The sequence below is a fragment of the Flectobacillus roseus genome, from assembly GCF_030056595.1.
Classification (GTDB): Bacteria; Bacteroidota; Bacteroidia; order Cytophagales; family Spirosomataceae; genus Flectobacillus; species Flectobacillus roseus.
In genome coordinates this window covers 57672-115342 of record NZ_JASHIF010000011.1, presented here as the reverse complement: position 1 = coordinate 115342, position 57671 = coordinate 57672, and the positions used below count along the sequence as shown (strand labels likewise).

Genomic DNA, 57671 nt, shown 5'->3' with positions numbered 1-57671 from the left:
TGCTCTACAAAGTCGGCATTCTTAACGAGTTGCTTTTGTAAGGTTTCTCTACTTCCAAAAAGGGGTAAATAACGGACATCCTGGCTGTCGAGATTGGCAGTTTCTTTCTTAGTAATCTGCCTCGAGCTAGCTAATTGAGCTACTTCTGTTTGGGCAAAAGCCTGAACGGTCGAACTCAAAATGAAAAAATAAAGTAACTTTCTCATAAGTGGTGGTAAACGCACTCTCTATCAAAAAATAAAATTTCGAGCTTTCTAATTTAGCCTTTTAGATGAAATGTAATGAGGTCTCTGCTGAGATTTTATTCCAAATTACAAAAAAATAAGGAACTACACTAGTGTGTCGCTCCTTATTTTAACGCATAGAATACCAGTTTATTATCTACGCTTTGTATTTCTTCTTGAAGAACTTGCTCCTGCCTTCGCACCAAAACTACCATTTTTAGGTCCTTTACCCCCTGCTACGATCTTTTTCTTTTGGCGTTCCTGCTTTTCTTTACTCTTTACTTTAATATCTTTTTTCTCGTGAAAAGCTCCTTTAAAAGTAGGGTCTTCCTTCTTACGCTGAGCATCTATTTCACGAAGCATTTCTTGATTTTCGATAAATGGCGTCTGCTCTATAGTTAAGCCTTCTGGTAGCTCATAACGAGGAATCTGCATCTTGATGATTTTCTCAATCTTCTTGATATGATATTCTTCGGCAATGGTCATGAAGGTAATCGCCTCACCCGTTTGATTGGCACGACCTGTACGACCAATTCGGTGTACATAATCTTCATAAATGATAGGAACGTCAAAATTGATAACGTGACTTACCATCTGAATATCAATTCCTCTTGCTGCTACGTCGGTGGCTACCAATACCTGAATATTCCCTTCACGGAAATCATCCATTGAGTTGATACGGGTATTTTGCCCCTTGTTGGCATGAATCACTCGGATTCTTTCTTCAGGAACGACTTTTCTGGCTAAAAATTTAAAGATATTATCTGCTACTTCTTTACTTCTACAAAAAACAATCACACGATTGAAACGCTCCGAATCAGTCATTAACGAGCCTAACAGATTGATTTTGGTTTTGAAGTTGGGTAGTTCATACAATATCTGATTGACCATTTCGGCTGTTGTAGCCTGTGGACTTACTTCTACTTTTTTGGGAAACTCCAAAAACTCATGCGACAGGTTTTCTACTCGTGGTGGGAATGTGGCAGAAAACAATAGATTTTGGCGTTTTTTAGAAGGAATTACCTCCAAAATACCACGAATTTGTGGCATAAAACCCATATCCATCATTTTGTCGGCTTCGTCAAGCACAAGGGTTTTAAGTTCTTTTACCACCAACTCGCCCTTGAGGTAAATATCCATAAAGCGCCCCGGTGTAGCTACCAAAATGTCAACACCTGCTTTAATAGTTTCTATCTGTGTTTTAGGACCTAACCCTCCATAAATTGCCACGTGGCGAATATCCGTATAAGTAGCCAATTGGGTAATGGTAGCATCTATCTGCATCACCAATTCACGGGTGGGTGCCAATATCAATACACGTGGGTGCATACCTTGGGCGTATTTGATTTTCATCAAAATTGGCAACAAATACGCTGCTGTTTTGCCTGTACCCGTTTGTGCGATTCCTAATACATCATGCCCTGACATTACCAATGGAATAGCCTGTTCCTGAATCGGACTTGGGGTCTCGTATCCAGCATCGGCGATAGCATTGAGTAATTGTCTATTTAAATCAAATTCTTCGAAAGTCATAACTTGTAACTTACTGATTCGCAAGCTGTTTTTCTTTTGCCGCTCGCCTCAGTCAATTTTTTGTGAACTGCAAAGTTACGGAAAAGTCTTGCCATCACCCAGTTTTTTCGGAAACTATCTGATTAATTCCCTATTTATGAGCTAGTTCTGGTAAAACTTTCAGGCGCAAATAACACGCGCGTAACACATAAATAAGCGTGATTACGAATGCCCATTGCAAGAGATATTCTAAAGCATAACCCGCATTCGATAATTTTGCAAAACTATCAAAAACTGGATTGTTGTGATACACGTACACAAATGGTTCGACAATCAGGAGAAAGTTGAGCAATAACAGCACAAACAAGAATTTGCCATCTGTATGTTGCCACAACTCAAATACAATAATGACCAAATATATAAACATATAATAAGCCATCGCACTTGGCAAAAACAGCTGCATTAAGCCATAAGTGAGGATAAACAACAGAGGAAATGCTCGTTCGAAAGATTTATTTCTGACGCTATAACCAATCCAAGTTGCTAGTGGCAAAAATAGCCCAAGCCCCAGCCAGTTCATTTTAGTAATATTGACGCTAGCACCAATCAAAGGACGCAAAACAGAAAATAAGTTGGGAGAATATGGGTCTTCGGTATGTTTAATCAACATCAAAAAATCCCAACCAACCAAGTAGTAAAGCAAAGCCAAACTTGGAATACCAACCAATGCCATGCTCAGGATAAACTTAAACTTATCTTTTATCAGAAAAAATAGCGGAAATAAGAAAAAGGCGACGGTTACTTTTAAACAAAGTAATGACAACGCAAACATTAAACCCATACGAAAATCGCTATTGGATTTCTTCCAAATCATCAAAGCTCCTAAAGCAAAACCCCACAACCAAATATCTTCTTGGCCACCTAACAAACATATAATAATAGGCGCTGGCAACATCAAATAATGAAGCAGTTTGGCATAAGCCTCCGATGATACAGTTTTATAATGCTTGTAAGTCAACCACACACAAATTAACTCTCCCACCATCATCAAGGCGACAATCGAACTAGCATGATCGACAATCAATAAAGGTAAAGCAATAATATAGGAAAAAATGGGGGCATGAAATGACCAAAAATCACGATAAACCAAATCGAGATGCACTGCGTGAGAGGCTTTGTAATAAAAGAAGGGAACATCGCCTCGTGGTTCTTCTTTGAGAATCACAAAAACTAAAATGAATGGAATAATACGTGTTAAAACCACCAACGCACTCACTACTCCTACTTTATTTTGAGTAAGCCATGTTTGAAAGCTTGCATATTTTTTCCATAAAATATATTGGGCAACAAACGCCAAGCTCATCGCAATAAGCTTAGCAATAAATACTCCGATAATTGGCATAAGATATGATTTGCTCTAAGGACTAGTGACTAAACTTCACCTTCAAAGCTAATAGTTTTTGTTCTAAAAAGTGGAAAGATAAACTTGCTACCGCAATCGTCAAACCGATGGTTAGCCCATACATAACCAAGTTATACACACCCAGCGACCATGTTTGTTGATAAGGCTGTAAAAGGTTCATAATAGCAACGTTGATTGCAATATGATAGATGTAAAGTCCGTAGGAAATCTTACCTAAATAAGAAACCACTGATTGCTCAAGATTTATAATCGACTGAGGGTTTACGGCAACATTAACGATAAAATAGCAGAAGAAAACACTTAATAATTCAAGATTTATTCCCTTAAACTCGTAGCCTGAGATAATAATTGTCAGTAAAATACCATATACGACAAATTGTACTTTTCTCTGAAATAGAAATGCTAGAATTGAGTGCTTGGTAAATACCAAATAAGCTCCTATTCCACCCATAACCATCATCATAATACGAAATTGACTAAAAAAGAAAAATACATATTTAGGCAATTCGTCGATGGTATTATTGGTAAAAAAGAAAAAGTAAATCAAGAAGATAGAGGCTGTACCTAATATAAAAATAGCAATAATCCCTAATCTGGATTTCCACGAATTAGCACGAATCAACCAAGGCCAAAGGTAATAGAATTGCTCTTCGACGCCAATCGACCAAGTTTGTGAACAGAGATAGGGTAGCTCGTAAAAAATAAAGCTAAGGTTAGGCAAAATCATCATTAGCAATGACAGTCGAGGCCAAAAAGCCTCTGCATTGCTTAATACCTCTGCAGCAGATTGCCAATAGAAAAGTTTGAAATGAGGTAACACCAAGGTGCCTAAAAGTACAATAATGTAATAAATAGGCCATATACGAAGCACACGACGAACATAGAAGTTCTTGATATTGATACTATTGTTTTTGCTTTTTTCACTAAGCAACAAATAGGTAATCAAAAAACCACTCAAGACAAAGAATAAGCCAACGCCCTGTTTTCCTGCGTGTTTGATGATATGATTGGAATATAAATTGGGCAAACCAAAAGCAGCTTTTGCTTGCTCGATATGGTGTACCAACACACTAAAAGCCGCAATAAACCGTACTCCGTTAAGATTCGGGAAATATACTGATTTGGATTTTTCCGTGTTAGGTACTGATGTCGATGCCGAAACTGATTCTGATAAGCGATTTTTAGCCATGAAGTTGTAATTTTTGCAACTTTAAAGTCAACTACTTAGCCGACCATTTGCCTTTGGATAAGGTTTGCAAAATTATAGCTTCTCTAGCTAATCACAAACGAAGGATTGAATTATTTAGGGAAGGGCTTTGCTATAAAAAAAGCGAGAGACATATTATTGCCTCTCGCTGGGGTAACTAAGTTAGTGGGCAAAATAAAATTTAAGATTATGCTTTGGGCTTTCAGGTAACGGCTTTCGGCGGTGGGTTTTGGAAAAAAGCATGGCTGTGGGTAATAAAAAACATTTTAACACTCTTTGCCTAGTGCCTGTTGCCTAAACACATAACTTTAATCTCATTCTGCACAATTACTTATTCTAACAAACCTTTATATCCTGAATCCTTCGCAGGAGGAATATGTGGCGTGGTAGAACCTGTACTTGGAGACGAATCCAGACTAATCAATTTGAACTCACCACTATTGTAAGCTTCAAGCATGGCTTGACCTTTGTCTGTCAAAATACCATTTTGAATATCTACACCATTGATAAAGTCCATTGACAAATCCATCGCACGCTTCATTTCGCCTAGTTTCTTACTCATATCGTCTTGGATGTATTCCATCGACTCATCGAAGTAGAATTTTTTATCAGGATTTCCTTTAAAAATACTGATGGCTGTTTTCAAGGCATTTGAGCTACTTTTTACGATTTCGTATTCAGCCTCTTTCAATTTCACCTTGATTTCGGTTTCTTTGATAATATAATCTGCTGATGATTGTACCTTTTCCATAAAGCTCAATACGGTCTTCATGTTACGTTGTAAAGGCAACAACTTCTCATTCATTTCTTGCAAACCAGCCCCTTCTATCGTTGCCAACGAGGCAGCTTCTCTCATGCCTGGCTTATCAATCATCGTATTTGCCTTGTTAGCCTCCGCAAATTTTTGCTTGATTTGGTCATTATTTTCATTGATTTTCTTATTCAGTTTAACCAACTGACCTGCCAAAATATCGATTTGGCCAGACATTTTTTGACGCTTTTCTTTCAAATCTTCGATATAGATTTTCATGATTGCGATAGGATCTAGCTGAATCACCAAACCTGCAATTTTGCGCATCGTAGTTTTGAACAAGAAAAATGCCGCTGTACGAACATCTTTACTTGTTATCAAAAACACAAACAAACCTAATACCGCCAACAAGGCGCCCAGATAAAGCGTATTTTCAGTTACTTTAATCAAAAACTCAACAATCTTGTTGAAGTAATACAAGCCTACCGCTCCTGCTGCGCCTAAGAACAACAATGAGGTAACACCTTCAGGTTTACTCCAAAATGATTTCTGGGGAGCATCACCTCCTCCAATCTGTGATAAATCTGCCATTAGTTTAATTGGTTTTGGTTAATTTCTATTCGTGCATAGTTAGTTTAGTAACGAGACACGAGTAATTTAAAAGTTTAGAAGCTTAAGTTAGTGGGCAAAATAGAATTTAATTTTTGTGCCTAAGGCATTCAGGTATCAGCTTTCGGCGGTGGGCTTTGTAAAAAAGCATGGCTGTGGTTAATAAAAACATTTTAACACTCTGTGCCTTGTGCCTGTTGCCTTATCCCTAAAACACATAACTTAAATCTTATTCTGCACGATTACTTATTTCAACAAATGTTCTTGTATCTTGAAAATATCAGACTTGATTTGGTCAACAAAGAAATCATGTGTAACCTGATAGCCTGCTTTGTTATTATTGATTTTGGCACTTTGTTCTTCAATATCTCCCGATACTTTCTCAATGCTGCTATTATTTTGTTCTATCTTCTTTTGTAAAGCAATAATCTGTTCGGCCATTTGCTTGTTTTCATCTTGCATTTGTTTTACCTGATTTTGCAGATTGCCCACACGCTCTTTAATAGCCGCATCAGCATCTTTCAGAAAGGCGGCTTTGTCATTTTCAAGCATTTGGACATATTGATTGGCGGTATTGACCAATATATTAATGTCCGAAACACCTCCCATCGTTCTAAAACTTGCCCAAGCGGCCTGAAACTGCTTTTCTTCAGATAAGCCCAAGCCCGACAAGCTCTTCATGGTTTGCATAAACTCAAAATAGTCGGCTCCCGGAAGATTCGCTTTTTCGAGTAGTTGTACAAAATGGTCAACAAACTTCTTATCCGTACTAGCATTCGTCTCTGGTGGTCGTACTACATTCTGACTAACAGGTGTAGCTTGAGGCTCAGGTATTACGCTTTGGCTTGGCGTAGCTGGCGATGATTCGGGGGCATCTTGAATAAAGAAACTCAGAATTTTCTTCCCAATGCTTTTTTCTTCTGTTGACATAGTTTTGATTTTGAGGGTAAAGTATGAATGTAGATTTGTAAAGAATGAAATTTACAAAATCTTCTCGAATTACTTGATACAATATTATATTGTAGAAAGCTGTCCAGTAAGAAAGATTGTAAGAATGGTATGCGGACTTTAAGAATGGCTACAGGGTTTGATGGGTATCATGTAATTTGAAAATTTGATGATTTGAAAATAGAAAGGACTCATTTCTCTTTGTGCCTTTGCTCCTACAAGCCTTTATCCCTTTTCAAAAAAAATATTTTTTTCAATCTTCATGCAACATCTCTGCTTTTGCCTGCATCTTATGGATAGAATTCGCAAAGAAAAGCCCTGCCTTAACCGTTAATCCATATATCCTACCAGTTTAGTCAATATCTCAACAATTTGTACCGAGATTTTTACCATTCAACCGACTAGACGACCGATTATGGTATTTTGTATTGCAAGGTACTGGCTTAAACATATATCTTTGACACAAGAATTCAGCACAACAAGTAAGTAAAAGATTCAAAAACAGTTTTAAAAATTAACTCTCAATCAAAGCTTTTCTTCTTGATCACGTAATCAAGCATTAAGGTTTAACTTTCTAAACATTTATAAAAGTCATGAAAACGTTCGCTCAACTCTTCTCAATCTCTGCATTAACAGTTTTATCTGTAGTTAGTTTCGCAAACAACGACAACAACAACGCAAATAAGACGAAGACGTTTGAAGTTGGCATGTTCAAAAGCAAAAATTCACTAAACATGAATTTGATGCTTGAAAAAGTAACCGATAAAAAGGTAAAGATTATCTTGAAAGACCCTTCGGGAAAAGTATTACACCAAGAGTATGTTGCGAAAAATACCCCTTCGTATTACGGTAAGTTTGACATGAGCCAGTTGGAAGACGGAGTTTATACTTTCGAAATCACTGACGGAACCGAGAAAATTGTTAAGACTGTAAATCTTCAGTCTCCTGAAACGCAAGAAACAACAAGAAACCTGACAGTTAATAAATAGTCCAATCCTAGCGCCTGACGAACGCTATGCATCTGGGCATCGGTGGTCGGGTATTGGTAATTGCCAATAACTGACCGCCGACAATTGAAAGATTACAAGTCATGTAAAACCTCTTTTTTTGAATATATATAAAGGCTAAACCTCTTTTTGAATATATAAATTGCTGAAAGCCACAAGCCAACAGCGCAGTAAAATTCCTCTTTAATCTAATATGCTGAATGTCTGTAAAGACGGTAAGCCTCATTTAAACTTCTCATTCAATAATATGAAAACGCTCTTTAAACCTGTAGTATTAATTTTAATGGCTTTGACTTCATTTGTCTCATTAGCCGACAATAACGACAATAACAGTAATTACACTGCCAAAGCCAAAACATTCAGAATAGGCATGTACCAAACCAAAGGTGCAGCCAAAATGAATATCATGCTTGAAAAAATCATTGGAAAATCGGTAACGATTACCTTGAAAAACGAAGATGGCGAAATCCTAAATACCTCCACTGTTCGTAAAAATACAGAGTCGTATCATGGTAAATTTGATATGTCTGAGCTTGGTGATGGAAAATATACTTTCGAAATCAGCGACGGTCATGAAACGATTCGTAAAACTGTAGTGCTAGATACCTCTAAACCCACTACGTTGACAAGAACAATGGATGTGAATAAGTAAGTGAGTATGAGTGCTGAATTGTGAGTGATGAGTTTTGAGTATAAATTTTTGATTACTAATATTTTACCTCATTCATTAGAATTAATTCTGCACGATTACTTAATTTTTGGGAAAGTGATGAATAAACATGAACCATTCTGAAACTAGGATGATTCTTTCAATTTCATCAAAAAAGCGGTCGAAAATTGTTTTTTCGACCGCTTTTTTGCTACCTGACTCATCTGTAGAGACGCAATGCTTTGCGTCTCTACAGCTAGCCTGCAAATTATTTGCTCGTTTTTCTAATTTGCATCATGTTTACAAAGAATGAAAATGCCATTGAGAAATAGATATATTGTTTCGGAATATGGAAATCTAATCCTTCGGCAATTAGCGTAACTCCAATCATCATTAGAAAACATAACGCCAAAATCTTCAACGATGGATGTTTGCTAATAAAGCTACTAATAGCCCCTGCTACCGCCAACATAATCGAAATAGAAACAATTACGGCGGCATACATCACCCATAACTCATCTACCAAACCCACTGCTGTAATAATACTGTCAATCGAAAAGACTAAATCTAGCAATAAAATCTGCCCAATGATTTTGACAAATGATTTGGGTACTGGTGTCGAACTAGCATGCTCTCCCTCTTCTGTTTTTTCAAAAATCTCTTTGTTACTTTTATACAGTAAGAAAAAGCCCCCTGCAATAAGAATTAAGTCTTTTCCCGAAAAATCTATCCCCGAAACCGTCATTAAGGTTTTATCGAGCTTCATGATCCAGCTAATACCTGCCAATAAGATTAGACGCAAAACTAGCGCAAGACTCAAACCTACCAATCGCGCTTTTTTACGATTTTCGGGAGGAAGTTTATCGGAGAGAATAGAAATAAAAATAATGTTGTCGATACCCAAAACGATTTCTAACACAATCAGGGTAAGCAGTGAAATAAGAATTTCAGTTGTCATTGTTTATTTGTCTGTTTGACAGGAATCAAAGCATAGTTATGATGGCTTTTTCCTTTGCTATTTGAACATGCAAGTTATACGAAAAGTTAGCGCTACAGGATTAGATTTCAGTTAGATTTTGGTTTAACAAATCATTAACACATAGGGTCAAAATATGCAGAATCAGCCACCCGTTTTATAGTCAAATTCTCAATCAAAAATCAACTAAGTGCTATGAAACGTAACATATTTCTTTCCACTATCGCTATCTTGAGCCTAGGGCTTGTATTGGTTGCAAGCTCTACTTTTGCTCAAGGCTATGACCGCCGTGATGACTATAACAGAAATAATCCTTACAATGACAATCGCTATGATGACTATTCGAGAAATGACCGTAGCCGTGAATATCCCATAGATCCTCGTAACCCGTATGATGAGCGTAGTAGAGTTTTTGATACCAGAAATCCTTATGACCCTCGTCCTGTGTATGACAATCGTTCACAAGGTCGTTATAATGACTATGATTACCGTTGCAATTGCGATACCTATAGTTATTGCTCACATCGCCAACAATGGGCTAACCGCTACTTTCCTGTAGATCCGCGCAACCCATACGATATTCGCAACAACCCTAGAAGATATGATTCTTATTCATACAACAATCGCCGAGGACGTGACCGAGTGGTTATTGTTGTACCAGAAAGAGGTCATCATCATCGCCGTGATTGGTAAGAGTTTTGGAGTGAACAGTGACAAAGGCACAGAGGTACAAAGTGTTCTAAATGAATCACTTTGTGCCTCTGTGCCTTTGTCACTTTACGCCTTTTATTGTTTTGGCTTCAATACCTGCTTACCTGATTTAACTTTTTCTACATCTTCTTTTCGAATAAGTTCTCCTCTAAATTTACCTTCTACATACATACGAGCTTGGTCATCGTAATGTTTGCTCATAAAGTACCCAGACTGTCCAGTTGGGTTAATACTTTGTCCTTCAAAAGGTTTTGAGAAATCTATCACACGACGCAAAGCTGGGCCATAACTAACCTTGTAATATCCTGAAGAATCAAGTGGAAAATCAAGATTATTGATTACCTCTTTACCTGCCATAGCTGGTAAAGGTCCTACATTAAAGAGTTTGTTCAAAGGCTTTTGTCTACCTACAGGATGCACGTGCTCGAGCGTGTGAACTTTTTGCCAATACCACGCCTTTTTATCCGTTCCAAGTTGAGCCGCCAAATCTGTATAAGACTGATTTATTGCTGATTGAATAATCTGCGTACGCGTTTCTACATTTTTTGTATCCTTATTATCCCACCATTTAGAAGTATCATTAACGATAAAGTTTTGTAAAGAACGCTTCATAGTTTGAGAATTGATAAACGCTTTGAATCCTTCAGCACCTAGTTCGTCTTTGAAAGTAGCCTCGTACATACGATACAAAAATCTGTAATAAATCGTTGGTTCTATGTCTTCCAAATCGTGTGTACCATCCCAAGTCAAGAGTTCTGTATGTCCTGTTGATTTAATAATTGGAGCAATACTTTGAATCACAATTGGCGCCATAGCGCTTTTATGCTCAGTAATCATCTGGTGCATATCCTCTGTAGTCCAATCATTTTTGGGCGTATTGAGCAACTGTTTAATACGAGTCGCACGATCTGGCGCAACATAGTAACCTGCTACCAAGCCCGTACCCATATCCTCAGGTTGGTTATTGGCAGAGTACACAAAACCACTTGCAGGATTAACAGCATGAGGATTTTGAGAAAAATCTAACCAGCCCTCTATCTCATCTTTGCCACTAGCGCCATCCAGAATCATATAAGGTTTTACATGAGCAGGACGCTTGGGAAGTTTTGCTGATGCCCACCAAGCAATATTGCCCTTGGCATCGCCATACATCACATTCAGACCAGGGAAATGAATCATCGAAGCGGCAGCCTCTGCTTGTTTGACATCGGTGGCATGTGCCAAATCGTAGAAGACTTTTAAAGAGCGATCAGGAAATTGTGTTAATACCCACCACAAGGCTACTGGTGATTTTTCATGAACAAACTTCTTATCAAACTCATTAATCAGAACGCCATGTCTCGACGAGCGATATTGCACAGCCACATCTGGTTTTCCTTTTACTTTAATGACTTCTTTTCTAATAGACAAATCTTCCCAATGGTCTTTAAACCAAACCTGATTGGCATTTGCAGGATTTATTTTTTCTCTATAAAAATCAACATCATCATTTTCAAACATTGTTAAGCCCCAACCAGCTTTGTCGTTATGCCCAATCACAGCCATAGGAATACCTGCGATAAAGTTTCCATAAAAGTTTTGATTAGGATAAACCAAATTAGCCTCAAAAAATACCGAAGGTTGAGAAAAAGCAATATGAGTATCATTACTAAAAATTACGCCTTTACTTTTTGTTTTGCTACCAGCTACAACCCATGAATTAGAACCATGAAACGTAGGAAACGGCGCTGCTTTTTGTAATTCAAGCACTTGATTACCCAATGCCAACAAGTTTTGTACTGACTCTGCACCTTTACGGAACGCTATCTCTTTTTCATTGCCTTTAGTAACAGGGATTTTTTCGGCATTAGTTGCCCAAGTTGTTACCAAATCCTTGGTGTATTCTTCGCCAAGACTTTGTTGAATATAGGTCATCAAAGGATCGGTGCGAAAAGCATCAGCAAAAGAAAAACCCATATATCCTTGAATAATATGTAAATCTAGATTTGAAAAAGGCGTTTTCGGAATTTTCAACAATTCAAACTCTACAGGCGTATCTCCATTTTCGATAAAAGCATTGACTCCATTCACATACGCCGAAGCAGCTTTAACATAGCCTTCATTTTTAGGATACTGTGCGATGGTTTGTTCAGCATATTTTCTAAAACCAAGACTTCTAAAAAACTTATCACTCTCCAAAGCCATATCGCCAAATACCTCTGAGAGACGTCCATCCGCCAAGCGACGAAGGGCTTCCATCTGGAAAAGTCTTTCTTGTGCATGCACATATCCCAACGCAAAATAGGCGTCTTCTTCGGTTTGGGCATAAATATGAGGTATTCCAAAATCATCCCACAGTACCTCCACAGGTTGTGTGAGACCTTGTAAATTTATTTCTTGGTCATGATTTGCCACTTTAGACTTGAGCCAGACAAATACTCCCAGCCCCAATAGCACGACTACAATAAGTAGTCCCATTAAGATTCGTTTGATAAGACGCATAGTTTTTAATAAGTTTTCACACAAAATGAAAGACCTTCTTGTCTAACACCTTGTCCGCTAAAGATATTGAAGTGAATTAATTTTTGAAGTCCTTTGTATCAAAGCACTAACCGCAAATTTAGTCTTTTCTAACACAACTCAACTACCCTTATAACATCTAAAAACTATCCTAATTCAACTTTTTTTAATTATATTCAGCTACAATTACAGAACAGTATAGAACACAAGCAGTTTTTTGGTTAATTTTGATATTATTCAAAAACGTATTTATCTATATTGGTTTCTTTCAAACTATCCAATTACAATTTATTATGAAAAAATTAAGGCTCGCCTTAATGGCTCTCTTCTCTTTAGCCATTCTCTCTCTAAAGGCACAGACCTCCAATCCTTTGCAGGGCAAAAAAGTACTAGTGTTTTCCAAAACTGCTGGTTTTCGCCATAGTTCAATTCCTTATGGCATTAAGGGGATGCAAGATCTTGGTCAGAAATACGGCTTTGGCGTAGATACTACCGAAAATGCATCAAAGTTCACGGAAGACAATCTTAAAAAGTATGCAGTTGTCATCTTTATGAGTACTACAGGCGATGTGCTCAACCCTGCCCAACAAATTGCCTTCGAGCGCTATATCCAAGCAGGCGGCGGTTTTATGGGAGTGCATGCGGCATCAGACACCGAATACGACTGGCCTTGGTATGGTAAGTTAGTTGGTGGGTATTTTAATGGTCACCCTGGCAAAAATGTATCGAATGTTCAGATGGGTAAATTTACGGTAACCGATAAAAACCATATCTCGACAGGTACTTTGCCTACGACTTTTGAAAGAAAAGATGAATTCTATGACTTTAAAGAGTTTAACAAAGACGTTAAAGTGCTAATTACGGTAGACGAAAACTCTTACAAAGAAGGTAAAATGGGTGATTTTCACCCTATGTCTTGGTATCATGAATATGACGGTGGACGTGCATTTTATACTAACTGGGGACATACACACGAGACTTTCTCAGACGAAATTCCGATGACTCATATTTGGGGTGGCTTGCAATGGGCTGCTTCTGGTTCGGCATTAGACTACTCAAAAGCTCGTAGCGAATATGCTCCTGAAGAAAACCGTTTTACCAAAATTGTATTAGACAAAAACCTTGATGAGCCAACCGAATTGGCAGTTTTGGATAACGGTAAAGTGTTATTTACTGAAAGAAAAGGTTTATTAAAAGTATATAATCCTGTTACGAAAAAAACTAAAGTAGCAGCCGACTTGCGCGTATATTCAAAATTTGAATATGGTTTGATGGGCATAAATATTGACCCAAAATACAATCAAAACAAATGGATTTACTTGTTCTATAGTCCGTCTTATGAAGTTGCGGGTGCTGATACTGCCAACCGACTTTCTAGATTTGTTTATGACGATGTAAAAGATACACTGGTATTTGCTTCTGAAAAAACGTTGTTAAGAGTTCCAGTAAAACGTACCGATTGTTGTCACACTGGTGGCTCTATCGAATGGGACAATAAAGGTAATCTATATCTCTCGACTGGCGATGACACCAACCCATTTGCGTCAGAGGGCTTTGCTCCTATCGACAACCGTGCAGGTCGTGCAGGTTGGGATGCTCGTGCTACCTCATCAAATACTAACGATTTAAGAGGAAAAATCTTAAGAATTAAACCAACTGACGACGGTTCTTACACCATTCCAGAAGGTAACCTTTTCCCTGTAGGTACTGAAAAAGCTCGTCCTGAAATTTATGTAATGGGTAATCGTAACCCTTATCGTATTTCAGTAGATAAACACACTGGTTATTTGTATTGGGGAGAAGTTGGTCCAGATGCGGGTGAAAACTCAGACAAATACGGTCCTCGTGGTCATGATGAAGTAAACCAAGCTCGTAAAGCTGGTTATTTTGGTTGGCCTTTGTTTGTTGCTGACAACCGCGCTTATAATCAACGTAACTTTGAAGATAAGTCAACAGGTAGCAAGTTTGACCCACTGAAACCTATCAACGATTCTCCGCATAATACAGGTTTGAGAGAATTACCTCCAGCACAAAAAGCCTTTATTTACTATCCGTATGCAGACTCGCCAGAGTTTGGCCCTATTGTTGGTAAAGGCGGACGTAATGCCATGGGTGGCCCTGTGTACTATATCAATGATTATCAAAACTCGAATGTCAAGTTTCCGAAATACTTTGATGGAAAATTCTTTGCTTATGACTGGGCACGTGACTTTATCAATATCGTTACGATGAAACCAAACGGTGATTTTGTTTCGATGGAGCGCTTTATGCCAAATACGGTATTTAGTCACCCAATGGATATGCAATTTGCTAAAGATGGTGCTTTATATGTATTGGAATATGGTCAAAACTGGTTTGCTCAGAATGAAGATGCTCGTTTGTCTCGTATCGAATTCAATGCTGGCAACCGTAAGCCTGTAGTTCAAATTAGTGCTGATAAGGTAGCTGGCTCTGTGCCACTCAAAGTAAATTTCTCTTCTGTAGGTACAAAAGATTATGATGGCGATGTGCTTAGTTACGAATGGTCTTTTGGAAAAGGTGCACCAAAAAGTAAGCTAAACAACCCTAGTTTTACTTTTACAAAATCAGGTATTTATCAGGCTACACTCAAAGTAAAAGATGTAGCAGGTAATGTATCAGAGGCTTCTGTAGAAATTAAAGTAGGAAATGATATTCCGAAAGTAGCCTTGAACATCAAAGGCAATAAGTCATTCTATTGGAACGATGAGAAAGTAGCTTACGAAGTAAAAGTTGCTGACAAAGAAGATGGTTCTTTAGATAACAAAAAAATCAAAGCAGAAGATGTACAAGTAAATATCGACTATCTTGAAGGATTTGACAAAACCATTATTGCACAAGGTCACCAACAAAATATGAGTGTATTGTCAGGAAAACGCTTGATTGAATTGTCAGACTGTAAAGCTTGTCACTCAATCGATAAGAAATCTATTGGACCTGCGTATAAAGAAGTAGCCAAGAAATATAAAGGTGTTTTCCAAATCGAAGGTAAACTTTCTGACAAAATCATCAAAGGTGGTGGTGGCGTTTGGGGCGAACAAGCTATGGCTGCGCACCCACAAGTAAGCAAAGCAGATGCTACCGAAATGGTAAAATACATCTTGTCGTTGGCGGATGACAGCAAAGCAAGCAAGCCAGTAAAAGGTGAGTACCTAACGAAAGATACTGGCAAAGCTGGTACGTACATTTTCTCAGCTAGTTATACCGACAAAGGCGCAGGAAACCTTGGAGCTCAAAATGCTACCAAAACTGTTACCTTGAGAAGTGCCAAATTTAGAGCAACAAGCTATGACGTTCAAAAAGAAACTCAAAAGCTAAAAGTTGATGGTTTGGGTGAAATCGTAGCGGCTACTAAAAACCAAGGATATATTGGCTTCGAAAACATTGACCTTACAGGCTTAAAGGCTTTTGATGTGGCAGCTTTCGCTTCTGACGATCGTACTGTAGGTGGCAAAATCGAGTTACATATTGGCTCTCCTACAGGTAAAGTATTGAGTTCGGCTGAGGTAGGTAAAGGCAATACACAACCCGTAAAATTAGGTTTGGCAGATGCTACAGGTACACAAAACCTATATTTCGTTTTTGTAAATCCTGAAGCAAAAGACAAAGCTCTTTTCGCAGTTTCAGATATTACTGCGGTAAAATAAGAAATGTATTGAGGATTTTTAGCATATAAAAAGGCGGTCGAAACGAGTTTTTCGACCGCCTTTTTTAGATTTCAAATTTCTAAACGAAAAGCATTGCGTCTCTATCGTTAGAATATGGACTGTTAATCACTCATCCACTCAATCATAATTCACTAAATTGTTTTCTTCGTCCATATTTCAATAAATCTTGCGCTTTCTCTATTTTTGCTTGAGGTTGAATCTCCGTTTTGGTAATTTACCCTAAGTCGTAAAGCATTACGTCCCTACACAAAAATATTCAACTACTTATTCAGCATTCATTCCATTAATCAAAAAAAGCTAATGTTTAAAATACTCTCTCAGCCTTATCCACATAACGAAACGCCTCGAAAGAGTATAGTTTTATCTATTGCCACTGGTTTATTTATCGCCTCTTTTTTGAATTACTTTCAACCCTTTGGCTCTGCCAACTGGCACGACCCAAGCAAACCTTGGATATTGTCAGGTTTTGGATTGGTGAGTACCTTCATGATGTTGTTTAACTATTTTGTAGTTCCTCGCATCTTTTCGATCAGCTTTGCAAGCGAAAATTGGACTGTAGGAAAAGAAATGCTCTATGTTGCATTTAACCTATTTTCAATTGCTTGCGGCAATGTTGCCTATAGCGCTGCAACTCATTTGACAGATGTTCAAGTTGATGGTTATGTTGCCATGTTGATATACACCTTGGTTTTAGGCATATTCCCTGCCACTATGATAGTGCTTATCAATTACATTTATCACCTCAAAAAATACGCCCTAGCTCCTACCAATATCGTTGCACCTTCTACTACTCAAACAGAAGAGGAACTACTATTAAACTTGGTAGCCGAAAATGAAAAAGATAAAATCGTCGTTCCTGCTCCTCAGCTTCTTTACATCGAATCGAGTGATAACTATTGCACCGTATATTTTCTGGAAAATGAAGTGTTATGTAAAACGATACTCCGTAGTAGCCTAACAAGATTGGAGGGGCAAATTCCTGAAAATACCCATATTCTCAGATGTCACCGCTCCTTTATTGTAAATCTATCTCAAGTAGAAAAAATATCAGGAAATGCGCAAGGCTATCGCTTGCATTTAATCAATCAAAATGGACAAGTACCTGTAGCAAGAAAATATGCCTATTTGGTAGAGCAAATTAGGACTGGGCTTTAATTTAGTGATCTGTGATTGAGTGCATGAGTGATTAATATTCTAACACTACAGACGCAAAGCATTGCTTCTCTACCAGTAAAATTCAGATAATAATCACTCAATAGTTTTTATTCTATCACAGCTGTTCTAATTTCAATAGGTTGCTGTATATATGTAAGGCCTTTGAGTTTGAATTGTTGTGTGAGAGATGAAATAGGATTCAATTTAATATCCATACTATATTTTTGGTCAATCTGATCGTAAACTTGGTTTTCAATAGGAGTCTTAATCAAATCTGCTACCGCAGCAATTATTTCAGGAATACTCATATTAACTACAGATAACTCCGAACCATTGAACGACTTACTTTGAACCATTCCGGGCATCAGATTTTGGGTCACAAATGTTGCTAACTTCTTTGCATCATCTACCGAAAGTACCCATCTATCCTCTATCTTATTTTTATATCGTACTTTCTGGTTATATCTTTTCAACAACGAATCCATTAGCACCATTTTTCCATCTTCTAATAATAGCGAATCTGTGCACAAGATTACATTTACGTTTTCAGTCTTTACGATTACATCTTTAGGCTTTTCTAATGAAATTTTCTGCTCTGCCAACAGCATACGATAGACTTCAAATAAGTTGTAGTTTTTGAATTGTAAAAAACCACTTCCTTTGGCAATTCCAGAGGATAATTCGGGGTTTCCTGAGCTAATACTAATGGAGATACTTTGCCCAAACGCTTGATTGCCTAGGAGCCAACAACAAATGAAGAGAGAGATACCAATGTGTAGTTTCATGAATTTTAAATTAAGGTGAAATTTTATATAAATACTTTCTACCCTAATTTACCAATCATTTGCTTTATTCTCGACTTTTCATCGTTGTTTCGTAAATAGACTTATTTTACACAAACAACGTCCTAATACTTGTAATCCAAAGGATTCGCGTAACGAAACTCATATCCAGTCTTGTTGAGCAGTTTTGTAGCATCAATCACTTTATAAGGTACGGTTGTTTCTGGTTCAACAAAAATAGGCTCGGCAAAACCTAGCTCTGCACAATTTTTCAGATATACCTCTTTCCTGACAGGATGCTCTGGGGATACAACGTTGAAGGTTTCTCCAAATATTCCCTTTTCAATCACTGTTGTTACCACGCCAACCGCATCTTCCTGATGTACATAATTGACGGGAATAGCGCCTGTATTGATGGTTTTTCCTGCAAAATACTTCGCAGGAATACGCTCTTGTCCCATCAAGCCTCCACAACGTAAAATGGTTACGTTTTCTCCTAAAGCATTTTTCAATAAGTTTTCGACCTGAATCAAACTATGAGTTGGGATTACCTCGCTATCTTCTGTTGCAACTTGACCCAGATCAGGATATACCGAGGTCGATGAAATATAAACTACCTTCTGAATCGTTGATTTCTGAAGCGAGGGCAATATCCCTTCAATTTGTTCTACATGAAAAGAGTCGCCATATTTACCCGCTCTTGGCGGAATAGCAATTACCAATAAATCTGCCGCTAAAAAATCAGATAATATTGCTTCGTTGGCTTCAGGATTGAGCTGCAATACTACAGGCTGAATTCCTGCCTCAGACAAGGGAATAGTTTTGGCTTCGGAAGTCACCGAACCTACAACTTGATGACCTTTGGCTACAAGATTTTTCCCCAAAGGAAAACCTAACCAACCACATCCTAAAATCGCTATTTTCATCTTAGTACTATTTATAGATAAAACTTCTTTCTCTGAATATGCTCTTCTACGTCTTCGGGCACCATATATCTTATCGGCTGACCGTTTTTGATACAATCACGAATAAATGTGGCCGAAATATCCAACGATGGCGCTTTTACCAATTGGACATTAGGATGCTTTTCTAAGTCACTCGGTTCAGAGTTTGGTCTTGGATATACATACAAGCCAAAGTATTCAAGAATTTTATCTGCATTTTTCCAATTCGGGAATTGTGCCAGATTATCCCCACCGATAATTAGTTTGAACTCATAATTCGGATGTTTTTCTTGCAAGCGAATCAAGGTATCAATGGTATAAGAAGGCTTTGGCATCGAAAACTCGATATTCGATACGCGAAAAAGTGGATTATCTTGAATAGCTTTCTCGACCATATCCAAACGGTCGAACTCATGCAAAAGCGATTTATTTTTCTTGAAAGGATTTTGTGGCGAAACTATAAACCATACTTGGTCGAGGTCGGTAGTAGTAGCCATCACATTGGCAACAATCAAGTGTCCCACATGAATGGGATTGAAAGAACCAAAAAACAAGCCTATTTTCATTCGAATAGATATCAAAACAAAAGGGTTGCTAGCAAATCAATAATTTGATTTACCAACAACCCTTTTGTGCGTTATAATTATTTTGTAAAATCGTCAAAAAGCTTTTGTGCTTTTGCTACGGCTTCATCCAAATTGTCGTTCAACAATACTACGTCAAATTGGTCTTGGAAAGACATTTCGAAGTTCATTTTAAAAACTCTTTTCGAGATAGAATCTTCAGAGTCAGTACCACGTTCGCGAAGTCTTTTTTCTAGTTCTTCTACGCTAGGTACTTTCACAAAAATTGACAGCGCGCGTTCCTGATAGTACTCTTTCAACTTTACGCCACCACGTACATCCACATCAAAAATCACATGCTTTCCTTCTGACCACAATCTTTCGATTTCTGATTTGAGTGTACCATAATAAGCGCCCGGATATACCTCTTCCCATTCTACGAATTCTTGTTGAACAATTTTTTGTTTGAATTCATCGGGTGTCATAAAGTAATAATCCTTTCCATTTTCTTCGTTACGACCACGTTTGTCACGAGTACATGCCGAAATAGAAAAACCCAAGTTAGAGTTATTAGCCAAAAGGTGCTTTACGATGGTTGTTTTACCAGAACCAGACGGAGCCGAAAAAATGATAAGTTTGCCGTTTTCCAATGCTTAAAAATTTTAGGGAATAAAAGATTGGTATTGTGATTTTATAAAACGCTTCTTAGAGTATGATTAAAATTTTATAAGTCATTAAAAATAAAAAAATTGTATTTATTTTTATGAAATCCTGTTGTTTGAGCCGCAGGCGAGTTTAGGATTTCTTGACTTTCTTTTGTTACTTTTCTTGTGTCAAGACAAGAAAAGTAAGGTGTGGCGAAGGGAAATTTTGTTTTTCCGATAAAAGCCAAATAAAATTTTCAAACATACTCTTACTAAAGAGAAAAGTTGTATTTCACGCACCAATTATTTTTCAAAAATACTCATTATTTGTTGATAAGACAAAGCGCCTCTGAAGGACAAGCTGAGTGCCCCAAAAGCAAAAGGTTATTAAGTCGTATCCAAATACTAGGACAACCTAATAACCTTTCAAAAGCTCTGCTTAGTGTTTGTTATTTTACAAGCCGCTTATTTTTTTCTTGATACAATCAATCAAAGAAGTAGGCACGCATTTCTTTTCTATTCTTAATTGCATGGCGTCTTTGATACATTTCTCTAATTCATAGCCATTCTCGCATGGCAAGCATTTTGCCATGTTATTTTTGAATTGAGCCATTTGCTCCTCTGTCGCCTGTCCATCTACAATGAGTTGAACAAGTTTCATACATTCGCCCTCATGTTCGCAATGAGTCTTCTTTTGTTGGGGAGTCCCTTGCACCTTCTCAGCCTCGGAAATCATGTCTTTATAGAATTAAGCAGTTAACTTGGTTATTTTCTAATGAATCTATTTGTCAAAGCAAACGATAAACTTTTTGTATTTTGATATAAATCAAGTAGTTATTGAACAGAGTGACAAAAAAAAAAATTCCAGTTTTGTAAAAAAGTTTTTCATTACTGATTTATGTCACCTATCGGATAGCTAATTTTCTGCCAAAGTGTCAGCATTGACATCATATCCTAAATTTTTGGCATAACTTTTCAGTTTCTCTTTGAGGAGCATACGAGCACGGTGTAAGCGTGAGCGTACAGTACCAATAGGAATATCTAGGATTTTGGCCATTTCTTCATACGTAAATCCTTCGATGTCGCAGAGGATAATTACTGTTCTAAAATCTACAGGAAGCGAGTTGAGCGCATTGGCTATTTCGTCTCCAATCAAGTCTTGGACAGTTTCGGCACGTAAATCTACCGTTTGAGTAGTTTCAGCATCTTCCTCCGAGTTGTAGGTTGTTTCTACATCTTGGTAATCTACTTTTGAAGGTTCTTTCGATTTCTTTCTGAAATCGTTGATAAAGCTATTCTTCAGGATTCTGAACAACCAAGCTTTGGCATTAGTTCCTTCTTCAAAAGAATTGATAAAGCGAAAGGCTTTTAAGTAGGTATCTTGCACAAGATCATTGGCATCGTCCTCATCGTTGGTAAGACGAAACGCAAAGTTGTACATAGAATCTATATGGGGCATAAACTCCTTTTCGAAAACTCTATGTTTTTCAGTTTCCGAATAGGTTTGGAGAGTTGGGATTTCTTCTTGCTCTGACATAGCTGATGATGAGTCTCTTTTTTAAAAACACATTATCCAATCGTTCGACAGAGTACAGCTCTACTACATTCACTATCTCGTTGACTCTGTCTCTAAATTCTCAAACGCTTGAATACTATCATGTACAAACAATCTGCCAAGAATGATTTTTATCAATTTTATGACAAAAAGGCATAACTGGCATTCTTCATTGTAAAGCTCTCTCCAATCAATAAAGCAGGAGTAATATGGAAGTAAAGCTCTACCGACGACTCGCGAAATCCAAACAAACAACTGTTTTTCAAGATATTCCTTTATTCTTTTCTGAAAAATTGCAGAATAACAATAACAGTGTTAGTGAAAATAATACTAGCTAAGACTTTGAGTATCACCTGAAAGAACAAGCCCCAATCAGATGCCTCTAACATGAACAAAACAAAGTGGTGAATCAGCGTAAGAATACCTAAGTAAGAAATAAACCAACCAAAGCCCATCGAACGCAACGTGAGTACTTGACGTTCGTCATATCCTCTTTGGGGCGTTAATAAGGTAATGATTGACGGTCGCAAATACGCAATCAATGTTGTTGCGGCCGCATTAGCACCAGTGGTATTATAAAATATATCTACAAACAAACCTGCTACAAACCCTAGAATTACCAATTGCAAACGGCTCGTTTCAAATGGTAATAACAATACAGCTGCTACATAAGCAAAGCAAAATGCATAATCAAAGAAAACTAGCTGTCGTACAAAAAACACTTGTAGCAACAAGTAGAATATAAAAGTTAAAACTTCTGGGATAATATTTCGAAGAGTCATTTACTTGGTTCTTAATTTTCGATGAGAGTGGGTGGCTCCTTTTCTACTTATGGTTTAGTTGTTTGTGGCGCCTTTGAAGTCTGAGGAGTTTTATTCTCAGGAGTTTCTTCTAATTGCTTCACTTCCTTCTCCAACCTATTCTTGATTACGTAAACATACGAGAGCGTGTTGAAATTGGTTGCTACTTTCAACTGAATATCGTGAAAAGTCATATCTTTTTTGACACCAACTTTGGTCACATATCCAATCGCAATATCTGCTGGGAATACATAATTGTAATCAGAAGTTACAATGGTATCTCGTTGTTTAACTAATTTATAGCGAGATACATCGGTCATTTCCAAAAGCTCAGGATTTTTCCCGTCCCACTTTACCGAACCAATTTCGTTATTTCGTCTAATCTTGGCTGACATGGTATATTCGGAGTGTAATACCGAAATTACACGTGACATATGTTCTGAGCAGGATTTGATTTTACCAACAACACCTGTCGAAGAAATCACCCCCATACCAGGAGCCAAGCCATCGGCAGTACCTTTGTCGATGGTGATATAGTTATTGAACTGATTGGTTGTCAACTCCGTTACCTTAGCAACGATTGGCTGAAAACGAGCAGCTACGATAGAGTCTGCTTTATAATTTACCTTGGGCTGTACCAATTGCTGTGCTTGAAGCTTCAACACCGTTTCCCGCAACTGCTTATTTTCCATAGCCAAATCTTGATTGACATTACGGAGATTATAAAATTCAGCGATGGAATTGGACGTTTCGAGAGCTTTGGCTGCGTAGTAATTAGTCGTATTGAAAAAAACAGCGTTGGGGTAATTATTATATGAATAAAACATCCACAAACTCAGTACTTCCAAAAGTACGAACACAATAAAAGCTCGTTGCTTTGAAATGAACTGGAATAGTCTATACATTTCTTTTTGAAGAGTAAGGGGTTTAGTGAGTTAGCTTTGAGCTATCAGCTTTTAGCATTCGGCAGTTAAATTCTTTTGATTGCTGATTTCTAAAAGTTCAAAACTATAAATAAACATATTGCAACAAATGGGTATTTTTCTATTGCTCTATAACAAAAAAGTGAATGAGAAATTGAGCTAAGCTATTTCCCATTCACTTTATCCTAAATCGTGATGATTACGAAATTAGAATTGGCTTGTAGTGGTCGAGGTGTTTCAACACTTCACCTGTACCTCTTACAACCGCTCTTAATGGGTCATCGGCAATATGAATAGGAAGCTTGGTTTTGTTAGCAATACGTTTGTCCAAACCATGCAACAAAGCACCACCACCTGTCAAATGAATACCGTTATGGTAAATATCTGCCGAAAGCTCTGGAGGAGATACTTCTAGTGCTTTCATTACTGCTTCTTCAATTTTGGAAATAGATTTATCCAAAGAATAAGCAATCTCAGAATACGTTACTTTAATTTCTTTTGGAATACCAGTCATCAAGTCACGACCACGAATTTCGTAATCTGCTGGAGGATTTTCTAATTCTGGCAATGCCGATCCAACTTCAATTTTGATTAACTCCGCCGAACGCTCACCAATCAATAAGTTGTGCTCACGACGCATATAATCTACAATATCACGTGTGAATACATCACCCGCAATACGCACAGAAGCCTCACAAACAATACCAGAAAGGGCAATTACTGCAATTTCAGTAGTACCACCACCGATGTCAACAATCATTGAACCATTTGGTTGCTCAATGTCGATACCGATACCGATTGCCGCAGCGATAGGCTCGTGAACCATATACACCTCTTTGGCACCTGCATGCTCACAAGAGTCTTTTACAGCACGTTTTTCTACCTCGGTAATACCCGATGGAATACAAACAACCATACGATGAGAAGGTGTGAAAAAACGACTACCAGTATCAATCATCTTGATCATACCACGAATCATCAATTCGGCAGCCGTAAAGTCTGCAATTACACCATCCTTCAAAGGACGAATTGTTTTAATATTTTCATTGGTTTTTTCGTGCATCTGCATCGCTTTGTTACCAATCGCTAATACTTTGTTGGTAGCTTTATCTAAAGCGATGATTGAAGGCTCGTCAACCACAATTTTATCTTTATGAATGATAAGGGTATTAGCCGTACCCAAGTCAATAGCAATGTCGGATGTAAGGAAACTAAATAATCCCATTTTATTAGTTCTTCTTGGCTTGTTTTAAAATCTTTAAACTCTACTATACTTTTAAAATCAATTAGTGGTAATACACTTAGGTTTATAGCTTGGTATAATACACCCGATTTGTCTCTATTACAAATTCACTCACGCAATGTCGCTACATCGAGTAATTACGCCCTCGCTCCTTTCCTAGTGTCTTATAGCTCGATTTTCTTGCCTATATTGATAACGCACTTGGATTTGTTATCAATGCTAGAATGTCATATCGCCACAAAATCCTCAATAACTACTCGTTTTTCTGCAAGTTATCGAAAAGTTTAGACTATCACAAACTCTCTTATACGACCATTTTCTTGTAAAAGTGCAAAATTAGAGAGAAAGTTGGAGATTTTGCCCTTCTATTTCAAAAAAATCTATCGGAAATTTTTTTTTCGAAAAAATAGTATGCATGCATACCTTTTACTATATTTGAATCATTATATCTAAGGTATTAAAAGTACCAAATGTTAATTAATATCTACACTCTTATATTACAGATAATCAAGCTATAATAACAAACGGTAGGTTGAGTCTTGATGGTATTACCGTTCAATCAATTGATCATCAATTAAACTTTATTTTAAACTATGACGACAGCATTAAATGGACTAAATTTTCAGTTTACAGAAGAACATTTGGCCGTACAACAAGCCGCTAGAGACTTTGCTCAAACAGAGCTTCTATCTGGTGTAATTGAGCGTGATGAAAAGGAGTTTTTTCCAGAGGAATTGGTCAGAAAAATGGGCGAAATGGGTTTCCTCGGAATGATGGTTTCGCCAGAATATGGTGGTGGTGGTATGGATACCGTTTCGTACGTACTGGCTATGGAAGAATTATCCAAAATTGATGCCTCTGCCTCGGTAATGGTATCAGTTAATAACTCCCTAGTTTGCTATGGACTGGAAGCTTTTGGCACAGAAGAACAAAAACAAAAATATTTAGTTCCGCTAGCCTCAGGGCAACATATCGGAGCTTTTGCCTTATCCGAACCCGAAGCTGGTTCGGATGCGACCTCTCAGCATACTACTGCCGAAGATATGGGCGATTATTATCTGCTCAATGGTACCAAAAACTGGATTACCAATGGCGGTCGTGCCAATACCTATCTGGTCATCGCACAAACCCACCCCGAAAAAGGACATAGAGGCATCAATTGTCTTATCGTGGAAAAAGGCATGGAAGGTTTTCAGATTGGAAAGAAAGAAAATAAATTAGGAATTCGTGGGTCAGATACGCACTCTCTCATGTTTACAGATGTGAAGGTTCCTAAAGAAAACCGCATTGGACCCGATGGTTTTGGGTTCAAATTTGCGATGTCTACGCTCAATGGAGGTCGTATTGGTATTGCAGCGCAAGCCTTAGGGATTGCTTCAGGAGCGTATGAATTGGCTTTGCAATATTCTAAAGAGCGTAAAACATTTGGTAAACCTATTGCTGAGCACCAAGCTATTCAATTTAAGCTTGCCGAAATGGCAACACAAATCGATGCTGCAAGATTTTTATGTTTAAGAGCCGCTTTGGACAAAGACAACCACCAAGACTATGTTAAGTCGGCGGCTATGGCCAAACTCTATGCTTCGCAAGTAGCAATGGACACGACCGTAGAAGCGGTACAGATACATGGAGGTTACGGATTTGTGAAAGAGTTTCATGTTGAACGCCTCATGCGTGATGCCAAAATCACACAGATTTATGAAGGCACTTCCGAAATTCAGAAAATTGTAATTGCCAGGGAATTATTAAAGTAACATATTACAGGTTTCGTAAAGTTGTTTAAAAAAATTTGAGTCAAATTTTCAAGCCGTTGGGTCACTTAGTCAGAACCCAACGGCTTTTTTTGTACTTTTTTTATAAAGATTACATTAATCTCAGACCCTAAATTGCTTTTAGCGTAAAAACACCTCTTTTTAGTGATTTTAGGCTCAAAATCTTTACTTTTTTTGCCGATTATCTTGAAAAAACACAAAAACTATGAAATATTCAAATATTTTCAATACTCAATTAACCTATCAAAAAAGCACCTTCTTAGGATATTACAATAATAATCAGCCTAGTATGGAGAATTTATGCAAAAAAAATCCTGATACTTTTTTTATTTATATTTTGGAATTTTAATGCGATTTATTAGTTTTGTCCTAAATTTATCTATCATTGTTTTCAATTTATAGAAAATAAGCCGCAGAAATGGAAGATTATAATAAAATCATAGAGTCCCTTGGTGTTAAGTTCATCAAGTCTCGTAACATTAGAATATTACAACCAATCAGAATCAAGAACTTTTACGACGTAGAAAACACACTCTTGATTTTGTACAACGGTGAGGTATCATTTGGTGAAGAAGCTGTTCATGCAGAGGTTGGCGATATGCTCTTTATCCCAGGTGGAAAGATGCTGTCATTAACTTATGGTAATGCAGACAAACCTAAGATTGTATCTAACGAAGAGTTCATGACTCATCGTGAATTATACTTTGAGCCAAATCTTGAACCAGCTAGAATTGGTCAAGTAGAAAACTCTTTTGGCTTAGTAGCTTTCGAAGCAAAAGTATTTGATTCGGTAAACTTCTTTACTTCATTAGACATTCCTCCTTTCTTGATCAAGAGAGACGACAAGTTGGCTCACATGATCAACGAAATCTTGAAAGAAGATATGTGTGATGTATTAGGTAAAGGTCGTGTAATCAAGATAAAGACAGAAGAAATCGTTATCGAGATTATTCGTTACATCATCAAAAACCGTTTGTTTGTTGAGCAATTAGCCACTAACAGTACTTACTTCAAAGACCCACGTTTGATAGACATCTTTGCTTATATCAAAGACAATATCGGTGGCGACTTGTCGAACAAAGTATTGGCAAACGTAGCAAACGTATCAGAAGATTACGTAGGACAGTATTTCAAAATGTTGACGGGTATCAACCCTCAAGATTATATCGAATACCAACGTATGGAAGCTGCTGTAGGTTTATTGCGTACATCTAAAAAGTCGATTCGTGCTATTGGCGCTGAGGTAGGTTATAAAGATACCGCTTACTTCTGTCGTCGTTTCAAGATGATGTTTGGTATCCCTGCAGGAAAGATGCGTCGTCGCGAATCATTAATGAACTTGTAATTTCAAGTTTTGTCGGCTTATACGGTACAAGATTTCACTTTCAAAATTATATAAGAGCCTCTGATTTTATCAGGGGCTTTTTCTTTGTCCTAGAATCGCAACTCCGCTTTTAGCATTACATATCTTGGCTGAAGCCTAAATGTGGTCTGGGTAAAACTAATATCAGTCAATGTGTAGTTACTGAAGTTTTGAGTATTTAACAAGTTATTACCTGCTAAAGAAAGAGTAATTTTATTCTCTTTGACAATGTATCGGACATCAAAATCCATAAAATAATAGGTATTGCGTGCTTGAGCTAGATTTCCAAAATAATAGCGTTCTGCTTGTAACTGTAAATTACATCGGTCATTCAACACCAACGATATGTCGACGAAGGACAGATTATTAGTAAAAGAATTAGCCGTGTTAGTATTAACTCGAAATTGAGTGGAAGTCCATTTCGAACCTACATGATAATTAAACTTTCCTTTGAATCCTGAACGCAATTCAAAACCGTATTCTACCATCTGATTGTTGATTTCTCTCAACTCTTGAGCGTTAACACGATTTTGAAAGCTTGACTTTGTAGCCCCAAAAACCATTTTCAAATTAGTGTTAATAGCCGTTAGATAACGATCTATATTGGAGGATAACGACCAATAAACCCGATTCTTGATAAGTATTTTTTCAGAAATAACGGCATTCGATGTAACAATCGAACTACTGCTTACAAAGTCATAGTTCTTGACATAGGCTAAAAAGATATTTGCAAAAAACTTATCAGACCAGTTTCCGAGCGTATATTGTACAATAGCATTGGAAGCATTCAACTGATTAAATTCTCCAAGCCCTTTGCTAAAAGAACGAAAATCGGTTTGAATATATCCTTTATATATGTCTGCCGTCTCCAAATTGGTAGTAGAGTAGGTGTACGAGGACAATACTTTATGACTCTCGTTGATTTTCCAGTCCAATCCTATTTTAGGTACTACAAAAGATGAAGTTTGAGACGTGGCAGTCGTATATCTCAAACTATTGGATAGGTGATGTAGGTCTAGTTGTGTTACTAAGTAAATTTGTTTGATTTTAAAACGATTTTTAGAAGATAGATATACGTCTGTAGATGTATATGTCAAATCATTTTGAAAAGCCTGAGGTTTAGTAAACATTTCCTGTTCATCATTACCAAGCTGAAAACTTGAACTCAATTGGTCTGTTCTTCTTTGTCCGCCCAATTTTAACTCCCATAGATTTCCTTGAGTTTTTTTTGACATAATATGGGCTTCGATACCCATAAACTTCATCCTATTTTTACTGAGTTGGTTGGTAAAACTCACTTTGTCATCAAAAATATCTGAAAATCTAAAGGGATTGATATGATAAGTTTGCGGAGTGGTTTCATCAATATATCGTCCTGTTAAAAGCAATACTTTATTTTCTTTCCACTTGTGAGTAAGCACAGCTTTTTGGTCTAGAAGCTCATTATTACTCTGTAGGTTCTCGTTGAAAGTAGCAGCATTAAAAGTCAAATTGCTTTGATTCAGTTCATCTGTATGATTTATTTTACCCGTATATTCCAAAGTCATAGATTTTGATATATCATAGGTAAAATCCAGTTTACCAAATCCTGTTATAGGTCTTTTGTTGGCAATTACCTTTTCTGTATTTTGAAAAGATAGATTTCCAATCTTAAAAACTTGTATCGCATCCTTATAATATTCGGTCTTATCCAGATTAAAAAAACCTAATGTTTTAACTTTTACTTTGTCGGAAAGTGTAAAAATGCTGTTGAGAGAAATCATCTTTACATTATTGAGCACCGTTCTTTTCTTGGAAAGATTGGGTAATTCATTATTAACATTGATGAGTTGAATGGCCTTTTGTGTATCTCCTAAACTTGAAGGCTCGTCTATCCTGAAAGGTCTAATTAGATGGCTAATATCTCCCGTAGCATCACGCCCAATATTATTAAGGTTAGTAATAAAATAGTACTTATTCTTTTTTCCGAAATTCATTAAATTACCTCTAATTTCATGTCGAATTTCTGATTGTGGCGCTAATCCTAGCAATAGATTACCAAACCAAACTCGCTTGGCATCCTCTTTAAGCGTAAGGTTAAGGGCTACTTTGTCGCTATTCTCAATTCCTTTTAGGTGCTTATTATTGGAATAGTTTTGGTAGAGAATTACTTTATCGATTGGGTTTACAGGCATATTTTTCGTGAGAATTTTATAGCCCTTTTCAAACAAATCATCCCCATCAATCATGACTTTCTCTACTTCTTGATTACCAATTTTGATTGTACCATCAGACTGAACATTGAGTCCTGGTATTTTTTTTAGTAAATCCTCCACGACTTGTTCATTCCCTTGAGTAAAAGATTTTGCATCAAATACGACTGTATCTTTTTTGACAGTTATTGGTCTTCGTGTTTGAATGACAACTTCTTTGAGTTCGGTGACTTTAGGAGTTAAGACGATATTCTTTTTAATGTTTGATGTATTACTTTATATAACAATTTTTATAGACTGAGCTTCATACGACAATGAGGATACGTTTAAATTAAATACACCTTTCAATGATGTTTTTAATTCAAAGTATCCTTCATTTTTTGTATTTGTATAGGCGATGATTTTACCATTTTCATCTTTCAAAACTACACTGGCATAAACTCCTTTTGAGGTTTCTGTATTGCTAACATATCCCTCAATGACAGTTTGAGCGTATAGAGTGTTACTAATCAACAATTTCAGCAAAAAGAGGTAAACTCGAATGAGTGCTTTATTGGTCAAATTCACTTTCGATTGGGCTAAGTTTAATATCACTAGGTTTTAGGTTCAAATTCATTCCTCTAGGGAATTTTGATTTAATCGAATTGATATAGACTTCCTTATAATTTTTTCGATAGCGCTTATATTCCTCAAAACTATAATTAGCTTCGGTACCATTATTCAATTTCATGGGCTCGTCGTTAGCTTCAATATTGACCTTCAATTCTTTTGCTACCGCATAAAACTCCATATTGGCATCATAAGCTTCGAGTATTAGACCCGGAAGTCCAAATAGTTTCCATGGTCCTGTTGGGATAGGTATTTCTTCCGCAAACCAAGCGGTATAGCTTCTTCCTCTAAATTGGCAATTAGCTTTTTTACAGACATATTCTCCTATTTTTTTTGTCTCATCGCTAAGATTCCAAGGTAACGCTACCCATTGATCTGAAACTATGATTGGTGCCATAAATTTGGAGCCCACTTCTCTGAATACAATACTCTCTTTTTTGAAGTCTCTAACCACATAGCTTCCGATTTCATCAGCATTAAATACCTTTACAGCAATTCTATCTGCTTCTTGAGTAACCTTGTTTTCAGGTTTTTGGAAGTCACTTCGCTGTGTTACAAAAAACGAAAGTTCATTATCTGCGATTAAATAGGAATACATCTCATACGACATTTTTCCATTATCGGGGACATGATAACTATAAACTACTTTTACTTTACTTTTTTGGGCTTGTGTAAAAGAGGAAAATAACGCTATTAATATCAATGTTGATAGCAAGCTTATTTTTATTGAAGGTTTCATAAATATGATATCTTTATTAGGTGTCGATAAAGGCAGAAGGTTATTCGGATTATAGCCCAAAAAGCATTGTAATGTAAACATTAATTACTTTTCCCATTCGTAAACTGTTTCGTCCTGATACTTTCTTCCGTCCTGATTTTTAGAACCTTGTTGCATTGCGTTTGCTAAGTTTCTAGGTAATCTAGCTTGTATTTTTTTAAATAAGTAATCTCCAAAATTATCTCTAAAATCTACGTATTCTTTAAGAGTTTTAGTTTCTGGGGCAGTAGGTTTAGTAATAGAAAAAGTACAATTGTCAGGATACTCAATACTTGTCATTGTCATCTTAAATATTCCTTTTTGATCTTCGGCTTGAAGAATTAGTCCTGGTAATCCAAATAGTTTCCATGGTCCATAAGGTAGAGGAACTTGTTCCGTAAACCAAGCTGTGTAAGTTCGACCTCTAAAGGTGCCAATCGCTTTTTGACAGGTAAAGCTTCCGATTTTTAGTGTATCATCTTTAATATCCCAAGTAATATCTATCCAATTATCTTGGTAGGTAAATGCTTCGAAAAATTTACCCATTTTTACTTCTCTTGCTACAATTTCTTTCGTATTAAAATTTCGATAGACAACTATTCCCTGTTCATCTGATGATTCAAGATTTAGGCTAACAGATTGCCCTTCTGAAGCTACTCTATTATCTGCTGTTTCGTTAATGCCTAATTTGTTTCGGACAAAATAAGTAGACGTGTCATTAAAATAAAGAGTTGATTTTCTCTCGTGTCGGGCATTGCTATTAATAATAATATTATACTCCACATGTCCACAGGATTGAGAAAAAGAGAAATGCGCTAATAGTAGTAATAAAATCAATTGTAGGTGTTTCTTCATAAGTGTAAATGTATTTATCGTAAAAGCCCAAAGACATAATTGGACAATAGGTATTGAGAGCACTAATAAAATAAAAAAGCGCCTAATTAAAAATAACTAGGCGCTTTTTTTCTGAGTCTTATTGTAAACTACACAAAATATTTCAACTTGATGACTTCTTGTTCTGTCAAGAATCTCCAAGTACCTCTTGGTAAGTCTTTTTTGCTTAAGGTTGCAAATGTAGTACGGTCAAGTTTTAGTACTTCATAACCCAATGATTCGAAAATTCTTCTTACAATACGGTTACGTCCTGAGTGAATTTGAATACCTACTACCATGTTATCTGGTGTTACAATTGCCAATTCATCAGCTTTGATTTCTCCATCTTCCAAGGTAACACCTTTCAAAATCGCATCAAAGTGTTCGGTTGTAAGTGGCTTATCCAACTCAACTTGATACACTTTTGTAATTTCATTTGATGGGTGAGTCAATTTGTCAGCCAACTCACCATCGTTTGTCAACAACAACAAGCCTGTAGTGTTTCTGTCCAAACGACCTACTGGATAAATACGCTCTTGGCAAGCATTAGATACCAAATCCATCACCGTTTTGCGTTCATTTGGGTCTTCGGTAGTTGTGATAAAGTCTTTCGGCTTATTCAACAACAGATATACCATTTTCTCACGGCTCAACTTACGGTTACCATATTTTACAATATCACCGTGTTTTACCTGATAACCCATTTCTGTTACAACCTTTCCGTTGATTTTGATTTCGCCAGCTTTGATCAAATCATCAGCTTCACGTCTTGAGCATACACCTGCGTTAGCAATATAACGGTTCAAACGAACTAAAGATGAAGAGCTTTCACTTTTCTCAATTTGCTTTTGAACTTTCTTTGGTGCTGTTTCTTTGTATTTATCTAAACGGTAGGTTGGCGTCCATTTATCTGATTCTTCTTGTGGGCGGTGTGCTTTGAAGAGGTTTTTTTTTCCTCCAAAGTTTGCTTTTGCCGAACCATAAGTTTTTTCAGATCTCTCCGTTCTTGGTTTTCTTTCCGAACCTTCTTCTCTGCGCTCGTTACGTGGAGCATCTTTGTCAAATCTTGGACGGAATTCACGCTTTTCGCCATCAAATCCACCTTCACGACGTGGACGTGAGTCTTCGCGGTTGAAGTCACGTTTTTCGAAGCCACGACCTTTATCTTCAAATCTTGGACGGAATTCACGTTTCTCACCATCGAATCCACCTTCACGACGTGGACGTGAGTCTTCACGGTTGAAGTCACGTTTTTCGAAGCCACGACCTTTATCTTCAAATCTTGGACGGAATTCACGCTTTTCGCCATCAAATCCGCCTTCACGACGTGGACCTCGTGAGTCTTCACGGTTGAAGTCACGTTTTTCGAAGCCACGACCTTTATCTTCAAATCTTGGACGGAGTTCACGCTTTTCGACATTGAAGCCACCTTCACGACGTGGACGTGAGTCGTCACGGTTGAAGTCACGTTTTTCAAAGCCACGACCTTTATCTTCAAATTTTGGACGGAATTCACGCTTTTCGCCATTGAAGCCGCCTTCACGACGTGGACCACGTGAGTCTTCACGGTTGAAGTCACGCTTTTCAAAGCCACGACCTTTATCTTCAAATTTTGGACGGAATTCACGCTTTTCGCCATTGAAGCCACCTTCACGACGTGGACGTGAGTCGTCACGATTAAAATCTTTTTTCTCGAAATTTGGTTTGAAATCTTTGCGGGCAGGACGCGACTCGTTTGAGTCAAATGATTTTTTATCTGAGTAGCGCTCGTTTTTAGCAGGAGCTTCACCTCTTAATTCACGTTTTAATTCTTCTCTTCTCGTACGTGACTGTTCTCTTCTTTCAGGACTAAATTCTTCTTTTTGAATTCTCTTTCTCATCTTTTTGATTTGTTAAAAAATTGCAACATCACTGCTGTAATCAAATTATTAAACTTCTTTCTGTTTAATAATAAAAATAAAAGGCCATAGCCTTGTAACCTACTGACTATTAGAACACTTATCATTCTAACTATTAAACTCGGGGTGCAAAGGTACAATATTTTTTATGATAAATCCCAACTTTTGAAAGTACAATTTTTTATATTTTTCAAAAACCCCTATTTTACTCATTCTGAAAGGTTTAACAATAAGTATATTACATAAGTACAATCATTTTCAGCTAAAATTCGTTTAATAAACGGTCAAAGTACCTAAATTCGTAAATGGTTAGGTTTGTCTTGTTATAATATTGTTGAAAAACAATATGGTGGTCGTCTAGCTCTTTACTTATTAAGTGAAACTCACGGTCTTAGCATAAATGTAGTTTCTTGTCTAAGAGGAATATAGTTGTATCCTAAAAACTTTTCCTTTTTCTACATAAGTTGTCAACGATTTTTGCTTGGATTGTGTCTTTACCAAAAATAAGTCTGTAAGAAATAAACAAAAAGTTTAAAATTCTTTTCTAATTTAAGTGGCCTAAAGCCTATCGCCGTTACAAAAAATCTATTTCTATATGCAAAAACTTCGTACCTCAATATACTTATTGTCCACAGTATTGATGCTCGGGAGCTGTAACTCGGCTTTACAGTCGTTTAAGAAAGGACAGAAAAAGTTTGAAAACGGAGAATATGAATTGGCAATCAAAGAGTTTCAAAAATCGAGCTCTGCCAATTACGAAACTGCCAAATCCGCATTTTTGATTGCTGAGTCATATCGTCTTTCTAACCGCATGCTTCAGGCAGGCGAATATTATGAGAAAGCCTTGACTGCTGGTAGTCGTGAAAACGATATTCGTTTCCATTTAGCTTACGCCCAAAAAGCACAAGGCAAATATGAGGATGCTGCCAAAAACCTTGAGAAGTATCTTTCGGGCGTGCCTAGCAAGGAGTTCAAAAACAAAGCTATTGCTGAGTTGGATATGCTCCCTGAGGTTTTGGCGCTTGCCAACAAAAAGACTTTCATCGAGATTCAACCTGTAAGTATCAACTCATCTGGCTCAGAATTTTCTCCTATTTTGATTGATAAGGATTTGATTTTTACGGCTTCTCGTAAAGAATTGACTTACAAAAACAATGGCTTACCCTATCTTGGGCTTTATCGTGCTTCACTCAATAGCCCAACCGAGGTAGGAACGCCTCGTTTGTTTAGTACAAATATTTTCAAAGACAACGCCAACGAAGGTACTCCAGCCTTTACCCGAGATGGGAAAACAATGGTTTTTGCCCGTGGTAATACAGGAAAACGTTCTGACCAATCGCCTGATGTGGACTTGTATATCTCTAAACTAAATGATGGCGTTTGGAGTGAACCAGAGTTAATTTCGGTATCTGACTCATTGGCTTGGGATGGTAGCCCTTCGTTTTCTAATGATGGTCGTACCTTGTATTTCAGCTCAAACCGTGCAGGTGGTAAGGGTGGATTAGATTTGTACAGAGCCAATATTGACAATGCAGGTCGTTTTGGGCGTGCGATCAATATGGGCGCTGATATCAATACGGCTGGTGACGAGATGTTTCCTTATGTGTCGGGCGATGGAAAGTTGTATTTTGCTTCTGACGGACACCCAGGCTTAGGTGGTCTGGATTTGTATATGGCTACTCGTAAAAATGGAGAAATTCAAGTTGAGCATTTGGGCTTGCCCCTCAACTCTCGATTTGATGACTTTGGACTTGTAGCAATAGATTCTACAAAAGGATATTTTGCCTCAAATCGTGATAGTGGTAAAGGAGATGACGATATTTACTATTATGAAAACACGCAGCCGGGCAAGAAGTACCAAGAAACTCCTCCTGTTATTGTACAAAAAGATCCAGCTAAGAAAACGATTCGTTACTTTTTGGCAGGTATCGTAAGCAATGTAAAAAATGAAGGACTAGACTCTGTGCGTGTGGCTATTTTGGACAACGAAAGTCAACAAGCATTAGAAGAAGTTTTTACAAAAGCTGATGGTAGTTTTGGTAAAATTAGAGTTGAAGCAGGAAAATCGTATACACTTGTCACAGATAAGAAAGGTTATTTTATCAAGCGTGAGCCTTTTACCATGATTGGAAAGGATGTTCCTTTAGAAAAACTTACAAAGGCCGAAAACGATACGACTTATTATGTAAATATCTCTCTTGATAAGCCAGAAGTTGGTATAGAAATTACGAAGCTTTTTCATATTGCACCCATTTATTACGACCTCGACAAATCGAATATTCGTAATGATGCGAGTGTAGAACTAGACAAAATCGTTCAGATTTTACAAGATAATCCAAACATTAAATTAGAATTAGGTTCGCATACCGACTCACGCGCTTCGACAGATTATAACCAAAAATTAAGTCAACGCCGTGCCGATTCTGCGGTTGAGTATATTATTTCAAAAGGTATCTCACGTACACGTATCGTTGCCAAAGGTTATGGCGAATCTCAGTTGGTTAACAAATGTGCCGACGGCGTAGAGTGTACCGAAGAAGAACACCAAATGAACCGTCGTACAGAGTTTAAGGTATTGGAAGTGAAATAGGTATTGCTCTTTGCCAAAACAAAGCAAAGTTTGGCATTAGACTGAAGTTAGATTTTGAGTTTTTTCAAAAAAAATTAGCAAGGAGTTATGAGTTATGGGTAATTTTGTTGCCACACTCATAACTCCTTAATTTTTTCCTCCATGAGCTCTATTCTAATCCTCAATGCTCAAGTTGTCAACGAAGGCAAAATTCAAGTTGCTGACATTTTAGTAAAAGATGGTTTTATCGACCAAATTGGCACTAATTTAAGCGGAATCTCAGCCGACAAAACCATTGATGCGACAGGCAAATACCTCTTACCAGGTGTAATCGACGACCAAGTGCACTTCCGTGAGCCAGGTCTTACACACAAAGCATGTATTCATTCTGAGGCTCGTGCAGGTGTGGCGGGTGGCGTAACCACTTTTATGGAAATGCCTAATACCGTTCCGAATGCCCTTACTCAAGAGTTACTTCAAGACAAATACGACATTGCTGCTCGTACCTCTTTGGCGAACTATTCTTTTTATATGGGTGCTTCAAACGACAATATCGAGGAAGTTCTCAAAACTAATATTCAAAATATTTGTGGTATCAAAGTTTTCATGGGTTCATCAACAGGAAATATGTTGGTAGATAATGAGAAAACGCTAACAAATATTTTCTCGAATAGCCCAACTTTAATTGCTACGCACTGCGAAGATGAGGCTACTGTTCGTGCAAATTCGGCGCTTTACAAGGAGAAATACGGAGATAATCCACATCCAAGAGTTCATCCAGAAATCCGTAATGTGGAAGCTTGTATAAAATCGTCTTCGATGGCGATTGAGTTGGCTCAACAACATGGTGCTCGTTTGCATATTCTTCACATCACAACAGGTGAAGAAACGCATCTATTCCGTAATGATATTCCATTAAAAGACAAGAAAATTACTTCGGAGGTTTGTGTTCACCACCTTTGGTTTGACGCTCATGATTATGAAACATTGGGCAACCAAATCAAATGTAATCCTGCCGTAAAAGCTGACGGTCATAAACAACAATTGTTGGCAGCCTTGCTCGATGACCGCATCGACGTAATTGCAACCGACCACGCACCACATACTTGGGAAGAAAAACAAAACCCTTATTGGTCATCTCCTTCGGGCTTGCCATTGGTGCAACACCCATTACAATTGATGTTGGAGTTTTATAAAGACGGTAAAATCTCTTTAGAAAAAATCGCTGAGAAAATGTCGCATGCTGTAGCAGACTGTTTCCAAATCTCAAAAAGAGGTTACATCCGCGAAGGTTATTGGGCAGATTTAGTATTGGTAGACTTGAATGAGGAAGTAACAGTTTCGAAAGAAAATGTACTCTACCAATGTGGTTGGTCGCCCCTAGAAGGCACTACACTTCGTTCTAAAGTAACACATACCATTGTATCAGGGCACTTGGCTTACGAAAATGGAGCATTCGACGAAAGCAAAACAGGTCAAAGACTTTTATTTGAACGTTAGATTTAGTGAATTGTGATTGAGTGGTTGAGTGATTATTCTTCAAATCTACGGCCGTATATAAGTATGAATGCAAAGTAAGATTTAAGTTTTGTGTTTTAGTCACAAGGCAACAGGCAAAGAGTGTTAAATTGTTTTTAGTAACGATAGATATGTTTTTACCGAATGCCCATAGCTGAAAGCTGAAAGCCGAAAGCCCAAAAAGTAAACTTTATTTTGCATATTGACCTTTCAATTAGGGTGCGACTTAAGTCGCACCCTAATTGAAACACAAATAAGAGGCCTTTACAGGAACGACTTAAGTATGTACGCAAAACAAAATTTAAGATTATGCTCGGGGCTTTCAGGTAACGGCTTTCGGCAGTGGGTTTTGGAAAAAAGCATGGCCATGGGTATTAAAAAACATTTTAACACTCTTTGCCTTGTGCCTGTTGCCTAGACACATAACTTAAATCTTATTCTGCACGATTACTTATATTTCTTATTTTCGGCTAAACCTACTTCAAGCCTATTCGTCCAAATTAAGCTTTCTGCATTTTTTGCTTATACTTTCTTCTTACACGTCCAATAATCATTCCTCCTATGACGCCTGGGGCTATCCATGCCACTAATGGAGGCAATACATTGTGATTATTCACTACCAAAAATGCGGTTACTGTAGCAATATATGACCCTCCCATACGACTAATATGATTGAGCATCCAAGGTTGATTGATTTTTCCTATGAATGTCAAAATATCTGACATAGCGATAATCAACGAGAACAAACCAAACAAACCGAATAGCACAAAGTAAAAAGTCACACCTTGTTGATAAGCCCAAATGCCATAAGCAATCATCACGATACCCGAAACTACTGTAATTAATGCGGCAATCCAGTCTTGTGCTTGCCAATTATTTTTACGACCCACTAATACCAATCTACGACCTGTAAAAGTATTATAGAAACTAAACACCGCAATACAAGTCAAGAAAACTAAACGAGTTTCATTTTTAAATCTTAGTACTGCTGTAATAGCCACTACCATCATAGCATAATAATAGATACGTCCCCAAAGTGAATGTTTGGGACTTCCTTTAGGAGTAAACATAGCGATTAAACCAACCAGCAAAGCGGTGAAACCAGAAAGAATGTGTAAAATCAAAACTGCTGTTAGAAACTTTTCCATGATATATTGAGAGATTTTTATAAAGAATTTCAATTTGTGAGGCTGCCATTTCGGAACCGATGATACAAAGGTAGAGGCAGCTATCATGGAAGGGCAAATCTTAGGGGTAGGAAGCAAAAATTTGGGAAATTTGACAATTTGAGGGGAGTTTGGGAACATTTAGGGGTAAAAAACAAGGTCGAAAGAGATGTTTTTCTTTCGACCTTGTTTTTAAAATAGCTCACCACTACGATATTTGGGTACGATACCTAGATGAACGTAGGCCTTTTCGGTAGCCTCACGTCCTCGGGAAGTTCTTTTCAAGAAACCTTCTTGAATCAAGAATGGCTCGTATACCTCTTCAATGGTTTCGGCCTCCTCACCACAAGCTGTAGCGATGGTCGAAAGCCCGACAGGACCACCTTTAAATTTTTCGATAATGGTTGACAAAATTCTGTTATCCATTTCGTCAAGACCATTTTGGTCTACATCTAAGGCAGACAAAGCCATTTCTGCAATATCTACCGTAATACGACCATTGCCTTTTACTTGTGCAAAGTCACGAGTACGACGCAGAAGGTTGTTGGCGATACGTGGTGTTCCACGACTACGACGAGCAATTTCAAAAGCTCCAGCATCGTCGATAGGCGTACCTAAAATCTGACAAGAACGTTGTACAATCGTAGTCAATAATTTGGCGTCATAATATTCCAAACGGGCATTGATACCAAAACGAGCACGTAGAGGAGCTGTCAACAGACCCGCACGTGTAGTAGCGCCAATCAGGGTAAATGGATTGAGAGAAATTTGCACACTTCGAGCATTTGGGCCAGAATCTAGCAAAATATCAATCTTATAATCTTCCATTGCAGAATACAGATATTCTTCTACAATAGGATTCAGTCGGTGAATCTCGTCAATAAACAGAACGTCAAACGGCTGGAGGTTGGTTAACAAACCTGCCAAATCTGAAGGTTTATCGAGCACAGGCCCTGAGGTGATTTTGATATTTGCCTCCAACTCATTGGCTACGATATTCGACAGTGTAGTTTTTCCTAACCCTGGAGGGCCGTGTAGCAATACGTGGTCGAGGGCTTCCTCCCTCTGTTTGGCAGCCAATACAAAAATCTTAAGGTTTTCTAATACCTTATCTTGACCTGTAAAATCATCAAATGAAAGCGGACGCAAAGCACGTTCGATTTCTTTCTCCACAGATGAAAGGTTTTCTTTGTTACCTTTCAAATAATCTTCTCTCATATCAACAATCCTTTTTCAAGGGGTATATTTCGTTTCTAGTGTTTTCACTCAAAAATACAGCTTTTTCGAAAGTTAAACATCAAGGCAAATTAAATACCCACGATTCCCATTTCAAAGCCTACCTTTTAATTAAATTTTTCTTTTATTTGTACAAGTAAATAAAAGATATTTTATGTTTTAGTAATGTAAAGTTTGGGGATTGAATGTCAGGTGTCGTCTTTTGACAAAATAGTTATAATTACGTGGAAAAGCCTAAAACTAGTGCCTAACAACCATTCCCTACTAAACTCAACTTATTTTCAACTATCCAATCATCTAAATCAAACTATTTGACTATGCATTCAGCTTTTCTTGGCGAACTAATCGGAACAGCAGTTTTAATTTATCTTGGCAATGGCGTAGTAGCCAATGTTTTACTTAAACACTCCAAAGGCGAAAACGCTGGCTGGATGGTCATTACCACAGGCTGGGCAATGGCAGTTACCATTGGAATCTTTGTCTCTACGGCATTTGGGAGTCCGGCGGCACATCTTAATCCTGCGGTTACAGTAGCGATGGCTTGTAAGTTTGGTGACTGGTCAAATGCGGGTTCATTTATATTGGCTCAGATTTTAGGAGGAATCATAGGAGCAACATTGGTGTGGATTCACTATCATCCACATTGGGAAAAAACAGAAGATGCTGGCTTGAAGCTGGCTTGTTTTTCGACATCTCCCGCTATTAATAAACCTATGGCAAACTTGATGAGCGAACTACTAGGAACGCTTTTGCTAATTATCGTACTGGGAGCCTTGCCAAGCGTACCAAATCAATTGGGACCTTACGTTGTTGGTTTATTAGTTTGGGCAATTGGTTTATCATTGGGTGGTACAACAGGATATGCAATTAACCCTGCTAGAGATTTAGGTCCACGCATTGCACATGCGATATTACCTATTGCTGGTAAAGGAGGTTCTGATTGGCAATATGCTTGGGTTCCTGTCGCAGGACCTATCATTGGTGCTATTATTGGAGGATTAGTAATTGCGCAGCTTAGTTTTTGAGTGCGTTAGTGATTGACCGAATAAGTGATTTAATTTTACTAGTAGAGACGCAATGATTGCGTCTCAAGAGGGTTCATTTCAAAATATAGTATCAAAAAGGCGTTCGAAATTAGTTTTTCGAACGCCTTTTTAATGAAAAGAATTGTTTTAATTTCAAAATTTGGATTAGCTCATGTTGGAAATTATTTCCTGCTATTTCCGAAATCAGAAATCCTAAATCTACAATAGCTAGAAAACTTTCGGACATAGCGATTAATACCTCATAACCCCCTCTCTCCTATTCTGTTTTGGCTTTGATCACCTTTACGGTAGTTCTTCTGTTTTTTTGATGCTCACGCTCAGTGCAACTTACGCCGTCAGAACAACCATTTACTAATAATGACTCGCCATATCCTTTAGCCAACATCCTGTTACGATCGACACCTTTGCTGGCAATATAATCTACAGCAGCTTGAGCACGCTTTGAAGATAAATTAAGGTTTTCTTGAGCATCACCTCTGCTATCGGTATGAGAACCTAATTCGATAATCATACTTGGGTTTTTCATCAAAGTTGCAGCCAATTTATCTAACTCTCTGGCAGCATCTTTTCTAATTTTGGCGCTACCCATATCATAATAGATGTTGTCAATGGTGATTAGATCGCCTTCTTTGAACATACCCAAATCTTGGGAAACAACTTTTGGTCTAACTTTTTTAATAACCTTATTAATTTTATTGACCGTAGTTCCATAACCGTCCTTTGATACTTCGAGGGTATAGTCACAACCTTCTTCCATATCAAAAGCATATACCCCATCAGGACCTGTGACAACTTGTTGTTTGGAACCATCGCACTCATTAATAAAAGTTACGAGTACGCCTTCAATGGGTGTTTTCTCTATTTCGGTTTTTACAACCCCTTTCAACTGTGATACTTTCTCTGCTTTGGTGGTATCCGTTGGTTGAACAATCTCTACAGGAGGAGAGTTTTTGGGTTGCACCTCTGGCTGTGTTACGATAGGACCACCTTGTTTGCGCAAAGGAATATCCATGGCAGACGGGGCGTTATCAGATTCGCCTTTTGTCGAAAAGCCAAGAATATTGGTATTATATCCTTCTCTTTTTACCGAAATCACATAATCAGTATCACGATTGACACAAAATTGTGTTTGTCCAGATTCATTTGTCAATAATTTTTCTTCGGTTCCTCCTTTTGCTAACAAACTCACTTCGGCTTTTCCGATTGGACTTTTTGTTTCTCCATCTACAATGGTCAATAACATTTGTCGACAATCATAAACATCTGCTTTTTTAGTAAATCTATAAATATCGTCATCATCACCTCGGCGCCTATCGCTACTAAAATATCCATTCAACCTTTGTCCATCGGTAATAATACCAAAGTCATCATTTTCAGAATTGAACGGTTCACCAATATTCAACGGAGAACGATTTGGAAGTCCATTTTGAGTAGAAATAATAAAGATATCTAAGCCACCTGCACCCTTTAGACCATCAGAGGCAAAGTAGACATTACCTCGCTCATCCACAAACGGAAACACCTCTGTTCCTTTTGTATTTACTTCTTTACCGAGATTACTTGGAGTACCCCATTTGCCATCTTTATACTCAACCACCCAAATATCCATACCTCCTTGACCACCTTTACGATCTGATGCAAAATACAAGTAACGTCCATCTTTTGACCAAGCTGGGTGTGCTGTAGAAAAATCATCGCCATTAAAAGGTAATTCTATGGCTTCGCCCCAACCCGATTCTCCCATTTCGGCCATATACAATTTTAGCTTCGTAACATTATCTTCACTTTTTCCTTGAGAACCTTCATTGAAGTTATTTCTAGTAAAAATGATTTTTGAAAAATCACTACTAAAAGTGGCAGGACCCTCATGAAATTTAGTATTCAGGGTTTTACTAAAAACCTCTGATTCTGCAACTTTACCTTTAACAGATGGTTTACTGGCAATCGTCTCTTCAGGTAGTGTTTCGAAATAATTAACTGTTTTGGAGTCGTTGGCAGTAACTCTTGTATAAAAGTCTTTCCCCAACTTTGAAGGGCCAGTTTTTACAACTTTTTGCTTAGGAGCATCCAAGGCCTCCTCCGAAATCCCTGTCACTTTATTAATATCGCTGATATAGTACAAATCCAAATAACCACTATTTCCAACCAAACTACTTCCTGTACCCTTTCCAGAACAAAACACCAATCCATTCTTATAATACATAGGACTGAACTCGGGTTTTGTGGTATTAAAATCAAGATATTCGACTAAATATCGTCCATTTTGTGTAAAGGGATCATTGGATATTCTGGCTACAGTTGATGGCTGATACTGGCGAGTATCGTCACGAAGAGAAGCTGACAAATTATTGTACTTTTCAAACCATTCTTGCGCTTCCTTAAATTTATTATTTTGTACTAGCACTTGAGCAAAATACAAATAGGATCTCATTTGATCGTCCGAAAAATTGGCAGGAATATCAAAGGCTTTGCGGTAAGTTTGTTCAGCATTTTCAAATTTTCCTACAGCTTTATAGCTATAGGCCAGTTGTAAAAGCGCTGTTAAACGTTCGGAAGTACTAAGTTTTTGAGAGCTATTTTGAAGAACTTGCTCAAATTTGGGTATCGCAGTCACAAAACTAGACACCTCAAAATGTCGAGTAGCATCTTTGAGTAAGGAGTTACTGTTTTGAGACCAGACAGCTGCACTCTGTATCAAGCTCAATATCAGTACAAATAATTTCTTTTTAACTTTAGGCATTGTGTTAATGGGGGGTTGTAAAAGAAGTGCCTCAAAAGGCCTAGAATCTTCATTTCTAATCGATTGAAAACACCTTCCCAATCCAATTAAAGCATAAATCATGCCAAGCAAGGATTGGATTTTTCTTATATGATTAACCTTATTTTTTCGTAAATCTATGGCGAAAATGGGGGTTATACTTTTACCAAAAACTGCCATTTTGGGTAGTTTAAGGCATAATCTGTTTCAAAGCTCTATGGTATTGAGATAGTTTTATAAATTTGTACCTCAACAATGCAAAGACTATGCTCAAAAGCTTTTACAATGAATCTTTAATCGAGGCTGGGCTCGACGAAGCTGGACGTGGATGTTTGGCTGGTCCTGTAGTGGCGGCGGCAGTAATTCTACCCAAATATTACGAACACGAGCTCTTAAACGATTCGAAGCAACTCAACAAAAAACAACGTGAAGCGCTTCGCTTAGACATTCAGCGCGATGCCTTGGCGTGGGCAGTGGCAGAAGTATCCAATATCGAAATCGACCAAATAAATATTCTCAAAGCAAGTATGAAAGCGATGCACTTGGCGGTTGACCAATTACAAATACGACCTGAACATTTGCTAATAGATGGCAATCGTTTTCCCAACTACCCGATGATTCCTCATACTTGTATTGTCAAAGGTGATGCCAAATTTCTCAATATTGCCGCAGCTTCTGTATTAGCCAAGACATTTAGAGATGATTTAATGGAACAACTAGCAAAAACCTATCCACATTATGGCTGGGAGCAAAATGCAGGCTATCCTACCCCAAAACACCGCAAGGCAATTCAGGAATTTGGAACAACCCCCTTGCACCGAATGACATTTAAAATGTAAATTGAGTAAATTTCGTTAAGCACTTTTCAAGAATTACCATGGGAATAAGAGCCATCTTGGCAAAACCTTTTGCTGCTTATGTTATTAGTCAACGAAAAAAATGGGAGAAAAATGCCGTTGAAACGCAGCTAAATCTCATGAAATCGTTGCTTCAACAAGCCTCGAATACTGTATTTGGAAAAGACCACAAATTCTCAGAAATCAATGATTATGAGCAATTTAAACAAAATATGCCTATCAACGACTACGAAGGGCTTAAAAGCTATGTTGAAAGGGTAGTTGCTGGGGAACCTGATATTTTATGGCCAAACAAGCCTTTGTATTTTGCCAAAACATCGGGCACCACTTCGGGGGTTAAATATATTCCGATTTCGAAAGAATCTATTGGCTTTCATATCAATGGCGCTCGTGATGCCTTATTGAGTTATGTCCACGAAACAGGTAATTCTTCATTTCTTGATAAAAAATTAATATTCCTTTCTGGTTCGCCCGAAATGACGATGAAACATGGTATTCATGTAGGTCGTTTGTCGGGAATTGTGAATCACCATGTGCCAGATTATTTGAGAAGTAATCAATTACCAAGCTATGATACCAATTGCATGGACGATTGGGAAGCCAAGCTTGATAAAATTATTGATGAAACACTTCCCGAAAATATGTCATTGATTTCGGGGATTCCACCTTGGGTACAGATGTACTTTGACCGTATTCAGGCTCGTACTGGCAAAAAAATCAAAGATGTATTTCCTGACTTTTCGGTATTTGTATACGGTGGGGTAAATTTTGAACCTTATCGTGCCAAATTATTCGAATCTATTGGCAAGAAAATAGATTCTATCGAAACCTATCCAGCCTCTGAAGGATTCATTGCCTATCAGGATTCTCAAAGAGCTGAAGGTTTATTGTTACTCTTAAACTCTGGGGTATTTTACGAATTTATTCCAGCAGAAGATTACTTCAAGCCCAACCCTCGTAGACTACATATTGGAGAGGTTGAATTGGGAGTGAATTATGCGCTCATTATGAATACCAATGCAGGTTTGTGGGGCTATTCGATTGGAGATACTGTCAAATTTGTATCTCTCGATCCATATCGCATTGTAGTGTCTGGGCGTATCAAGCACTTTATTTCTGCCTTTGGAGAACACGTAATTGGCGAAGAAGTAGAAAAGGCGATGCAATACGCGATGCAAAAACATCCTGAGGTTGAATTAGTAGAGTTTACGGTAGCGCCGCAAGTAACACCACCAGAAGGCGGTTTGCCTTATCATGAATGGTTGGTTGAGTTTGCCAAAGCACCAAATAATCTTGAGGCTTTTGCTCATGATCTTGATGAAAAACTTACTCAGCTTAACGTCTATTATGATGATTTGATTACGGGAAATATTCTGCAAAGACTAAAAATCAGAGCCTTAGCCCCAAATGCCTTTATCGACTATATGAAGTCTCAAGGCAAATTAGGCGGTCAAAATAAAGTCCCTCGCTTATCGAACGACCGTAAAATTGCGGATGAGATATAAGTGAGGGGAAAGTAAACAGGGACAAAGGCACAAAGTGATATTACAACTTTGTGCCTTTGTCTTTTTAGTCATATCTATTACGTAGTCTGTGAAAAATTTCAAGAACTAAACATTTCGAATGTCAGAAGTATAGCCTGCTTTCTTTGACTCATATTTTATAAAAACTATTATATGCCAATCTATTTCCGAAATCAAAAATCCCAAATCCGCAATAGTTTGCAAATCCTCATACAGCTCTAATTCCTATTGCTCGATTTTGGTGTTGAGTTTGCTAAGTTGCTTTACATCTACCAATCTAATCACATCTTTTTTAGAGAATTTAATCATCCACAATCCTAGTAAATCTCCTTTTTTACGAAAATCTACACTATCAATTTTGGTTTTAGTCAGAAGTTCCTGCAACTGTGTTTTTGACGCACTCTTCAACTGATTTTCCAAGACAATCGGCGAGGTAAAATACAAATGTTCTTGGTCTTCGCTCATTTGAATATTATCAATTTGAGGCAGATGGTTTTCGGCATTGTATTGGTAGGCATCTAATATTTCATTTACCTTTTTACCCAACGCAGGATTTTGCAATTTGATTGGACTGCCGATTTCTATCCCAATACGATATGTTTTTTGTAATGAATCAATAACACGAGTATCAAGAATATTTTTGACAAAACTTTTGTTCAAATCTTGTGTTATTTTTTTCCCCCAATCATCTACTTGCGCTGTAATTTGTGCGCTATTGATACGTTTTACCTGTCTTTCTTTGAGTTCTTTTACAGCCGCAGTTGTATCAACTCTCTTGCTAAAATCACAAGATTGTAAGCCTGTAATGAGGGCTAATAGCCCAATTCCAAATGTTAGTTTTTTCATTGCGATATCGATGGTTTTGCCATTTTACAAATATACTACAGAGCGTAGTCTAGTAAACAAAAAAGCCCCTATTGATTTAGAGGCTTTTTTGTTTTAGCTTTTGGCAAAATGTTTTCTTTATTTTATCAGAAATACTGTTACACTTTTAGCTTACGACATAGCACTCAACATTTAATACATAAAGTATTACATTCGCAATTCAAGATTCACAATTCTACATTAATGCTTACCATCTTCCTCTTCTACCACGATATGAATAGCGAGAATGCCCTCTGTCTGGGACAACAATGACAGTTCTTGGAGGGGGAACTACATATCTATATGCTGGACGTCCGTAATAGGGTCTGCGATAACCATAATCGTATCCACGCACATGGGTCACACACGATGACATCAAGGTTGTAAGTCCTATCAACAGAGCCACCAATAGGCTATATTTTTTGAATTTTAGATTTTCCATAGCTTTAAATATTTGATAGTCAATTAAGAAGTTAGTATCGATTAGACAAATGTACTTTTAGGAGGTTTATTTCAAAGTCTTAAATTCAAAAGCAAATAGGTGTAGCTGAAGGAAAAAATAGCTCTCCTATGAACCAAAATTCAAGAGAATCATCTTTTCTTTTGCAGGTATCTATATATTAGACAATAACCATACATTTTTCCCCTATTTTATGGGAAAGAATTTTGTATCTTTGCACCCTGAAAATGAGAAATCTAAATTGAGTCAGCCTCCTCAACAGTACCCTGTCACTTCACTGGCTCATAAAACATATAACATCCACAACCAATGATAGAACAACTAGAAGCCATCCGAGAACGCTTTGAAGAGGTTGCTCAACAAATTACGCAACCAGAAATCGTTTCGGATATGAAGAAATTCAAGACGATTAGTAAAGAATATAAAGACCTCGAAAAGATTGTTAATCAATACAAAGATTATCAAAACGTATTGTCAAACATCGAGTCGGCTAAAGAAGTAATTGCTACTGAGAAAGATGAAGAGTTTCGTGATATGGCTAAAGCTGAATTAGAAGAGCTTTTGCCTCAAAGAGACGAAATGGAAAGCGTTTTAAAAGAATTATTGATTCCTAAAGACCCTAACGATTCGAAGAACATTATCCTTGAAGTTCGTGCTGGTACAGGTGGTGACGAAGCTGGTATTTTTGCGGGAGACCTTTTCCGTATGTACCAACGTTTTTGTGCAAACCAAGGCTGGCAGTTCCAAATCATGGACTTTACTGAAGCTTCTTCTGGTGGTTACAAAGAGATTATCGTAAGTGTACAAGGCGAAGATGTATATGGTAAAATGAAATTCGAATCAGGCGTTCACCGTGTACAACGTGTGCCTGCTACCGAATCTCAAGGTCGTATCCATACGTCGGCAGCAACGGTTGCAGTACTTCCCGAAGCAGACGAAGTTGACGTAGTTATCAACATGAATGATATCCGTAAAGATACCTTCTGTTCGTCAGGTGCGGGTGGTCAGTCTGTAAACACCACTTATTCGGCGGTACGTGTAACTCACCTTCCAACAGGCTTGGTTGTACAATGTCAGGATGAGCGTTCTCAGATTAAAAACTTTGAGAAAGCCATGACGGTATTACGTTCACGTATTTATGAAATTGAATTAGAAAAACAACAGTCGGCTATTGCTGGTAACCGTCGCTCGATGGTAGGGTCAGGTGACCGTTCTGATAAAATTCGTACCTACAACTATCCACAAGGTCGTGTAACCGACCACCGTATTGGTTATACAGTTTATAACCTTCCTGTAGTAATGGATGGTGAAATTGGTGATTTTATCGATAACCTTCGTATTGCTGAAAATGCAGAAAAATTGAAAGAAGGAGCTGTTTAGGTATTAATGCTGAATTATGAGTGGTGAATTGTGAATGCAAAGCTTTAATTATCAACACTTTGTTTTCACCATCACTTAAATTTTATTTTGCACAATTACTTGAATCTCTACTTATATAAAAGCTCATGTCAATGCCTTGACATGAGCTTTTACTTTTTCACCTATTTGTCTTTTTACTTAAGGTCTTTTCTTGGCGATAAAAAACCTTCCAACTTCACAATCCAGTACAGTAGATATTCGTCCCAAGTCTGTGACAGACATGGATACTCGATCATTTTCAATTTTTGATAAATAGGATTGTGACATGCCGAGTAACTCGGCAAGATGTGATTGTTTGAAACCTTTTTCTTTACGAACTTTTTTGACGATAGAACCTCTGAATTGCATAGAGTTAATGTTTGGAGATTAAACTAATTTGTGTAGCGATAACGTATCTATAAACGTTTTAGTAATACTTTTTCTTGTAGAAATATTCCTGTAAAGAATAATTGAAATGTTAAAAAGCTTGTAAACGGTCATTTTAGCATCAAACTTTGCTTCATACACATACTACTTACACTTAGTTTTAATATTTCTATGCGCAAATTGTATCTATGGGCTTTATTCCTATTAACTACCTTTCAAAGCCTTTCTCAAACCTTAAGCGGTTATGTCCGCGAAGCCAAAAGTCAAGAATCCCTTAGCGATGTACACATTCGAGTCAAAAATGCTCGCATTGGAACCACTTCCAATGTATATGGTTTTTACTCCATCAAACTTGATGCAAGTCGAGAATATGAATTGGAGTTTTCGAAGGTGGGTTATCAAAGTTTTTCAAAAAAAATGCTATTGACAGCAAATCAAAATCTTATCGTCGAACTCACGCCGTCTAACACACTTTTGGAGGAAGTAAAAGTTCATAACACTGCCAATGAAGACCCGAGTACGCTTTCTTTACAAATGTCTGATGTAAAACAGTTACCTTCTTTTTTAGGAGAAAAAGACGTCCTAAAAACCTTTCAATTATTGCCTGGGGTTCAAAAAGGCAATGAAGGCTCACAAGGGCTGTCGGTACGGGGTGGGGGCTCAGATCAAAATTTATTAATGCTTGACGACGCCGTTGTGTACAACGCTTATCATTTATTTGGTTTCTTTTCAGTATTCAACAACGATGCTATCAAACAAGCAGACCTTTACAAAGGAGGGTTTTCGGCCAAATATGGCGGACGCACTTCCTCTGTATTAGATATGCAAATGAAAGAAGGGAGTCACGAGAAATTCCATGGAGAAGGCAGTATTGGGCTACTCAGCAGTAAAATTACCTTGGAAGGACCCATCAAATTCAAATACCCTACTTCCTATATTGTTTCGGCTCGCAGAACCTATGTAGACTTGGTTTTACCCAGAAGTCTAGACTTGAAAAATACCAGTTTTTATGATTTAAACGCCAAGATTAATACCGAATTCAATGCGCATAATCGCTTGTATTTGAGTGGTTATTTTGGAATAGATGTCTCAAAAGATGTCACTAAGTATAGTACTTCGGGTTTTGGCTGGGGCAATGCCACCGCAACCCTTCGATGGAATCACCTTTTTTCAGATAAAGTCTTTGCTAATACTTCCCTAATTTTTAGTCACTTTCGATTTAAGATTTTTCAAGAAGAAAATTTTGGACAAAGGTTTTATGAAGAATATTACTCTCAAATACAAGACTTTGGGTTGAAATCTGATTTTGACATTTATCTCAATCCTACCCATACACTCAAAGCAGGTATATTAGCAACGCATCACCAATTTACCCCAAGTGCCTATATCTACAATCAATATTCGCAAAGCACAAACACCGCTAGAATTAAGGAAACCAATGGTATAGAAAGCGCTATTTATCTTGAAGACACTTGGCGTATTTCAGAAAAAATGCAGGTGCGGACTGGCTTGAGAGCGTCTAACTATTTTGTGGATAACAAAGCCTATCACAATCTCGAACCTCGCTTGAATGCTTCTTTTCAAGCTACTGAGAGTTTGAATATTACAGCTTCTTATGCTAGAATGAACCAGTATTTGCACTTATTATCCAATTCTTCGTTAGACTTGCCTACAGATTTATGGGTTTCGTCAAGTGCCAAAATTCCTCCGCAACGCTCAGACCAAGTCACTTTGGGTTTTACGAAAAACTTCAAAAGTTCTCCTTTTTCTCTTTCTATAGAAGCCTATCATAAATCTTTAGAAAACGTGATTGGATACAAAGATGGAGCCAGTTTTTTATTACTAGACATCAAAGCTAATAAACGATTGGACGGCTCTAACTGGGAAGACAATATTGCTATAGGCACAGGAAAGGCCTACGGAATGGAGGTTTTGCTACATAAAAACACAGGTCGCCTAACGGGATGGATGAGTTATACCTTGTCGCAGGTCAAATATCATTTTGCAGACTTAAACAATGGGAAAGAGTTTTTCCCTCGCTACGACCGTCGCCATGCTTTATCATTGGTTGGTATTTATCAGCTCAAACCTCATATTACCTTGTCTGGTTCTTGGATTTATGCAACGGGAAATGCGTTGACCGTTCCTATTGGGCAATATATACCCGAAACTCATCAGTTTCCTGTCCAGTCAGACTACCCAACTTCAGATGGTTCGCTCGTAGTGGCACGTGTGTATGATGAAAGAGGAAACTTCAAAGCAGCGGATTATCATCGTTTGGATGTGAATGTTCGTTTTTCAAAACAAAAGAAAAAATTTCTGCGTGTCTGGGAGTTGGGCGTATTCAATGCTTACAACCGTGTAAATCCTTTTTACTATGAAAGTCAAGACGCTCCTAATTCAACACAGCGTAAACTTTACCGAAAAGGTTTATTCCCTATTATTCCATCTATTAGTTATCAAATCAAATTCTAACCTATGAAAAAGTGTATCTATCTTTTTGCCCTACTACTCACGATGTGCAGTTGTGAAAATTTTGGTGCTTTTGAGGAAGATTCTATCGTAAAATCAACCACCCAGCCGTATGTATTATGTTTTTTATCGCCTCAAGATACCGTCATTCAGGTGACAGTCAAAATGACGACACCCACTGTCGGCGAGGGTTCAGGCTCTTCAAATCAATACATTAGCAATGCTAGAGTAGTTTTACGAAATGAACAAAATCAAGAGGTAATTCTTCAGTGGAATGAACAGTTGAAAAAATATCTTTCGTCAAAAAGCTTTTTCAAAATTGAAGCTCAAAAACAATATCGCTTATTTGTCACTACGCCCAAGGGAGATAGTGTTTCTGCTAGTTGTATTATTCCTAGTACGATTGACTCCAATACGGTTTCGGTAACCAGAGCCCCTTTTAATCCTGAAAATCCTATGGCTTCTTTGCCATACTATTTACGGTGGAAAGATATTGGAAACGAGAAAAACTATTATGCTGCTTTTGGACTCAACTACGAAACAGATACACTTGAGCACAAGACCTATCTTACAGGTGTAGATGCGCAGCGAACTATTTCTGACGACAATATTCAAAATGGCATAATCGAATATCCGATTGTAGGCGGTATCTATCCTTACAAAAGATTGGCGAAAAGCCATATAGGTAATTTTATGTTTTATATCTGTCAGACCGACGAGCATTATTATCGTTACCACAAAGAATTTTCACAAATCAATGACCTCCCTAGTAGTGAGCCCATGAAGCTATATTCAAACATGACTGGTGGATATGGCGTTTTTGCTGGCTATAACGGCGTAATGCTGAGAGCAGACAAATGGTACGAATAGGAATGATGAGTTGTCCTTGTCTAGTTCGAGACTTAGTCTCGGACTAGCTTTTGTTGCAGTTTGTAAACTGTACAAAAAATAAGTCCAAGACAAAGTCTTGAACTAGTAATTAACTAAAAATACATTCACAATTCACAATTCACCACTCACAACTCATCATTCCTACTTATCATGCTTGCCAAGACGGCTCAAGGTTTCGCGAGAAACGCCCAGATAGGCAGCAATCAAGGTTTTTGAAACCCTTTGAAAGAGTTGTGGATATTGGGTCAAAAGCAAATCGTACTTTTCTTGAGCGGAATTTTGCAATAAAGACAAAATACGTTTTTGGAGTGCTACATAACCAGCATTAGATTTCTTTCTAAAAAAATGCTCCATCGCATGCCACTTGCGACAAATTTGCTCACGTGCTTCGTAGGTAAGTTCCAAGACTTCACAGGGCTCTAGGGCTTCTACGCACATGGTGGCACGTGCCTGCGAAGCGTGCGCAGGGAAATCTGAAACCCACCAACTTTCTAAGGCAAATTGTACGATATGCTCACGCCCATGCTCATCGTGACAAAAGGTTTTGAGACACCCCTTTACCACAAAATATTCTTGTAAAACAGTTTCTCCACCACGAATGAGCAGTTCTTTTCTTTTTACCTGTTTGGGTTGAAAGAAAGTAAAAACCTCCTCGAATGTATCTTCGTCAATCTCAACAATTTCGGCAATATGGTTTCGTAAAAAAGTCTTTGCATCCATAAAACAAAAATACATTGGTATCGACGAATACCAATGTATGGAGGCAAAAGATGTGTTATGGAGCGAGTGAAAGGATATTGAGAGGTTTGGGAGAACCCCCTTTTTTCTATATCTCCAATCACCCATTCACCAACTGTTCTTCCTCGTAAGTCTTCCAGTCTATATACCCTTCCAAGGTCAAGCCATAATGTAGTGCTCGGTTGGGTGGGGTCATTGGCCAATTGTTGTTGAGGCGTTCCACCAAGTCTGGATTAGCGATAAAGTCCTCCCCAAAACCAGTCAAATCAATCAAATTAGCATCAACAAATTCTTCCGATTTTTGACGATTCATTCCTCCTGCCAAAATAACTACGCCATTGTACCAAGTACGAAAACGCGCCAAGAATCCATCAGGTAAAGCATAGCTACCTCTCGATTGTTGGTCCATGATGTGGATAAATGCAATACCACGTTTTGCCAGCTCTTCAGCGAGGTATTGATAGGTCGTCTCGATTTCATCATAATGCGGCAATTCATGCAAACCACCATAAGGGGTCAAACGAATCGCTACTTTTGAAGCACCAATTTCGGCAATACAAGCATCTATGGCTTCAAGCAAAAATCTTGAGCGATTTTGAATCGTACCACCATATTCATCGGTACGATTATTAATCATTGGATTTAAAAATTGTTCAATCAAATAACCATTCGCTCCGTGAAGTTCTACCCCATCAAAACCTGCTTTGATGGCATTTTGGGCTGCATTGGCAAAATCCTTTACTACTTCTTTTACCTCTTCAGTAGTCAAAGCACGAGGTTTTGAACATTTCACAAAGGTCTCTTTGCCATTTTCATCATATCCCCAAGCAAAAGAATTTTCGGCTTGAATATCCGACGCTCCTACTGGCGCCTGACCATTGGGCTGATTGGATACGTGCGACACACGTCCGACATGCCACAACTGGGTAAAGATTTTTGCACCTTTTTGATGTACGGCTGAAGTTACTTTTTTCCAGCCTTCAACTTGTTCGGCAGTGTAAAGCCCTGGAATATGCAATACTCCCATAGCAGTATTCGAAATAGCTGTTCCTTCGGTAATGATAAGTCCAGCGCCAGAACGTTGCTGATAATACAGTGCATTATTATCGTTAGGAATGCCATCGAAATTGCGAGCACGTGTCATGGGTGCCATCACAATTCTATTTTTCAATGCCAATGTTCCAACCGTAGTTGGTGCGAATAGATTGATTGTTGAGTTCATTTTTGTAAGAGGGTTTGAGGGAACAGGCACAGAGGCACAAAGTGGAAAATTAATTCGAGGAGAATCCCCTTTGTGCCTTTGAACCTGTACACTTTATCACTTATTTTTCAATACTACAACCACTTCTTCTGCCATTTTCTTTGCAGATTGAGGGTTTTGACCTGTTACTAATTTGCCATCTACCACCACATATTCAGACCATGCTGGTGCTGATGAATAATGAACACCACGCTTTTTGAGTTCGTCTTCTAATGAAAATGGTACCACTTTCTCTAGTTTCATCGCAATTTCTTCCACATTTGAAAAACCTGCTACGTTTTTTCCTTCCAGCAAATAGCGATTATCTCCCAAACGAATATTCAATAAGCCCGAAGGACCGTGACAAACAGCACTAACCACTCCGCCTTTTTCGTAAATTTTACTCGCTATTTTGGCTAATTCCTCATTATTAGGAAAATCCCACATGGTACCATGTCCTCCTGCATAATGAATAGCTACGTAGTTCGAGACTTTTACTTGTTTGGGCGTAAGAGTATGGTCTAATTTGTTTTTGTAAACAGCGTTTTCCCAAAACTCTTTATTTACTTTATCTGTCAAATCAAATCCATCAACAGGAGGCTGCCCGCCTTGTGGACTTACAAAGTCAACTTCATAACCTGCTTTAGTAAACACCTCCCAAGGGTGGCTTACTTCACTCAAATAATATCCTGTGTGTTTGCCAGTATTACCTAATTCGGCATGACTTGAAAGCACAAATAAGATTTTTCCTTTTGATTTTGTCTGGGCAATACCCCAGAAGGACAACACGCTCAGAGCGATTGTCAATACGATGTTTTTCATAAAATAATTAATTTGATGGCGGATTGTGGATGTTGGATTGCGGAAGAGTAATCTACTTTTTAAGTTATGTTTTGTAAAAAATAAAAGTATTTCCTGCATTTCCGAAATCAGAAATCCCCAATCCGAAATTGTTAGTGCCTAACTTATTCACTAAATACACCATAGTCGGTGTATCCAGCGGCTCCACCTCCAAAGTATTTGGTGCGGTCGCCTTCGTTGAGAGGCCAGTTATTTTGCAGTCGAGCAGGTAGATCTGGATTGGCAATAAATGGACGACCAAAGGCAATCATATCAGCCCATCCTTCTGCCAAGGCTTTTTCCGCACGCTCCTTATTATACTTTCCTGCATAAATCATCGTGCCTTTAAACGCTTGACGAAGGGCATTTTTGAAAGCAATAGGCATATCTGGCGCATTATCCCAATCTGCTTCGGCAATATGGATGTATGCCACACCCAAATCTTGTAGCAAAGTTGCCGCCGCCAAATACGTTTCTTCAGGATTGTCATCGACACAGCCTTGCAAGGTAGTCAAAGGTGCTAACCTTACTCCTACACGCTCTTTACCTACTACTTGGCACAAAGTTTCCACTACTTCCTTCAAAAAACGAAGTCGATTTTCTAAGCTTCCTCCGTATTTGTCGGTACGAGTATTGGCTTGACTGTCGATAAATTGATTGATGAGATACCCATTAGCAGCATGAAGCTCTACCCCATCAAAACCTGCCTCTAGGGCATTTTGGGCAGCTTTTGCAAAATCTTGGACAATTTCCTTGATTTCAGGAATAGTCAACGGACGTGGTGCTGAGTGTTGAATCATACCTCCAACTCCAGCTTCTGGACCTTTATTTTCTGGGTCAATAAATACTTTTACTCCCTCCGCTACTAAAGGTGATGAAGATACTGGCGCTTGACCATCGGGTTGTAAAGAAGTATGCGATACACGCCCAACATGCCATAGTTGAGCAAACATTACCCCACCCTCTTGATGAACGGCATTGGTGACTTTTTGCCAGCCTGCTACTTGCTCTGGTGTATAAATCCCAGGCGTCCAAGCGTAGCCTTGACCTTGCTTAGATACTTGTGTTCCTTCCGAAATAATTAGGCCTGCTGAAGCTCTTTGACTGTAATACTCGGCCATTAAATCGGTTGCTACGTCACCTTTTGCAGCTCTCGAACGTGTCATAGGTGGCATGACAATTCGATTCTTAAGCGAAATATTTCCTAACGAATATGACTTAAATAACATAACTCATCTTGTTTTGATTGATGTTACAAAGTTCATACAAAGCAGGCGTTCTAACCTGTGACCTAGGTCACAAGTTTATGCTACGTAGGGACAAAGGCAACAGGCACAAAGGCACAAAGTGTTATAAACCCACTCTGTGCCTCTGTGCCTATGCCACTTTGCCCCTCCTTCTATATTTTCTTCACATAAAAATGTGTATCTACA

48 protein-coding genes (2 of these 48 cut by a window edge) are annotated in these 57671 nt (G+C 37.9%); 15 read left to right on the top strand and 33 right to left on the bottom strand.

The features are described from left to right. The 6 genes from QM524_RS14570 to QM524_RS14545 all read right to left on the bottom strand — a co-directional run. Window positions 1-206 carry the start of a tetratricopeptide repeat protein gene (locus QM524_RS14570; RefSeq protein WP_283345142.1) on the bottom strand. The gene continues 529 nt to the left of window position 1, outside the view, so 206 of the gene's 735 nt are visible here — the first part of the coding sequence; the start codon lies at window positions 204-206; its stop codon lies beyond the left edge, outside the window. 171 nt (window positions 207-377) lie between these two features. Then, entirely contained in the window at window positions 378-1757 is a 1380-nt protein-coding gene (locus QM524_RS14565; RefSeq protein WP_166579702.1) for a DEAD/DEAH box helicase, read from the bottom strand. A 130-nt stretch (window positions 1758-1887) separates the two neighbouring features. Beyond that, window positions 1888-3138, bottom strand: coding sequence for a hypothetical protein (locus QM524_RS14560; RefSeq protein ID WP_283345141.1), 1251 nt, complete (start codon window positions 3136-3138; stop codon window positions 1888-1890). Between the two features lie 22 nt (window positions 3139-3160). Further along, window positions 3161-4348 carry an acyltransferase family protein gene (locus QM524_RS14555; RefSeq protein ID WP_095166268.1) on the bottom strand — a complete coding sequence of 396 codons (1188 nt, stop codon included), beginning with the start codon at window positions 4346-4348 and terminating at the stop codon, window positions 3161-3163. 349 nt (window positions 4349-4697) lie between these two features. Next, entirely contained in the window at window positions 4698-5708 is a 1011-nt protein-coding gene (locus QM524_RS14550; RefSeq protein ID WP_283345140.1) for a hypothetical protein, read from the bottom strand. Window positions 5709-5972: 264 nt separating this feature from the next. Beyond that, complete coding sequence (locus QM524_RS14545; RefSeq protein ID WP_283345139.1) at window positions 5973-6656, bottom strand: tropomyosin; 684 nt, start codon at window positions 6654-6656, stop codon at window positions 5973-5975. A gap of 611 nt (window positions 6657-7267) precedes the next feature. On the opposite strand from QM524_RS14545, the gene QM524_RS14540 reads away from it, so the two are divergent. Both QM524_RS14540 and QM524_RS14535 read left to right on the top strand, forming a co-directional pair. Further along, window positions 7268-7663, top strand: coding sequence for a hypothetical protein (locus QM524_RS14540; RefSeq protein WP_166579605.1), 396 nt, complete (start codon window positions 7268-7270; stop codon window positions 7661-7663). A gap of 265 nt (window positions 7664-7928) precedes the next feature. Beyond that, entirely contained in the window at window positions 7929-8333 is a 405-nt protein-coding gene (locus QM524_RS14535) for a hypothetical protein (protein ID WP_283345138.1), read from the top strand. 265 nt (window positions 8334-8598) lie between these two features. Here the strand turns inward: QM524_RS14535 and QM524_RS14530 are convergent, their stop codons facing one another. Further along, window positions 8599-9288 (bottom strand): TerC family protein, encoded by a 690-nt coding sequence (locus tag QM524_RS14530; RefSeq protein WP_283345137.1) that lies wholly within the window; start codon window positions 9286-9288, stop codon window positions 8599-8601. Between the two features lie 213 nt (window positions 9289-9501). Between QM524_RS14530 and QM524_RS14525 the strand changes: the two genes are divergently transcribed. Continuing rightward, on the top strand, window positions 9502-9999 hold the full coding sequence (locus QM524_RS14525; protein ID WP_283345136.1) for a hypothetical protein: 498 nt from the start codon (window positions 9502-9504) through the stop codon (window positions 9997-9999). A gap of 93 nt (window positions 10000-10092) precedes the next feature. On the opposite strand, the gene QM524_RS14520 is transcribed toward QM524_RS14525, so the two are convergent. After that, window positions 10093-12498, bottom strand: coding sequence for a penicillin acylase family protein (locus QM524_RS14520; protein ID WP_283345135.1), 2406 nt, complete (start codon window positions 12496-12498; stop codon window positions 10093-10095). A gap of 311 nt (window positions 12499-12809) precedes the next feature. On the opposite strand from QM524_RS14520, the gene QM524_RS14515 reads away from it, so the two are divergent. Continuing rightward, entirely contained in the window at window positions 12810-16181 is a 3372-nt protein-coding gene (locus QM524_RS14515) for a ThuA domain-containing protein (RefSeq protein WP_283345134.1), read from the top strand. A gap of 321 nt (window positions 16182-16502) precedes the next feature. Further along, window positions 16503-17357 (top strand): LytTR family DNA-binding domain-containing protein, encoded by an 855-nt coding sequence (locus tag QM524_RS14510; protein WP_283345133.1) that lies wholly within the window; start codon window positions 16503-16505, stop codon window positions 17355-17357. 107 nt (window positions 17358-17464) lie between these two features. On the opposite strand, the gene QM524_RS14505 is transcribed toward QM524_RS14510, so the two are convergent. The 9 genes from QM524_RS14505 to QM524_RS14465 form a co-directional block, all read right to left on the bottom strand. Then, window positions 17465-18142, bottom strand: coding sequence for a hypothetical protein (locus QM524_RS14505; RefSeq protein ID WP_283345132.1), 678 nt, complete (start codon window positions 18140-18142; stop codon window positions 17465-17467). Between the two features lie 122 nt (window positions 18143-18264). Continuing rightward, entirely contained in the window at window positions 18265-19065 is an 801-nt protein-coding gene (locus QM524_RS14500; RefSeq protein WP_283345131.1) for an NAD(P)-binding domain-containing protein, read from the bottom strand. 11 nt (window positions 19066-19076) lie between these two features. Then, on the bottom strand, window positions 19077-19649 hold the full coding sequence (nadD, locus tag QM524_RS14495; RefSeq protein ID WP_283345130.1) for a nicotinate (nicotinamide) nucleotide adenylyltransferase: 573 nt from the start codon (window positions 19647-19649) through the stop codon (window positions 19077-19079). Between the two features lie 77 nt (window positions 19650-19726). Then, a complete protein-coding gene (gene gmk, locus QM524_RS14490; RefSeq protein ID WP_095166243.1) occupies window positions 19727-20296 on the bottom strand; it encodes a guanylate kinase in 570 nt (189 codons plus the stop codon). Between the two features lie 448 nt (window positions 20297-20744). Next, a complete protein-coding gene (locus QM524_RS14485; protein ID WP_141234852.1) occupies window positions 20745-20951 on the bottom strand; it encodes a phosphohydrolase in 207 nt (68 codons plus the stop codon). A 255-nt stretch (window positions 20952-21206) separates the two neighbouring features. Then, window positions 21207-21827 (bottom strand): sigma-70 family RNA polymerase sigma factor, encoded by a 621-nt coding sequence (locus QM524_RS14480; RefSeq protein ID WP_095166239.1) that lies wholly within the window; start codon window positions 21825-21827, stop codon window positions 21207-21209. Window positions 21828-22120: 293 nt separating this feature from the next. Further along, window positions 22121-22627 carry a hypothetical protein gene (locus tag QM524_RS14475; protein ID WP_095166237.1) on the bottom strand — a complete coding sequence of 169 codons (507 nt, stop codon included), beginning with the start codon at window positions 22625-22627 and terminating at the stop codon, window positions 22121-22123. Between the two features lie 47 nt (window positions 22628-22674). Beyond that, a complete protein-coding gene (gene mreC, locus QM524_RS14470; protein WP_095166235.1) occupies window positions 22675-23550 on the bottom strand; it encodes a rod shape-determining protein MreC in 876 nt (291 codons plus the stop codon). Between the two features lie 217 nt (window positions 23551-23767). Further along, window positions 23768-24793, bottom strand: coding sequence for a rod shape-determining protein (locus tag QM524_RS14465; RefSeq protein ID WP_095166233.1), 1026 nt, complete (start codon window positions 24791-24793; stop codon window positions 23768-23770). 611 nt (window positions 24794-25404) lie between these two features. Between QM524_RS14465 and QM524_RS14460 the strand changes: the two genes are divergently transcribed. Next, a complete protein-coding gene (locus tag QM524_RS14460; protein WP_283345129.1) occupies window positions 25405-26565 on the top strand; it encodes an acyl-CoA dehydrogenase in 1161 nt (386 codons plus the stop codon). 436 nt (window positions 26566-27001) lie between these two features. Continuing rightward, window positions 27002-27928: a helix-turn-helix domain-containing protein gene (locus QM524_RS14455; RefSeq protein WP_095166228.1), complete on the top strand. Its 927-nt coding sequence runs from the start codon at window positions 27002-27004 to the stop codon at window positions 27926-27928. 89 nt (window positions 27929-28017) lie between these two features. Here QM524_RS14455 and QM524_RS14450 read toward each other — a convergent pair whose 3' ends face one another. The 5 genes from QM524_RS14450 to QM524_RS14430 all read right to left on the bottom strand — a co-directional run bounded on the left by QM524_RS14450 (window position 28018) and on the right by QM524_RS14430 (window position 34257). Then, window positions 28018-30261, bottom strand: coding sequence for a TonB-dependent receptor (locus QM524_RS14450; protein ID WP_283345128.1), 2244 nt, complete (start codon window positions 30259-30261; stop codon window positions 28018-28020). Window positions 30262-30414: 153 nt separating this feature from the next. Beyond that, complete coding sequence (locus QM524_RS14445) at window positions 30415-30705, bottom strand: peptidase associated/transthyretin-like domain-containing protein (protein ID WP_283345127.1); 291 nt, start codon at window positions 30703-30705, stop codon at window positions 30415-30417. After that, complete coding sequence (locus QM524_RS14440) at window positions 30689-31486, bottom strand: GLPGLI family protein (protein ID WP_283345126.1); 798 nt, start codon at window positions 31484-31486, stop codon at window positions 30689-30691. The genes QM524_RS14445 and QM524_RS14440 overlap by 17 nt, the downstream gene beginning before the upstream one ends. Before the next feature lie 84 nt (window positions 31487-31570). After that, window positions 31571-32359: a GLPGLI family protein gene (locus QM524_RS14435; protein WP_283345125.1), complete on the bottom strand. Its 789-nt coding sequence runs from the start codon at window positions 32357-32359 to the stop codon at window positions 31571-31573. 128 nt (window positions 32360-32487) lie between these two features. After that, window positions 32488-34257 (bottom strand): pseudouridine synthase, encoded by a 1770-nt coding sequence (locus tag QM524_RS14430; protein WP_283345124.1) that lies wholly within the window; start codon window positions 34255-34257, stop codon window positions 32488-32490. Window positions 34258-34870: 613 nt separating this feature from the next. On the opposite strand from QM524_RS14430, the gene QM524_RS14425 reads away from it, so the two are divergent. After that, window positions 34871-36865, top strand: coding sequence for an OmpA family protein (locus QM524_RS14425; protein ID WP_283345123.1), 1995 nt, complete (start codon window positions 34871-34873; stop codon window positions 36863-36865). Between the two features lie 141 nt (window positions 36866-37006). Continuing rightward, window positions 37007-38344 (top strand): dihydroorotase, encoded by a 1338-nt coding sequence (locus QM524_RS14420; protein WP_283345122.1) that lies wholly within the window; start codon window positions 37007-37009, stop codon window positions 38342-38344. Between the two features lie 518 nt (window positions 38345-38862). Here QM524_RS14420 and QM524_RS14415 read toward each other — a convergent pair. Beyond that, complete coding sequence (locus QM524_RS14415; RefSeq protein WP_283345121.1) at window positions 38863-39510, bottom strand: DUF2306 domain-containing protein; 648 nt, start codon at window positions 39508-39510, stop codon at window positions 38863-38865. A gap of 210 nt (window positions 39511-39720) precedes the next feature. Next, window positions 39721-40746 carry a Holliday junction branch migration DNA helicase RuvB gene (gene ruvB, locus QM524_RS14410; RefSeq protein ID WP_095166216.1) on the bottom strand — a complete coding sequence of 342 codons (1026 nt, stop codon included), beginning with the start codon at window positions 40744-40746 and terminating at the stop codon, window positions 39721-39723. Window positions 40747-41081: 335 nt separating this feature from the next. Between ruvB and QM524_RS14405 the strand changes: the two genes are divergently transcribed. Beyond that, window positions 41082-41789, top strand: a complete 708-nt coding sequence (locus QM524_RS14405; protein WP_283345120.1) for an MIP/aquaporin family protein — start codon at window positions 41082-41084, stop codon at window positions 41787-41789. 277 nt (window positions 41790-42066) lie between these two features. Here QM524_RS14405 and QM524_RS14400 read toward each other — a convergent pair whose 3' ends face one another. Beyond that, window positions 42067-44550 (bottom strand): carboxypeptidase regulatory-like domain-containing protein, encoded by a 2484-nt coding sequence (locus tag QM524_RS14400; RefSeq protein ID WP_283345119.1) that lies wholly within the window; start codon window positions 44548-44550, stop codon window positions 42067-42069. A 284-nt stretch (window positions 44551-44834) separates the two neighbouring features. Here QM524_RS14400 and QM524_RS14395 point away from each other — a divergent pair, with 284 nt between their 5' ends. Beyond that, window positions 44835-45407, top strand: a complete 573-nt coding sequence (locus QM524_RS14395; protein ID WP_166579619.1) for a ribonuclease HII — start codon at window positions 44835-44837, stop codon at window positions 45405-45407. A gap of 38 nt (window positions 45408-45445) precedes the next feature. Then, window positions 45446-46930: a GH3 auxin-responsive promoter family protein gene (locus tag QM524_RS14390; RefSeq protein WP_283345118.1), complete on the top strand. Its 1485-nt coding sequence runs from the start codon at window positions 45446-45448 to the stop codon at window positions 46928-46930. Between the two features lie 243 nt (window positions 46931-47173). On the opposite strand, the gene QM524_RS14385 is transcribed toward QM524_RS14390, so the two are convergent. Together QM524_RS14385 and QM524_RS14380 are read right to left on the bottom strand one after the other, a co-directional pair. Next, complete coding sequence (locus tag QM524_RS14385) at window positions 47174-47794, bottom strand: hypothetical protein (RefSeq protein ID WP_283345117.1); 621 nt, start codon at window positions 47792-47794, stop codon at window positions 47174-47176. Window positions 47795-48020: 226 nt separating this feature from the next. Then, window positions 48021-48254 (bottom strand): hypothetical protein, encoded by a 234-nt coding sequence (locus tag QM524_RS14380; RefSeq protein ID WP_283345116.1) that lies wholly within the window; start codon window positions 48252-48254, stop codon window positions 48021-48023. A gap of 327 nt (window positions 48255-48581) precedes the next feature. Between QM524_RS14380 and prfA the strand changes: the two genes are divergently transcribed. Next, window positions 48582-49652, top strand: coding sequence for a peptide chain release factor 1 (prfA, locus tag QM524_RS14375; RefSeq protein WP_095166204.1), 1071 nt, complete (start codon window positions 48582-48584; stop codon window positions 49650-49652). Window positions 49653-49829: 177 nt separating this feature from the next. Here prfA and QM524_RS14370 read toward each other — a convergent pair whose 3' ends face one another. Further along, the gene (locus QM524_RS14370) at window positions 49830-50039 is read right to left on the bottom strand and encodes a helix-turn-helix domain-containing protein (protein WP_095166202.1); all 210 of its coding nucleotides are present in this window, start codon (window positions 50037-50039) and stop codon (window positions 49830-49832) included. Window positions 50040-50228: 189 nt separating this feature from the next. Between QM524_RS14370 and QM524_RS14365 the strand changes: the two genes are divergently transcribed. Next, window positions 50229-52532 (top strand): TonB-dependent receptor, encoded by a 2304-nt coding sequence (locus QM524_RS14365; RefSeq protein WP_283345115.1) that lies wholly within the window; start codon window positions 50229-50231, stop codon window positions 52530-52532. Between the two features lie 3 nt (window positions 52533-52535). After that, window positions 52536-53399 (top strand): DUF4249 domain-containing protein, encoded by an 864-nt coding sequence (locus tag QM524_RS14360; RefSeq protein WP_283345114.1) that lies wholly within the window; start codon window positions 52536-52538, stop codon window positions 53397-53399. A gap of 162 nt (window positions 53400-53561) precedes the next feature. On the opposite strand, the gene QM524_RS14355 is transcribed toward QM524_RS14360, so the two are convergent. The 5 genes from QM524_RS14355 to QM524_RS14335 all read right to left on the bottom strand — a co-directional run. After that, window positions 53562-54140, bottom strand: coding sequence for a Crp/Fnr family transcriptional regulator (locus QM524_RS14355; RefSeq protein ID WP_283345113.1), 579 nt, complete (start codon window positions 54138-54140; stop codon window positions 53562-53564). Window positions 54141-54258: 118 nt separating this feature from the next. Next, entirely contained in the window at window positions 54259-55380 is a 1122-nt protein-coding gene (locus QM524_RS14350; protein ID WP_283345112.1) for an alkene reductase, read from the bottom strand. A gap of 96 nt (window positions 55381-55476) precedes the next feature. Continuing rightward, window positions 55477-56220, bottom strand: a complete 744-nt coding sequence (locus QM524_RS14345) for a type 1 glutamine amidotransferase domain-containing protein (protein WP_283345111.1) — start codon at window positions 56218-56220, stop codon at window positions 55477-55479. 143 nt (window positions 56221-56363) lie between these two features. Beyond that, window positions 56364-57467, bottom strand: a complete 1104-nt coding sequence (locus QM524_RS14340) for an alkene reductase (protein ID WP_283345110.1) — start codon at window positions 57465-57467, stop codon at window positions 56364-56366. Window positions 57468-57637: 170 nt separating this feature from the next. Then, a protein-coding gene (locus QM524_RS14335) for a GNAT family N-acetyltransferase (protein ID WP_283345109.1) crosses the window boundary here: on the bottom strand, window positions 57638-57671 show its final stretch. Its footprint extends 449 nt past the window's final position; only the last 34 of its 483 coding nucleotides appear in the window; its start codon lies off the right edge, out of view; its stop codon occupies window positions 57638-57640.

Bases quoted from the DNA above. Each gene is read 5' to 3' on its own strand.
- QM524_RS14420 (WP_283345122.1), top strand. From the start codon at position 37,007: ATGAGCTCTATTCTAATCCTCAATGCTCAAGTTGTCAACGAAGGCAAA.
- QM524_RS14500 (WP_283345131.1), bottom strand. From the start codon at position 19,065: ATGAAAATAGCGATTTTAGGATGTGGTTGGTTAGGTTTTCCTTTGGGG.
- ruvB (WP_095166216.1), bottom strand. From the start codon at position 40,746: ATGAGAGAAGATTATTTGAAAGGTAACAAAGAAAACCTTTCATCTGTG.
- QM524_RS14435 (WP_283345125.1), bottom strand. From the start codon at position 32,359: ATGAAGAAACACCTACAATTGATTTTATTACTACTATTAGCGCATTTC.
- QM524_RS14545 (WP_283345139.1), bottom strand. From the start codon at position 6,656: ATGTCAACAGAAGAAAAAAGCATTGGGAAGAAAATTCTGAGTTTCTTT.
- QM524_RS14515 (WP_283345134.1), top strand. From the start codon at position 12,810: ATGAAAAAATTAAGGCTCGCCTTAATGGCTCTCTTCTCTTTAGCCATT.
- QM524_RS14400 (WP_283345119.1), bottom strand. From the start codon at position 44,550: ATGCCTAAAGTTAAAAAGAAATTATTTGTACTGATATTGAGCTTGATA.
- QM524_RS14520 (WP_283345135.1), bottom strand. From the start codon at position 12,498: ATGCGTCTTATCAAACGAATCTTAATGGGACTACTTATTGTAGTCGTG.
- QM524_RS14360 (WP_283345114.1), top strand. From the start codon at position 52,536: ATGAAAAAGTGTATCTATCTTTTTGCCCTACTACTCACGATGTGCAGT.
- QM524_RS14560 (WP_283345141.1), bottom strand. From the start codon at position 3,138: ATGCCAATTATCGGAGTATTTATTGCTAAGCTTATTGCGATGAGCTTG.
- QM524_RS14530 (WP_283345137.1), bottom strand. From the start codon at position 9,288: ATGACAACTGAAATTCTTATTTCACTGCTTACCCTGATTGTGTTAGAA.
- QM524_RS14385 (WP_283345117.1), bottom strand. From the start codon at position 47,794: ATGAAAAAACTAACATTTGGAATTGGGCTATTAGCCCTCATTACAGGC.
- mreC (WP_095166235.1), bottom strand. From the start codon at position 23,550: ATGTATAGACTATTCCAGTTCATTTCAAAGCAACGAGCTTTTATTGTG.
- QM524_RS14455 (WP_095166228.1), top strand. From the start codon at position 27,002: ATGGAAGATTATAATAAAATCATAGAGTCCCTTGGTGTTAAGTTCATC.
- prfA (WP_095166204.1), top strand. From the start codon at position 48,582: ATGATAGAACAACTAGAAGCCATCCGAGAACGCTTTGAAGAGGTTGCT.
- QM524_RS14340 (WP_283345110.1), bottom strand. From the start codon at position 57,467: ATGTTATTTAAGTCATATTCGTTAGGAAATATTTCGCTTAAGAATCGA.
- QM524_RS14430 (WP_283345124.1), bottom strand. From the start codon at position 34,257: ATGAGAAAGAGAATTCAAAAAGAAGAATTTAGTCCTGAAAGAAGAGAA.
- QM524_RS14485 (WP_141234852.1), bottom strand. From the start codon at position 20,951: ATGAAACTTGTTCAACTCATTGTAGATGGACAGGCGACAGAGGAGCAA.
- QM524_RS14380 (WP_283345116.1), bottom strand. From the start codon at position 48,254: ATGGAAAATCTAAAATTCAAAAAATATAGCCTATTGGTGGCTCTGTTG.
- QM524_RS14540 (WP_166579605.1), top strand. From the start codon at position 7,268: ATGAAAACGTTCGCTCAACTCTTCTCAATCTCTGCATTAACAGTTTTA.
- QM524_RS14525 (WP_283345136.1), top strand. From the start codon at position 9,502: ATGAAACGTAACATATTTCTTTCCACTATCGCTATCTTGAGCCTAGGG.
- QM524_RS14350 (WP_283345112.1), bottom strand. From the start codon at position 55,380: ATGAACTCAACAATCAATCTATTCGCACCAACTACGGTTGGAACATTG.
- QM524_RS14480 (WP_095166239.1), bottom strand. From the start codon at position 21,827: ATGTCAGAGCAAGAAGAAATCCCAACTCTCCAAACCTATTCGGAAACT.
- QM524_RS14550 (WP_283345140.1), bottom strand. From the start codon at position 5,708: ATGGCAGATTTATCACAGATTGGAGGAGGTGATGCTCCCCAGAAATCA.
- QM524_RS14555 (WP_095166268.1), bottom strand. From the start codon at position 4,348: ATGGCTAAAAATCGCTTATCAGAATCAGTTTCGGCATCGACATCAGTA.
- QM524_RS14505 (WP_283345132.1), bottom strand. From the start codon at position 18,142: ATGAAACTACACATTGGTATCTCTCTCTTCATTTGTTGTTGGCTCCTA.
- QM524_RS14565 (WP_166579702.1), bottom strand. From the start codon at position 1,757: ATGACTTTCGAAGAATTTGATTTAAATAGACAATTACTCAATGCTATC.
- QM524_RS14355 (WP_283345113.1), bottom strand. From the start codon at position 54,140: ATGGATGCAAAGACTTTTTTACGAAACCATATTGCCGAAATTGTTGAG.
- QM524_RS14390 (WP_283345118.1), top strand. From the start codon at position 45,446: ATGGGAATAAGAGCCATCTTGGCAAAACCTTTTGCTGCTTATGTTATT.
- QM524_RS14460 (WP_283345129.1), top strand. From the start codon at position 25,405: ATGACGACAGCATTAAATGGACTAAATTTTCAGTTTACAGAAGAACAT.
- QM524_RS14395 (WP_166579619.1), top strand. From the start codon at position 44,835: ATGCTCAAAAGCTTTTACAATGAATCTTTAATCGAGGCTGGGCTCGAC.
- QM524_RS14440 (WP_283345126.1), bottom strand. From the start codon at position 31,486: ATGAAACCTTCAATAAAAATAAGCTTGCTATCAACATTGATATTAATA.
- QM524_RS14345 (WP_283345111.1), bottom strand. From the start codon at position 56,220: ATGAAAAACATCGTATTGACAATCGCTCTGAGCGTGTTGTCCTTCTGG.
- QM524_RS14510 (WP_283345133.1), top strand. From the start codon at position 16,503: ATGTTTAAAATACTCTCTCAGCCTTATCCACATAACGAAACGCCTCGA.
- QM524_RS14475 (WP_095166237.1), bottom strand. From the start codon at position 22,627: ATGACTCTTCGAAATATTATCCCAGAAGTTTTAACTTTTATATTCTAC.
- QM524_RS14465 (WP_095166233.1), bottom strand. From the start codon at position 24,793: ATGGGATTATTTAGTTTCCTTACATCCGACATTGCTATTGACTTGGGT.
- QM524_RS14370 (WP_095166202.1), bottom strand. From the start codon at position 50,039: ATGCAATTCAGAGGTTCTATCGTCAAAAAAGTTCGTAAAGAAAAAGGT.
- QM524_RS14415 (WP_283345121.1), bottom strand. From the start codon at position 39,510: ATGGAAAAGTTTCTAACAGCAGTTTTGATTTTACACATTCTTTCTGGT.
- QM524_RS14405 (WP_283345120.1), top strand. From the start codon at position 41,082: ATGCATTCAGCTTTTCTTGGCGAACTAATCGGAACAGCAGTTTTAATT.
- QM524_RS14365 (WP_283345115.1), top strand. From the start codon at position 50,229: ATGCGCAAATTGTATCTATGGGCTTTATTCCTATTAACTACCTTTCAA.
- QM524_RS14535 (WP_283345138.1), top strand. From the start codon at position 7,929: ATGAAAACGCTCTTTAAACCTGTAGTATTAATTTTAATGGCTTTGACT.
- QM524_RS14425 (WP_283345123.1), top strand. From the start codon at position 34,871: ATGCAAAAACTTCGTACCTCAATATACTTATTGTCCACAGTATTGATG.
- nadD (WP_283345130.1), bottom strand. From the start codon at position 19,649: ATGAAAATAGGCTTGTTTTTTGGTTCTTTCAATCCCATTCATGTGGGA.